Below are 57,671 nucleotides of genomic sequence, written 5' to 3' on the forward strand. Positions count from 1 at the left end.
ATAGGATTGCGTGTGCCTTTTTAAAACACATCTTTTAATCCTAAAATTGAAAAAAATCAACAAAAACCATAATGGATGAAAAAGAAAATCGCCTAAAAATAACTTTTTAGACGACCTCTTTTCTATGTTTTATATCCTTGTGAAATTTAGTATTTACACAGATTGATAATACTCAAACGATTTAATTATTAATTCATCAGAAGCGATACAATTATACTTTGCATCTCCAATGGTATTTAATAATACAAAATAGATATTTCCGCTCTCGTTCTTTTTATCATGTACTAGAAGATCCATGATAGCTTTATGATCATTAGAATCGATGTCTACTTTAGGAAAAGTTGCTAATAGTACTTTGGTAATTTGATCTAACTCATTGTTTGTTAATGATAATAATTCCACAGAGATATAGGCTTCCATAATCATCCCAATTGCGATCGCTTCACCATGTAATAAAGTAGGTTTTTCTGGATGAGTGAGGTAAAAGGATTCTATGGCATGACCCAGTGTATGACCAAAATTAAGGTATTTACGAATATTTTGTTCTGTAGGATCCTCAAAAACGATTTTATTTTTAATTATGACAGAATCATAAATTATTTGATCAAGATCTGTTGTACTTAGTTTAGAAAGATCGTTTGTTCTATCCCAATATCCTTTGTCTTGTATAAGCCCGTGTTTTAAAACCTCTGCATAACCACTTCGCATTTGATCGGCAGGTAGCGTGCCAAGATACACTGTATCCACCAGCACCATTTCTGATTCACTAATAACACCGACCATATTTTTTAGGTTGCCTAAATCGACCCCTGTTTTTCCTCCTACAGAAGCGTCTACCATAGCCAACAAAGAGGTAGGGATATTGATATAACTAATCCCTCTTTTATAAGTACATGCAATAAATCCTCCCAAATCTGTGATAACACCACCTCCAAGATTAATCATCAAACTCTTTCGATCCATTCCTAAGTCAGAAAGTGCATTCCAAACACCACTACAAGTCTCGATGTTTTTATGAATTTCGCCGGGTTCAACCTCTATAATTTCTATGTCATACTCTTTTTCAATTTTACTCATAAAGAGCGGTAAACAATGTTCATGGGTGTTGGTATCTACCAAAATACATATCTTAGAATGATTTGCTTTTTCTAGATACGTATTTAACATGGTATAACAGTCTTCACCAAAATATACTACAGAGTCTTTTGAGACAATAGGTTTCATAATCATGTGTTAATTATCAGGCAGCGAAATTAAGCAGAATTTGTAATAAAATAAACTAGTAAGTTCTATATTTGCCAGATATTGCAAAATATACTAATGGGATACGCAATATTCGATCGTATTTTTATATAAAATTACAGATTTACTAATTTTTAATACTTATTTTGATGAGTCAAAACAACTTGTTTGATAACACAGAGACCGCATTTGCTTTAAAAAGTGATTCTGAGCTAGAAAGAGCTTATTTCTTATTTAAAATGATAGCAAATGAGCCATTGGTAAGAATTGGTACTGCTGTTACAAATTTTGCTATAAAAGCACATTTACCGGTTCAGGGACTTATTAGAGCGACTGTTTTTGATCATTTTTGCGGTGGTGTAAGTGAAGAGGATTGTATGCCGGTAGTAGATAAGATGTATTCAAAAAAAGTATGTTCTGTTCTTGATTATTCTGTAGAAGGAAAGGAAGAAGAAGCCCAGTTCGATGCTGTATTACATAAAACACTAGAGTTATTAGAATTCGCAGACGAAAAGGATGCAATGCCTTTTGGAGTATTTAAGCCTACAGGGTTAGGTAGGTTTTTAGTTTGGCAAAAGAAAACAGAAGGAACGCCACTTACAGCATCAGAAGAACAGGAGTGGGCTCGTATCGAAGAGCGTTTTGATGCGGTTTGTCAAAAAGCTTATGATTGTGATGTAGCAGTATTGATCGATGGAGAAGAAAGTTGGATGCAAGGTGCAGCAGATGAACTGGTAGCAAAAATGATGCGCAAATACAATAAAGAAAAAGCAATTGTTTATAATACGTTACAATTATATAGACACGATCGATTAGAATATTTACAACAATTACATGAAGAAGCTAAGGTATTTGGATTTAAAATTGGTGTAAAAATCGTAAGAGGTGCTTATATGGAAAAAGAGAATGATCGTGCTCGCGAAAAAGGGTATCCAACTCCAATTTGTAAGGATAAACAACATACCGACGAGAATTTTGATACTACAATGACCTATATTCTTAATAATATAGAAGATATTTCTGTGTTTATAGGTACCCACAACGAGAAGAGTAGCTATTTGGCGATGCAATTAATGAAAGAACGTAATATTGCCAAAAATGATTTTAGAGTATGGTTTGGTCAATTATTTGGTATGAGTGATCATATTAGTTTTAACCAGGCAGAATTAGGGTATAACGTTGCAAAATATTTACCATTTGGCCCTGTAAGAGATGTGATGCCATACTTAATAAGAAGAGCAGAAGAAAATACTTCGGTAGCAGGTCAAACCAGTAGAGAACTCAATTTATTGTCTCAAGAAAAAAAGAGAAGAAAATTGTAAAAGAGTACGAATTTGGATAGGTAAAAGTGTCAATAGGTAAAATAGTAATAAGTTATGAATCTAAATCAAATAACAGTTCCTGCTATTAATGTTGAAAAATCTATTACCTTTTATAAAAAACTAGGGTTACACTTAATTGTAGAGGCATTACCTCATTATGCTCGTTTTGAGTGTCCAAAAGGAAATGCCACATTTTCGATTCATCAGGTTGAAAAATTACCTAAGGGCGAAGGAGTTTATGTGTACTTTGAAACCGAAATACTAGATCATGAAGTAGAACGCCTGATTGCAGAAGGTATCATTTTTGACCAATTGCCCATAGACCAACGCTGGTTATGGAGAGAAGCAAGATTAAAAGATCCTGATGGAAATCTAATAGTTTTATATTTTGCAGGTGATAATAGAAAAAATCCACCCTGGCGTGTATGAGTATAATAGTATGTCTTTAAACTCAAATAATATTCTTTAAAACGTATGAGCGTTATCATTGATAAAAACTTTAAAAATCAGAGTTTTTCTGATCAAAAATTACCCTCAAAAGAATATGACAACTGTACTTTTGTCAATTGTGATTTTTCTAACACTAATATGTCTGTTGTAACTTTTTTAGAGTGCACATTTGATTCTTGTAAGTTTAGTGATGTAATGATGAAAGAAACTTCTTTTCAGGAAGTAATATTTATCAACTGTAAATTATTAGGGATTGATTTTAGCGTGTGCAACGATTTTTTATTTAGTGTTGTTTTTGAGCATTGTAATCTGGATTATATATCTTTTTATGGGTTTACTATGAAAAATACCCGTTTTATTGGTGGAAGCTTAAAAAAAGCAGATTTTACAGAAACAAACCTGACAGGAACTATCTTTGATAATGTTGATTTGGCTGATGCAGTTTTCGAAAAAACGATTGCAGATAAAGTTGATTTTAGAACAGCCAGAAACTTTTGTATCAATCCCGAAATAAACTCGCTTAAAAAGGCAAAGTTTAAAGTAGCAGACCTTGGTGGTTTATTATCGAAATATGATTTGGTTTTAGAGTAATGTATGTGATTGTTTAAACCCTATGCATCAAATATCTATTACAAAGAGATAAACTACCTGCTATAATTGGAAATGTTCGAAAATTGTTTAGCTTAAAATTGGGCTGCTATTTCTAAACTAAAAACTTTCTGTACTTCCCAATTTTATAATACTTTGACTTTTCATTGCTAAACGTAATGAATACAAGCTAACCAAAGAATTCTTTATGATTCTATCTTGGGGAACTTGTGAGAGTAAGGTTAAGAACTTCTTTTTTGTGTTTTATAATTTTTTGCAGTTTATACAATCATATTTGCAGTTTATACAATCATGTCTACGGTTTATGTAATTGGTCTATCTGTTTTGTAAACAATGGGTTATATTTAAAATAATTATTTATATAACTTTTAAATGATGAAAATCTGTTATTGTCTCTTTAAAAAATAATTGAATATTATTATTTGATAATATACAAATCAGAAATATCGTATTTCTAGAAGTATGGACATTATAAAAGAAACAATACATTTATAAAACCTGTCTTGTGATAGATTTTAAAATCTTTAATCATTTTTATTAACTTTTATTTAATTGTATAAAACCTTCTTAAAACCTCAAAACCATGTTTCTCAAGTTTGTTACTAAAAAAGAACAGTTAACTGTATTCTTATTAATTTCTTTCATTTTTGGAATAGGAATAAATAGTTATAGCATGAATAAGCAACTTATTCATAAAGAAGAAAAAGATAATAGTTTTTCCAAAAAGAAACGTATTCCTGCTCCTTGGGGGCTAAAAGCTTCTAATATAGGAACCACTTCATTAAAATTATCCTGGGAAAACCCTGAAAATGATATTCATATAAAAGAATATGTTGTGTATAGTAAATATGGTAAACTAGTGACTGTTAAAAAAGGTACTAACTTGGTTTACCTTACCAAATTGAAGCCAAGTACCAACTATGGATTTAGAGTATACGCTAGAGACGGTTACGGAAGAGAGTCTGTTAGTAGTAATGAGTTTTCTGTAAGTACTTTAGACGAAGATATACACCCTCCTTCTGTTCCAAGTGGTGTAAGAGTTTTGGATATTAGTGATTGCTCTGTACATTTGGTATGGGATACCGCCAATGATAATATCGGGATTAGAGAATATGTAATTCTTAATGAAGCAAGTCATGTAGTAGAATATACAACTACCAATACCTCTATTATTATTGATGGATTAAGAGAGGCTACCTACTACAAATTTAAAATATATTCAAGAGATATCTCTGGAAACTATTCAGCTCCAAGTACTCCTATAGAGATAAAAACAATTAAAAAAAATGATATTTACTCTCCTTCAATTCCATTTAATTTAAGAGTGCCTCATCTTTCTGAAACGTCTGCATCATTAGAATGGGAAACCTCAACAGATAATGTCGCCGTAGTCTCGTATAAAATATTTTCTAATGATAATCTTATTGGAACAACCTCAAATAATACCTTTACAATAAAAGAATTATTGCCAGGTAGTTCTTATAATATCAAAGTTGTTGCTGTCGATAAGGCGAAAAATTCTTCGATTCCTAGTAATACGGTAAGTATTATAACCTGTGGTGAAAAGGACACTGAAAAGCCATCTACTCCAATAGAACTTCAAGCATCAGATGTTACAGAAACCTCTTTTAAACTAAGTTGGAAAAAATCTACCGATAATGCTAAAGTAGTTAAGTATGAAATTTTTGAAAGTGGTATATTATTAGAAGAAACGACCGATAACTTTATTTATATTGATAATCTAAAAGCAAGTTATACTTATAATTTTAGTATAAAGGCTATTGACACTAGTGAGAATCCTTCAGAGGTTAGTAAGGTATTAGTTGTGAAAACAAAAGGCCAACCAGATGTAGAACTTCCATCTGTACCACAACAATTAAGAGCTGTTAATGTTACTGGAGATAGTTTGGTACTGACTTGGAATACTGCAAAAGATAATAGTGGTAAAGTATCTTATGAAGTATATAATTCTGAAGAATTGATTGCTAATATTAGTGATACATTTATTAGAATCTCAAAAAAAATAATGCCTTATAATTTATATGTTTTTAAAGTTTATGCTGTTGATTCTTATCGGAATAGGTCTTCTGAACCAGCCTCGATTTGGGTGTGGACTCGGGAAATCGATGATAATGTTTCTCCTACAAAACCACTTGGTTTTGGGGTGTCTAATGTTACAACAAACGCAGCGAGTTTATCCTGGTTACCGTCTAAAGATGATGTTGGAGTTATAGAATATGCGATCTATGATCAAAATGGTAATTTTGTAATTAGAACCAATAATACTAATGTAACTATTAGTAACTTATCTTCTAATAAAACGTATTCATATAAAGTATTTGCTCGTGATCATGTGAATAATTGGTCAGACTCTAGTGATTTAGTTTCCTTTACTACAGCTAAAAAGGATAATGAGGATTATGAAATAGATAGACCATCAGCACCAATAGGACTTAAGGTTGTGCCTATCGATTTAAATAATTTTCAAGTATCTTGGGAAAAAGGCGATAGTAACGAAGAGGTTGCCTCATATAAAATTTATAATGACCTTCCTTTTTATGATGATGGGTTTATAAAATCAGTAAATGGAGATGAAACAACTACTGATATAAATTTTAGAAGTAGAGGAAGATCTTTCACCGTAAAGGTTTATGCAGTTAATAGGTTAGGTAATATTTCGACTCCAAGTAATGCATTTCTTGTAGAGTTTGATGATAACATAGTTGTAGATAATGAGAAGCCATCTGCTCCTACTGATCTAAAAATAGTAGATGTAAAAGAAGAAACGTTTACGCTTACATGGACAGCATCTACGGATAATCAAGGAATTTCAAAATATGATGTATATATAAACCCGGGAGTAGGATTAGTTGGCTCAACCACCAGCACTGAATTAGAAATAGATACTAGTATTTTAGCTCCTGGAGTAGAGTATCAATTTTTAGTAAAAGCATTCGATACAAGTAATAACAGTAGAATTTCTAAAGTATTAAAAGAGACCATCCCTGGAGAAAAAGAGACAGAAGTTCCTACAACCCCGAAAAATTTAAGATTACATAATATTGAGAATGGTAATCGAGTTATAATCGTCTGGGATAAATCTACTGATAATTATATAGTAAATGGGTATGAAGTTTACATTAATGAGGAATTGTTTCCTGACAACAGTGCATGGCCTTCTAGGAATTTAGAACTAAAAAAGAATACACAATATAAAGTTTATGTAAGAGCCGTAGATATTTCTGGTAATAAATCAGATAAAAGTAATGTGATAACTTTTACAACATCAACAGAAGACACAGAAAAACCTTCAGTTCCTAGTGGATTTAAGGTAGTAGGAACTTCGAATAGTTCGGTATTCATAACATGGGATAACCCAAAATTAGAGGAAGGTGTGCGTAATCACTTGATTTTGGATGAAAATGATAAAATAATTGCAAGAACATTCAATATCTTTAGTATTAGTAATTCTTTAAATATTAAATTACCTAAAGAAACATCTTCTTACAACCTAAGAATTGTTGCTGTAGATATGGCTGGTAATAGATCAGAACCTTCTAATGCAATAATTGGTGAATTAACTTGTTTTGAAGATAATGAACGACCAACAACTCCTAAAAAACTTATAGGATCAAAAATTGTTACAACAGATTACAGTATTTTTTTGGGATTAACCAGAGAGAAAATTATTGTGGATTTAGCATGGGAAGCATCAACTGATAATGTTGGGGTAGTAAGGTATCAGTTGAGTTATGGACCCGAAGCAAGGACTCCAGGAGTTTTTTTACAAGGAACAAATGCTAAATTTAGCATAATAACTGGAGGTATTAATATCAAATCATTTTCAATTGTCGCTATTGATGCTGCTGGTAATAAGTCATTACCTGCAATTATTTATTTCGATGAACCAGAAGAAATAAAAGAAAATATTATTGAAGAATCTAAAAAAGCATATAATGATGATCTAGTATCAAGAGATAATGTTGTTGTATATCCTAATCCTGCAACAAATTTGTTATATGTGGATATGAAAATCCCTGATTATGCAAGCTATCCATATGAAATTATTAGTTTAAGCGGACAAAAGCTACTTTTTGGCAAGTTGTATAATAATGAATCTATACATATTGATGGGCTAATTAATGGAATGTATTTGTTAAAAATTCAAACAGAGAAAAGCGTTAAGATCTTTTCCTTTTTAAAAAAGTAACTAATCATATATAGGTTTAAAAATTATAGAACATTTCTTTTGTCTATAACCTGTGTTGGTTAAAAAGAAGATTAGAGAATGAAATAACAGTATTGAACTCTACAACTTAGACGATGTAACAAAGTAAAAAATATAAGTTTCTAAAAAATAGCCTTTTCGGTATATGAAAAGGCTATTTTTTTAGAACAAGATTTATGTTATTCGTAACTCCATTTAAAATCCCATATAGGTGTTTTATTGGCTAGATGTTCTACAAAATAATTCCATTTCTTTTTAAGAAAATACTTTCTGGATTTCCCTCGATATTGATGCCTCTGGCTAGGTAATATTAGCAAATCAAAATCTTTATCTGCTTTTATTAGCGCTTCAGCAAATTTATAAGTGGCCGATGGGTTTACATTTTCATCTATGCCACCATGTACTAATAACAGTTTTCCTTGTAGGTTTGCTGCATTAGTTACGTTAGAAATAGTATGGTATGTACTATCTACTGGCCAACCTTGATACATTTCTGGCCACCAGGCCTTTTCCATTCTAAAATCATGATCCGCAGAGCTAGACACTCCTACTTTGTAAGTTTCTGGGAAAGCCAACATGGCTCTACCTGTATCATATCCTCCTGCAGAATGTCCAAATACTCCCGCTTTATCAGAATCAATCCATGAATACTTACTTCTTAAATGTTTAATAGCAAGTGTATGGTCTTTTAGGTTATTTTGCATGTTTTTGTAGGACTGATTTTGAAAATCTTTAGAGCGACCATAACTTCCTAAACCATCCACAACCATTACCACAAAACCTAATTCTGCCAAAGATTGTCTGCCAAAAATCCCACTAAAAGACTTAGGGAACAATTGAGTATGAGGTCCAGAATAAGTCGCATCTATGATAGGATACGATTTTGATGGATCAAAGTTAGAGGGTTTCCATAAGGCGCCATATATAGTGGTTTTACCATCTTTAGCAGTTAATTCAAATACTTCTGGAGCTGTCCAACCTTTAGAAGTTGCGTACGATACATCTGCTTTTGTTAACTCGGTAATAATTTTTCCTGAATCCGATGCTCTTAATACGGTAGTAGTAGGGATGTTGATCGTAGAATAATTATCTACAAAATGTTTTCCATCTTCAGAAAAAGATACAATATGATGCGTTTCTTCAGGAGTTAATAAAGTAACCTTTCCATCTAAGGTAGTTTTGTAAAGTTTTTGGTGATAAGGATTACTTCCTTCTTCTTTTCCAGAAGCCATGAAATAAATAATTTCATTTTCCTCATCAATATATGGGATCGAATTTACAAAATACTCTCCGTTGGTTAAAGATGATGAATTCCCAGTTTTCATATCTACCAGGTACAATTGTCTCCACCCGCTTTTTTCTGAGAAAACAATTATTTTTTCACTCTTTTTCATTTGTACATATGAAAAATTACCAATATTGGTTTTGCTCTCATCTGTAAATAAAGGTGTTGATGTGTTGGTGTTTAGGTCGATAAGAAATAAATGTTCTTTTTTAAATCCTCTTTCCTGATATCCGCCAATAATAACTCCAGATGTATTGGTCCACTCAGAATATGCATCGTTGATATGAGTGTTCTTAGGCAATGTTGTTTTTACTTCTTTTTTGGTTGCTACATTAAAAAATACAGGTTGGGTGTGTACCATAGTAGTATCTCCAGGAGAACCTCTGTAATAAGAAAGAAGTTTTGGTCTATATAGAGAGTCGATGCTAAAATCTAATAAATACATTTTTTCTGCATTTCTAAGGTCTACCACATTAGTAGTTATCCATTTAGAGTCTTCCGACCAGTTTACATAAAAATGTGCTGGACGCTCTCCATTTTCTCCTTCAATGGTATCATACCATCCATACCAGGTTCCGTATTCATATCCTTTCTCACCATCATTAGTCAATTGGTACTCTTGATTAGATGAGGTAGATTTAATGTACAAGTTGTAATCTCTGGTAAAAGCAACCCATTTTCCATCGGGAGAAACACTTTCTAAAGGATTTCTAGTTTCTTTTTTTACTTCTTCCTCCTTAGTTACCTGATACGTCTTAATATCTAATAGATACCCTTTGTTTTCGAAGTTAAAAGATAAATTTCCGTTTTCTTTTAATTGAATATTTGAAACAGAAATATCATTTTCTGTTACTTTATTCTCTGTTAATGTATCTAAAGCATTTGCTAGTTTTTGATGATCAAATAATAATTTTGATTCGTTGTCATCAAAATCGACGGTTTTATACATTTTTCCTTTTTCACTATGTTCTATAAACCATAGTCCAGAATTATCTGTAAACCAATTTACAGATGTGTAAAGATTAAAAGCTGTTTTGTTATTGTAATTATCATACATATAACTTACTGCATTTTGATATTCCTTTTCTGTAATACTATTTGTTTTCTCTTTACATGAAAAAACAAACAATACACTTAGCAATATTGACAATGTTTTTAAAAATCTCATTTCTTATATTTTTTACTTAAAAACGGTAATAAATTAGTGTTGTGTAGTGCTATAACACGCTCCAAAAGTGCGAATATTCCCTTACTTTTAAAACCTAAATCTGATTTAAAATTTTATAAAATGTTAAAATTCGGATTGTATTCGCAAAAAAAGTGATGTTTTTACAGGAATAATGAGTAGTAATTTTGAAACTAAAATTGCAAGAATTTTTCGAAGTTATATAGGGCTTTCTTTTGGTTTATATATCAAAACTGTAAGTAAGGGTAATTTTATTCATAACAATTTGAAAAAGAAATCAAATCGTTATTTTGATGTAAAAGACGATCTTAAAAAGTACAACTTTTGGCTACTTTTTTGTGCCAATATTACTTCTCTTTCTCTTGATCTTTGTATCGTACTTTCTTTGTTAAAGTAATATCAGTACCATGAGTTTTAACAAATAGTAAAATCAATAAACTCAACATGTAGTACTCTGTTTTTTCTTTTGTAAAGAAAGTCGCTTTAAAAGTTTAATCATTAAAAAATCAAAATTATGCGTTTTATAACTCAAAAAATACATTCGTTTTTAGATTACCCCTGTTGCGATAGCATTAGTAGTACTTCCTTTTGTACTTGGATTAGGTGATTCCCACCCTATGGCTTTAAAGATATCGGTTGCTAAGGGAATTGCAGCATTTGTTTTAACTATATTAACCGACCATCAATTAGGGTTGTTTAGAATCATTCCTTATCAAGTTCATTTGATGGTAGATTTTTCTGTAGCAATCATATTTATTTTAGCAACTTTTATATTCTCTTTTAAAGGTATAGATGCTTATTACTATTGGATTAATGGTGCTGCTGTACTTACTGTTGTTGGTTTACATAAGCCAGCAAGAGTTGTCTGATTTGCCTTTATTTTATAAAATAGTATGGTAACTTTAAGTGTGAATTGGTATTAATTAATAAGTTGATATAATTTATATATATGAAAGCGCAAGTTAATCACTTGTGCTTTTCTAGTTTAACAACTAATTTTTTAAATTAAGGTTTTATTTATAATATAACTTTTGATACTGTTAAAATAAAACTCTCAAAAAAGGTGTTATATTATAACAGTTTATCAAGAAAGATAAAAACTTTAAGTAAGTTAAGAGAGTAGATTTTATAACGCTAAATGCTATTTATTATATGGATTATAGAATGGTTGTTGTTTTAAATGTTTTTATAATTTCTTTTTTTGGGTGTTCAAAGAATGATGAAAATACTTCTGAAGCTACTCAACGAAATTTTAATATGGGATTTACCACTTGGAGCTATGGCCCTAATCCAGAAGATGTAGCAGTAACTTATGAATTTATAAAAAACAATGCAGATATTTATACAGAGCATATCGATTATCACATTCCTTGGGATTCCTGGATTAATGATTTGCCACTTCCGGCAGAATTTACAGGAGAGATTGCAGGTAGAGTGCAAAGAAAAATAGAAGATAAACAATTATTACTTTCTGTTGGTTTACTTAATTTGGATCGAGATGAACTTACAACCGATTATAATGATATTGTACCAAGCTATACTGGTTTGAACGATGTTCATATTGAAGATGCATATTTTAAACATGTTAAATACCTGGTTGACCAACTGAAACCTGATTTTTTAGTAATTGCGATAGAAGTAAATGAACTACGTCTAAAAGAAGAAGGTAAATGGCAAGAATATACCTTACTGATTAAAAATGTAAAATTAAGAATCAAACAACTATACCCTAACCTTAAGGTATCAGAATCTATTTCTTTGCATAATTTATATAATCCGACTATAATAAACCCTAATGTTTATATCGATGAAATGATTGATTACATGAATCAATTAGATTTTGTAGCAATTAGCTTTTATCCTTTTTTGAAAAATCAACATTCAGAAAGTGAATTTCAGCAAACTTTTGATTTTTTACATAAAAAAATTAACAGACCGATTGCCTTTGTAGAGAGCGGGCATATTGCTGAAGATTTATCTGTTTCGAGTTTCGATGTATTTATTCCGGGAAATGCAAAGGAACAAGATACATATTTGAAAACACTATTTGCTAATGCTAGAGAACAAGATTATGAGTTTGTGATTTGGTGGGCCTATAGAGACTTTGATGCTTTGTGGGAAACGTTTCCTGATGATAGAAAAGACCAAGGTAAATTATGGAGAGATGCAGGGCTTATTGATGAAGAAGGGAAAGAACGAGAAGCGTTTGTTACCTGGAAAAGTGTGTTGAGTGAAAAGTAATATTTAATGCAATACCAACTATAAAAGTACCAATAATAAACTCTTCATTGTATATTAGTTTTGTAAGGGGTTTTAAAAGTTATTATAAATGAAACTCTTTTGTAATCAGTAATTTATACTAAAGAGTCGGTAAAAACCTTTTTTGGGGATTAAATTCATAGTAGTTTTTTTGTTTTGTTAATATTACTGCTCGGTATACTAGCAACCACTATTATTTATGATGGTTGATCTTAAAATGTTTTGAGATAAATTGAGGATATTGGCAATGTCGATGATCGAGGGTTAGTGGTTATTGATTTTGTTTTAATGTTTTGAAAACTGTTACCATTCGATGTATTACTTCTCTTATTTCTTCTTCGTTTAAAGCAGCAAACCCCATCCGAACCCCGTTGTGCCCAGAGTTATCATTGTCGTAGCGTCTCCAATCGGGATTAATCGTTAGATCATATGCTCTAGCTGTTTCACATACTTGATCCCAATGATAAGATTTGTTGAGTTTTACCCAAACTGCCATACCACCATTAGGAATATCAAAACTAAAATAGTTGCCGAGTTTCTCTTTTAAAAGTGAACAAAACAAATCTCTTCGTTTTTTGTAAATTTTAATCACCTTATTACTATGACGTTGCACATCTCCAGAGCTTAGCATCTGGGCAAGTACCTGTTCTAATATAGTATCGCCTTGTCTGTCTATAATTGTTCGTAACCTTGCCGCTTCATCTATAAAATCTTTTGGAGCGATCAAGTATCCCACACGCATGGCGGGGGCTATCATTTTAGTAAAACCACCAATATAAATTACGTTTCCATTAGTATCATTACTTGCTAGAGGAAGAATAGGAGCATTGGTGTAATGAAAGTCATAGTCATAATCATCTTCTATTATTGCAAATTGATGTTGCTGCGCTTGTTGTAATAAATGCATACGTCTTTTGGCAGAGAGTGTTACTGTTGTAGGATGATGATGATGAGAGGTTACATAGATCGCTTTAATGTCTTTGGTTTTGCAAAGTGTGGCTATCTCATCGGTATCCAATCCTTGATCATCTACTATTACCTGTTCTATACTGCCACCAGCCTCTTTAAAAGTATCATCTGCAGTCATATAATTTGTGTTGCCGACAACAATGGTGCCTTTTGGATGAAGTAACAATTGACTTGCCAGATAAATTCCCATTTGGCTTCCTCGTGTGATTAATATATTATCTGTAGTAATATGTAATCCTCTGGTTTGATTTAAATAGGTTGCCAGGTTCTTTCTTAGTTCAAAATTTCCATAAATAGAGCTATACTTTAACAAATCTTTATGGTGACTCTTTTTTGTTATGTTACGATAAATTTTTGCTATTTCATCAATAGGTGCTAATCGATGATCTGGTGCTCCATCACCAATACGTAATATTTTTTTATCGTTCACAGCAATCGATTTAAACATGAGGTGAGGGCGCATGTAAAAAGAAAAACCACTTTTATTCTTTAGGTAGTTTTGATTAGTATCCAGATCAATTTTTTCTGGATTAACTATAGGTAATGAAGCCGTTACAAAGGTACCCCGTGAGGGAACGGTTTCTATCCAACCCTGAGAGATAAGTTCTTCGTAGGTGGCAATGACTGTTTTACGGTGTATATTAAGGTCTTCTGCCAATTTTCGTGAGCCAGGAAGTTTTGTAGCTGGAGGTAGTTGACCAGATTTTATAAAACCAATTATCTGATCACATAATTGTAAATACAAATTACGATTCGTATTGCGAACAAGAGAAATATTATTTTTAAAAGGAAACAAAACCGGACTATAGAATATTTAAAAACTGGATCAGTATAACGAACCATAAAACTACTACTTTTGAAGTAATTAAACAATCGAATGATGACAAAGTATCCGGTTTCAACATTAAATAAGGTAGTTAGGGGACCAAAAAGAGCGAATTATGATGTTAAAGCTATTAATGCCATTTTAGACGATGCATTTTTATGTAATGTGGGGTATGTTTGGGAAGGTAAAGCGATTGTGATTCCTATGGCTTACGGGCGATCCGAAGATAAAATTTATATACATGGATCTTTAAAAAATAGAATGATGCTTTCTTTGTTAGCCGCAAAAGAAGCGAGTCTTTCTGTTACGCATCTCGACGGATTAGTTTTAGCGAGATCAGCGTTTCATCATTCTGCAAACTATCGTTCGGTTACTGTTTTTGGAAGCGTAAAAAAAGTAGAGGAACCTACAGAAAAAATGAAAGCATTGGAATGTATCTTAAATCATATGGTACCTGGCCATTGGGATAATATTAGGCAGCCAAATGAAAAAGAGTTTAATGCAACGCTGGTTATCGAAATAAGTATGGATATGGCTTCTGCAAAAATAAGAGCAGAAGGTGTGGTAGATGAAAAAGAAGATTATGAATTACCCATATGGGCAGGTGTTGTTCCTTTAAGACAAGTTGCAGAAACTCCTATTTCTGACAAAGACTTGCAGGAAGGTATGGAGATTCCAAAAGCAGTGTTGGAATATGTTGAAAAATGGAATACTATTTAAATGCAGTAGTACAATGAATCTACCTCAGAGTGATTTATAAATATCATCAATCAAAAAACGAATTATGTTAACAGAAGAAATAATCAGGTATATCGAGAGAAGCGTTTTATGTTGGTTGGCAACGTCATCAAAAGAGAATATGCCTAATGTTTCTCCTAAAGAAGTGTTTACATATAGTGACACTTCTACCATTCTGGTAGCTAATATAGCTTCTCCACAAACCGTAAAGAACATAAGGCAAAATGAAAAAGTGTGTATTAGTTTTATCGATGTTTTTGTTCAAAAAGGGTTCCAATTAAAGGGAAACGCGCGAATTGTAACAAAATCAGAGACAATTTTTACTGAGTTAGAAAAGCCATTATTGCAAATTACACAAGGTAAATTCCCGTTTTCATCAATCACAGAAATAACAATTACAGAAGTTAAACCGATTATAGCGCCCAAATATATACTGTATCCAGAAACAACAGAAAGACAACAGATAGAAAGTGCTATAGCAACGTATCAAAAACAGCAAAAGCGATACGAGTAGTACAATTAAGATGAATCACCAGTAAATTATTGAGTATGTTAGAAATGAGACCTTCTTGCGAACATTGCGATAAAGCGCTAGGCAACGAAAGTGAAGAGGCAATGATTTGTACTTTTGAATGTACTTTTTGTCAAGATTGTGTACATACAATTTTGCATAATGTTTGTCCGAATTGTGGAGGCGGTTTTGAAAAGAGACCGACCAGACCAGTCGCTTACTTGAAGAAATATCCAGTAAGTACCAAAAAAGTATATAAACCTGTACAAGAACATTTGTTTAAAGTACTACTAAAAAAGTTTAAAAATACGAACCCAAGAAAAAGATAGGCCTATGGTCACTATAAGAGTGATAACGATAGCGTAAAATAGTCTATAAAACTTGCTCATAGATCAAATTATGATAACAATACGATTAGCCAACACCAATGATGCGGCATCAATCGCTGTTCTTGGTAAAAGTACATTTGATATATACTACAGACACCTTTTTGAAAATCAAGAGGATATAGATGCATATTTAACAAATGCATTTAGTCTTGAGAAAATAAATAATAGTCTTGCCAATACAAAGAACACGTACTGGATTGCAGAAGATGTTACTTCTAATTTAAAAGTGGGATATGCAAAACTTCAGTTAGATGCTTCTACTAATATAATTGGTAATGGGAAAGGTTGTAAGTTACAGCGCATTTATATTTTACCGGGTTTTGAATCTTCTGGAATAGGAATGCAATTGCAAAAATTAATAGAGAGAGAGACGGTTAATACCGGTAATGAATATGTGTGGCTTTCAACTTTAAAATCAAATAAAGGAGCAATGTGTTTTTATGATAGAGAAGGGTATACCATTATAGGGGAAGATCAATATACTATAGGAGAACAAACTTTTGATCATTGGATATTTGCTAAAAAATTGATAAATACCCCATGTAAAAACTAAAAATAGAATATTCAAAGTAATTGAAAACAGAAAACAAATGAGCATAACAATAAAAAAGGTAAGTATTGAAGAATTAGATTCATTAGTAGACCTCTTTAACCAATATATGATTTTTTACAAACAACCTTCTAACAAAGAGAAGTATAAATCATATTTAAATGACCGCTTAAAAAATAAAGAGGCTACGGTTTATATCGCTTTGGATCCTGGTAATAACCCTGCTGGATTTGTATTAAATTATTATTCATTTAGTTCGGTGTCTCAAGGCAAAATTATTGTTTTAAATGATTTATTTGTTGCACCAGAATACCGTAAAAAAGGAATAGCAGAACTATTGATCAATGCTTCTTTTGGTTTGGCAAAAGAGGTCGGTGCGATTAGAGTAGATTTAGGAACTGCAAAAGATAATTTTACAGCGCAACGATTGTATGAAAAAATTGGATTTGTAAGAGACGATGAGTTTTTTGCATATAGTTATCCTATAGAATAAATAAGAGATATAGTGTATGGAAATAAAGGAATTAGAAATCTATACGTCAAAAATAGATGATCAAATCAAATTTTATCATGAAGTGTTAGAATTAGAAATGATAAAGAAATCTGGTTCTTCTGTTTCTTTTAAAATCGGAAATTCTATTTTAAAATTAAGCTGTCGAAAGGAATGTACTCCATATCATTTTGCAATTAATATTCCTTCAAATAGAGAAAAACAGGCTCTACAATGGCTAAAAGAAAGAGTAAAGGTGCTTACTTATGAAGGAATTGAGACCCAGTACTTTGATTTTTGGGATGCATATGCTATTTATTTTTATGATACCGATAAAAATATTTTAGAGTTTATTGCAAGAAAGAAGATGCAAAAAGATTCTGAAACAAAATTTGATAACAACTCCTTGTTAGGGATAAGTGAAATAGGGATACCTACATCTAGCATAGTAAATGAATATCAAATTTTAAACAACTCTACAGGTGTCAATATTCATTCTGGTACGTTAGAAAAGTTTTGTGCAGTAGGTGATGAGAATGGACTTTTTATTTTGATAAACAAAGAAATAAAAAAGTGGTTTCCAACTATGGATGTGGCAATGTCTTCAGATTTTAGGATCAAATTTTCAGAGAAAGGGAAGGAGTATATGTTTACTTATGAAAATGAGAAACTGCATCGAGTAGATTAGTTTTATATAATAAATGACTTATTTTACCAATCTATATAAGCCAACTATTGACTTACTAATTATTTATTATATACCTTCGTGATAGTTAAATAATATATCGCCTAATTAATACTCTTATGAATATTTGATGCAATTTTCATAAGAGTATTAATTAGGTTTATTCTATTTGTATTCATGTTTTAAATAAAGGTACTCTTCAATAATGAATTATTTTTATAAAGTATTTGTTACCCTGTATTTCTTGTTAAATAGTTTTCTCTTTTTTGGGCAACAAGAAGAATTTAGGAATCTAGAAAAACAATTCTATGATATTGAGAATGAATCATCAGAAATGGCATTGCAACATGCTAAAAAGATGATTAAGTATAGTTTGAAGAATAATAACAAGACGTATCTGGTTAGTAGTTATGTGAAATTAGCGATGGTTTATGAGAATTTGACAAAATCAGATTCAGCATTAGTGTTTTATGATAAAGCTTTAGACATAAGTAGAGAAGTTAATAATGATACTTTGTTTGCTTATTCTGTAACGAGTATGAGTCAATTGAATAGTGTTCGTGGCAATCAAGATAAAATAGTTAGCTTAATATTTGAAGCACTAGATAAGTTAGAAAATAATCCGGATCCGCAGTTTAAACACAAACTTTATTATAAACTTTCAGAAGTTCATCGAGAACTAAAGACATTTGATAAAGCCAAACATTACTTAGAAATTATTGTTAATGAATCAAAATTAGACAACATTTTGGCGGCAGCATATAATTCTCTTGGTTTGATACAATATCAACAAGGAAAATACAAGAAAGCAAAAAAGAATCTTTTGGTAAGTCTAGATTTATATAGAAAATTGAAAGATAATTATAATGCTTGCAGTATGCTGGTGAATATTGGTGCATTACATTATCAATTAGATGAGTATGAGAAAACTAAAAAATATTGGATAGAAGGAAAGGATATAGCGAAAGCATCTGGGTATATGAATTTGTACAGTATGATGTTAACAAATTTATCAGTTTTGTTATATGATCAAAAAGAATATGACGAAGCACTTGTATATTTAAAAGAGTCTGAAAAATTAGCAGAAGATACAGGTAACTACCAAACACTTTCAAAAATAGCAGTTGGCTTAATTGAAGTTTATGTAGCAAAATCTGATATGAAAAAAGCAGATTTATATATTACTAAATATAAAAATGCAGTTGACAGTTTGTATCAAATAGAAAGGAATGCAAAAATATCTGAGATTGAAACTAAGTACGAAACGTCAAAAAAAGAAAATGAAATAGCTCGTCAGAAAGAAATAGTTTTTAGACAAAAGTTATATATAATCATTACCATTGTATTAGTTGTATTACTTAGTGTTATATTGTTATTGTATAAGCAGCGATTGAAAAATCAAAGATTATTGTTTCAACAACATAAAGAATTGAATGAAGAAAAGGTTAAGAATTTATTAGAGATGCATAAGTTTCAAAAGACTAAGGCTTATGTTGATGGACAGAATAAAGAAAGAGAAAGAATTTCTAAAGATTTACATGATGGAGTTGGTGGTAGTTTGGCGGCTATAAAAATGCAATTGAATAATGTGAAGGACAGTATACTAGGTGAGTTGCAGCCTATAATTTCTACTTTAGATTCTACATATAATGAAGTTAGATCTATTTCGCATGATTTAATGCCAAAAAGCATTAATAACTTTTATTTTGTTGACTTAATAAAAGAACTCATAGAGTTTTCTATACATCAAGACTTGGATGTTAAGTATTATATACATCCAGAAAAAGAAATTAATGATATACCTAAAAGTATTCAATTAGTAATTTATAGAATAACTCAGGAGCTTATTACAAATATATGTAAACATGCAAATGCTAGTGAAGTTTTAATCAACTTAACCATTCATGAAGGTGAAAAGAAAATAAACATGATCGTTGAAGATAATGGTAAAGGGTTTGATATTAGTAAGATTAATTATGGGGTAGGATTAAGAAGTATAAGGCACAGAGTTGCAAGTAATAATGGTTTAATAGAAATAGATTCTCAACGTAACAAAGGAACTGTAATTTGTTTTGAGTTTCCATTAGAATAGAATTTTGTTAGAAAAAGTAAAAGTCTAATAGAGGTTTGTGATTTTTATAGAATTTATTTTTGCTTCAGTATCACAGTTTTCTATAAGTAGATCAATACTCTTTTCTTTAAACAGTCCTTCAATAAAGTATATTTTACAAGAATCAAGCTCTGTATTACTTTTAGAAAAGTTAACATCTCCCTTTTTTAATATACTGGAAATATCGGCAGTATCAATTTGATGAATTTGCATGGTGCTACGAGCATCTTCAGAAAAAATACGTTTCTTAATTCGTATGCTTTTAAGAACTCTTGCATCGGGACCATAATCGCAAGAAGTTTTTTTACCTCCCAAAAAGAAAAATAAGAGAATTAATCCAATTCCGAACCCACCTAAGTAGTACAGTAATCGCTGTGCTAATTTCATAAACTTAATACACTAATTTATGGGATCAAATGTAAGTAAAGTTTCAAATAAAATTCTCTTGTTTCTTCACAAAGTTTTTGTAGTATATTTTATGGGAATTCTTTTGGTTTTAGATCGATGCAATACTTTTATAGAATAAGTAAATTAATATCTCTATAAGATAAGTCAAACCAATCTGCAATCGACTTATTCGTTAGGATACCTCGATAAAAATACAGTCCATTTTTAAGACCACGATCAAATCGTACCGCATTTTCTATACCACCTTCTTCTCCTATCTGGAGTAAGTACGGAGTAAAAATATTACTGATCGATAAAGATGATGTTCTGGCATATCTAGAGGGGATATTAGGCACACAGTAGTGTGTTACGCCGTGTTTTTCGAAGGTAGGTTGGTCGTGAGAGGTAACTTCACTGGTTTCAAAACATCCTCCCATATCAATACTTACATCGATAACGACAGCGCCCGTTTTCATACGCTCTATCATAGTCTCATTTACTACAATTGGAGCACGATTTTTTCCTCTAACGGCGCCAATTGCAACATCGCATCTACGCAATGCTTTAAGAAGGTTTTTGGGTTGAATGGTGGAGGTGTATAGGGGTCTTCCAACATTCGTCTGTAAACATCGAAGTTTGGTAATAGAATTATCAAAAACCTTTACATTGGCTCCTAACCCTATAGCCGATCTGGCGGCAAATTCCCCAACAGTCCCAGCCCCAATAATAACGACTTCTACAGGTGGTACACCACTAATGTTCCCCATCATTAATCCAGGTCCCATAGTATTAACACTACTCATTAATTCGGATGCAATGAGTACTGCGGCGGTACCTGCTATTTCACTTAATGCCCTTACAGCAGGGTAGGCCCCGTCTGCATCTCTTATAAACTCAAAACCTAAAGCAGTTATTCTCTTTTTGGCAAGTTCCTGAAAATATTTTTTGGATTGTGTTTTTAATTGTAATGCAGATATTAATACAGTTTGAGGATTTATATGTTCAAGCTCTTCTAAAGAAGGTGGCTCTACTTTTAATATAATAGGGCAGCCAAAAACTTTGCCTTTATCATTTGTGATCTCTGCACCAGCTTCGCTATAATCTCGATCTGTAAAACTAGCATCAAGTCCAGCATTGGTTTCTATCAGGATTCTATGTCCGTGTGCTGTAAGTGCAGCAACGGCATCAGGAGTAAGACATACTCGTTTTTCTTGATAATGGGCTTCTTTGGGTATACCAATAAAAAGCTTTCCTTTTTTGCGTGCTACCTCGATCATTTCTTCTTGTGGTAACAACTGTTCTTTGGTAAAAGGAGAATTTGATGTATTCATTTGTGCAAAATTCATTAATCCAAATTACGAATAAAAAAGCTAAGAAAACAAGTACCTTAACGTATTTGGTTCTTATTTTGATGGTGTTGTCTTGCTAAAATGTTAGAATTCGTTTGTTTCCGTCTACAATTTTAATCTTTATTCGAGTACTGTTTTCTGGTAACAAACCTGCTACATTTTCTGGCCATTCTATAAAAATCCATTCATTAGAATCCAAATATTCTTCAAACCCAATTTGATATGCTTCTTCTTCATCGTTTATACGATAAAAATCAAAATGGTATATTAATCCATCATTACTTTCATATTCATTAACTAATGAATATGTTGGACTAGAAATAACACTTTGCACGCCAAGATGTTTGCAGATTTCTTTGATCAAGGTTGTTTTTCCTACTCCCATTTCGGCTTCGAAAAGCACAATTTTCTCTTTAATGTTGGATATTATTTTATTGGCAACATCAGGAAGATCTGTTAGGGTGTATTCTATTGTCATTTTAACCAGAAATTTATCTATTTATGAAATTGTGCAATTAAATAAAAGTGGTTCATATAAGCAATAATTTAAGCCAATTAAAAATGGTTGTTTGGTTTAAATTATTGCTTATACGCTCTCTAGATTTATTTTATCTGGGGTTTAATACAGCAAATGGGATGATCATTTCTTCTAAGGATACTCCACCGTGTTGGTAAGTATTTCTATAATAACTAACATAGTGATTGTAGTTGTTCGGGTATGCAAAGAAATAATCACCCTTTGCAAAAATGAATGAACTACTCATGTTTATAGATGGTAAATGTATAGACTTAGGATCAACAGCTTCTAAAACCTCACGACGTTCATAGGTAAGGCTTTTTCCTGTTTTATATCGTAGATTAAGACTGGTATTTTTGTCACCTATTACTTTAGAAGGGTTTTTTACATTGATCGTACCGTGATCGGTTGTAAGCAGTAGTTTGAATCCTAATTGCTGTGCTTGTTGGATCATTTCTAACAAAGGAGAGTTTTTAAACCAACTTTGAGTGAGAGATCTATAGGATTTATCATTAGATGCTAATTCTTTAATTACCTCCATCTCCGTTTTACTATGAGAAAGCATATCAACAAAATTATAAACGACAACAGTTAGATCATTGTCCTTTAGTCCTTTGAAATTGGCAGCAAGTGTTTTTCCTGATTTCTCATTTGTGATTTTATAATACTCATGCTTTATGTTTAACCCCAATCTTTGTAATTGCGCAGTCAAAAAATCATTTTCATGCATGTTTTTTCCTCCTTCATCAGTGTCGTCTAGCCAAAGATCAGGATGTCTTTTCTTCATTTCTGATGGCATTAAACCCGAGAAAATCGAATTTCTTGCATATTGAGTAGCAGTAGGGAGGATGCTGCAATAAGAAATTTCTTGTTCTTTTTTGTAGTAATTATTGATGATAGGCTCAAAAGCTTTCCATTGATCATACCTTAAATTATCAATAACCACTAATAAGGTAGGCTGATCTTTACTAATTTCGGGAACTACTTTTTCTTTAAATAGGGTATGCGACATGATAGGAACATCATATTTTCCGCTAAACCAATCATTGTAATTCTTATCAATAAATTTAAAAAATTGGGTGTTAGCTTCTACTTTTTGAGATTCTAAAATTTCAAACATCCCAGAATCTTCAATATCCTCTAATTGTAATTCCCAATAAATTAATCGTTGATAAAGCTCGGCCCATTCTTCATACGAATTGACCATTGCCATATCCATAGCAATTTTTCTAAACTCCTGTTGGTAGCTTGATGTTGTTTTTTCTGAAACCAATCGAGAGTTATCTAGATTTTTCTTTAAACTTAGTAGTATTTGATTTGGGTTTACTGGTTTGATGAGGTAATCGGCTATCTTACTTCCTATAGCTTCTTCCATGATATACTCTTCTTCACTTTTGGTGATCATAACTACAGGAACACTATCTTTCTTTTCTTTTATTTCTGATAATGTTTCAATACCAGAGAGGCCAGGCATATTTTCATCAAGAAAAATAATATCAAAATTAGTGTCATCTAATATATCCAAAGCTTCTGTACCACTCTGGCATTTTGTAACCTCATAATTTTTCTTTTCTAAGAATAAGATGTGAGGTTTTAGCAAATCTATTTCATCATCTACCCATAATATTTTTATTTTACTCATTAATTTTTAATTTTTAATAATATTAATTAATACGTACTATTTGTTTAGTTATATTTTTAATTCGAAGTTTTGATAGCTTAAAATCTATTTCGAAATTTTCATATGCCAAGCATATATGTATATTTGCTCCCGTAAAGATAAACTGAACTTGAAAAAAAGAAATAAGCTCAAAATATTAAACGACCCAATTTACGGTTTTATTACGATACCTAATGAACTAATTTTTGATTTAATAGAACATAAATATTTTCAAAGGTTACGTAGAATATCACAAATGGGGTTGTCTTATCTAGTATATCCAGGAGCGCATCATACCCGATTTCATCACGCATTAGGATGTATGCATCTAATGCAAAAAGCCGTGAGAGTGCTTCGTTTTAAAGGGGTCACTATTTCAGAAGAGGAGGAAGAAGCTCTTTATGTTGCTATTCTATTACATGATATTGGGCATGGCCCTTTTTCGCATGCTATGGAACATAGTATCGTGAACGAAGTGAATCATGAATCCATTTCTCTTATGCTTATGGAGAAGATTAATAAAGAGTTTAACGGTAGTTTAACACTTGCGATCGCTGTTTTCAAAGGAGAATATCATCGCGACTTTTTACATCAGTTAATTTCTGGCCAATTAGATATGGATCGGTTGGATTATCTTAAGAGAGATAGTTTTTATACGGGCGTTTCAGAGGGTAATATTAATAGTGAGCGTTTAATAACAATGTTAACTGTTGTTAATGATTCTTTGGTGGTAGAAGAAAAAGGTATTTACTCTGTAGAAAAGTTTTTACTTGCCAGACGTTTGATGTATTGGCAGGTTTACTTACATAAAACAAGTTTGGTAGCAGAAAACTTATTGATTAGAGTGCTTCAAAGGGCAAAAGAGTTAGTAGAAAAAGGACATAAATTAAAAGCAAGTAATGCTCTATTGTTTTTTCTTGAAAATAAAATTACCTCTGATAATTTTAGCTCAGAAGTTTTAGAAATATTCTCAAAATTGGATGATTATGATATTGTGATGGCAATGAAAGAATGGATGAGTTCTGATGATTTTGTTTTGAGTAGGTTATCATCCATGATTATTAATAGGGATTTGCTTAAAATAAAAGTTAAAAAAAGATCGTTTTCAGTTAAAAAAACAGAAAAGCATATCGAAAAAATAAAGTCTACCTATAAAATTTCGGATCAAGAAGCTCGTTATTTTGTGTTTGATGGAATGATTTCCAATCAGGCATATCATATTAATAAACAGAATATAAATATTTTATATAAATCCAGAAAGATTGTTGATGTTGTTAAAGCAAGTGATCAGTTTAATTTGGAAGCATTATCAAAACCCGTTACAAAATATTTTATGTGCTATCCAAAGCATATAGATTAATACATTTTTTATACTTTTGCTAGAATGATTTTTACAGCCACACAAATTGCGGGTATTTTAAACGGAGAAATCGAAGGAGATGAAACTGTTGAAGTATCTAAGTTAGCTAAAATTGAAGAAGGGACTAAAGGCTCATTAACCTTTTTGGCCAACCCCAAATACACTCAATTTATATATTCTACTGATGCTTCGATCACTATCGTAGATAAAACTTTTGAAGCAGAATCAGAGATTAAATCTACATTGATTAGAGTAGATGATGCGTACCAAGCTTTTTCTAAGCTTTTAGAGTATTACAATATGGTGAAAATGAATAAAACAGGGATAGAAGAACCTAGTTTTATTTCAAAAAATGCATCATTTCATGATGATATTTATTTTGGAGCATTTTCATACATGGGAGAGAATGTGAAAATTGGTAAAAACGCCAAGATTTTCCCGAATGTATATATAGGAGATAATGTTACAATAGGTGATAATGTAGTTGTTTTTGCTGGTGCCAAAATATATTCTGAAACCATAATAGGAAATAATTGCGTTATCCATAGTGGAGCAATAGTAGGAGCAGATGGGTTTGGTTTTACACCTAATGAAAAAGGAGAGTATAGTAAAGTCCCGCAAACAGGTAACGTGATAATAAAAGATTATGTAGATGTAGGTGCAGGTACCACAATAGATAGGGCGACGTTAGGGTCTACGGTAATTAATAAAGGAGTAAAGCTGGATAATCAAATACAAATTGCTCATAATGTTGAAATTGGCGAGCATACTGCAATTGCTGCTCAAACAGGGATTGCTGGATCCACAAAAATAGGTAAACATTGTTTGATAGGTGGTCAGGTTGGAATTGCAGGACATCTCACAATAGGAAACAATGTTAAGATCCAGGCGCAATCAGGTATTGGTAGAAATATAAAAGATGGAGAGGCAATTCAAGGCTCACCAGCTTTGGGATATTCTGATTATAATAAGTCCTATGTTCATTTTAAAAATTTACCCAAAATAGTAGATAGAATATACAAACTAGAGAAAAAAATAAATAATGAGTGATGCTGTTGTGAGCAAACAAAGAACCATTAAAGAAGAAGTTAAACTTACAGGTGTTGGCTTACACACCGGAAAAGAAGTTACCTTAACTTTTAAACCTGCTCCAGAAAACCATGGGTATGCATTCTGTAGAATCGACCTAGAAGGAAGCCCTATCATTGAAGCAGATTCGAACTACGTTGTAAATACGCAGAGAGGTACTAATCTGGAAAAAAATGGAGTAAGTATTCAGACTTCAGAGCATGTACTTGCGGCTTGTGTGGGTCTCGAAATTGATAATCTTTTGATAGACTTAGATGCACCAGAACCTCCTATTATGGATGGCTCTAGTAAGTATTTTATTGAGGCCCTGGAAAAAGCAGGTATCGTAGAGCAAGAAGCAGAAAGAGAAGAATATATTGTCAAAGATGTAATTTCATATACAGATGAAGAATCAGGTAGTGAAATTATAGTAATGCCTTCTGATCAGTATCAGGTTACAACGATGGTAGATTTTGGTACCAAAGTGCTTGGTACGCAAAATGCATCTCTTAAAAATCTTTCTGAATTTAAGACAGAAATAGCAGATGCCAGAACTTTTAGTTTTTTACATGAACTAGAAATGTTACTTGAACATGGTTTGATTAAAGGGGGAGACCTTAACAATGCAATTGTGTATGTTGATAAGGAGATAAGTGCAGGTACCATGGAAAAACTTAAGGTAGCGTTTGGTAAAGAGGCAATTGCAGTAAAACCTAATGGTATTTTAGATAATCTTACCCTACATTATCCAAATGAAGCAGCACGACACAAATTGTTAGATGTGATAGGAGATTTGGCACTGGTTGGAACAAGAATACGAGGGAAAGTAATAGCAAATAAACCGGGGCATTATGTAAATACCCAGTTTGCCAAAAAACTTTCTAAAATAATAAAAATAGAAAAGCGTAACAAAGTTCCTCAATTCGATCTTCATAAGGAGCCGTTAATGGATATTAATAAAATAATGAGCATGCTTCCGCATAGGCCTCCTTTTTTATTAATAGATAGGATTCTAGAAATGTCTGATAGACATGTCGTAGGGCTTAAGAATGTAACGATGAATGAGCCGTTTTTTGTAGGACATTTTCCGGGAGCACCGGTAATGCCAGGCGTATTGCAAGTAGAGGCGATGGCTCAAACAGGTGGGATATTAGCATTGAGCACAGTACCAGATCCAGAAAACTACCTTACCTATTTTATGAAAATTGATAAGGTAAAATTTAAGCAACAAGTGCTACCTGGAGATACCTTGGTTTTCAAACTAGAATTAATAACACCTATTAGAAGAGGTATTTGTCATATGCAAGCTTTTGCATATGCAAATGGTAAGCTAGTTACCGAAGCAGAACTAATGGCCCAAATAGTAAAATCAAAATAAACAAAAAGAAAGAGTATATACTAAAATTATTTTTGCTTTTAGTATACTTTCGCAACTAACCTTTTAATAAAATAATTAACTGATGAATCAACCGTTAGCATACGTTCATCCAGGAGCTAAGATTGCAAAGAATGTAGTTATAGAACCTTTTACAACTATTCATAATAATGTGGTTATAGGAGAAGGAACCTGGATTGGTTCTAATGTTACTATCATGGAAGGCGCTCGTATTGGGAAGAATTGTAGTATATTTCCTGGAGCCGTAATTTCGGCGGTTCCTCAGGATAAAAAATTCAATGATGAAGATACAATAACAGAGATTGGCGATAATACTACTATCCGAGAATGCGTTACTATCAATAGAGGTACTACCGATAGAATGAAAACTAAGATAGGCAAGAATTGTTGGATTATGGCATATTGCCATATAGCACACGATTGTATTGTAGGAGATAATTGTATTTTTTCTAATAATAGTACATTAGCAGGACATATTAATGTAGGGGATTATGTGGTGTTGGCAGGTATGGCTGCAGTACAACAGTTTTGTAGTATTGGTAACCATGCATTTGTTACAGGAGGCTCTTTAGTAAGAAAGGATGTTCCTCCTTATGTAAAAGCGGCCAGAGAACCATTGTCGTATGTGGGAATCAACTCTATTGGATTGAGAAGAAGAGGTTTTACGACAGAAAAAATTAGAGAAGTACAAAATATATACAGGATTTTATATCAGCAAAACTATAATAATACACAAGCCGTAGCTATTATAGAAGCAGAGATGGAAGCAACACCTGAACGAGATGAGGTTCTTGAGTTTATTAAGAATTCTCAAAGAGGAATCATGAAAGGGTATTTTTCTAATTAAAAAAATATCTTAAATTGATAATTTGTAAACGATTAGAAATTAAAGAATAAGAATAATGGCAAATACTAGTGATATCAGAAATGGATTGTGTATTAAATACAATCATGATATATATAAGATCATAGAGTTTTTACATGTTAAGCCAGGAAAAGGTCCTGCTTTTGTAAGAACAAAATTAAAGAGTGTAACCACAGGAAAAGTAATAGATAATACTTTTTCTGCAGGGCATAAAATAGAAGATGTACGTGTAGAGACACATAAGTTTCAATTTTTGTATGCAGAAGGAGATACACATCACTTTATGAATACAGAAGATTATAATCAGATTACATTAGAAAAATCTGTTTTAGATGCTCCTGGATTATTAAAAGAAGGAGAAGTAGTTACAGTGATTATAAATTCTGAAGATCAAATGCCACTTTCTGTAGAAATGCCAGCGAGTGTTATTTTAGAAGTAACAGCAACAGAGCCTGGTGTAAAAGGAAATACAGCTACCAATGCAACCAAGCCTGCCACCGTAGAAACAGGTGCAGAAGTAATGGTGCCTTTATTTATTAATGAAGGAGATAAGATCAAAGTCGAGACAGAAAAAGGTACATATAAAGAGCGTATAAAAGAGTAATCTTTTATATAAAACTATAGCATGAAATTTCCTCAGGCACATACATTAGAACAAATCGCTACAATTATATCATCAGAGTATGTAGGTGATCCAGATTTTCCAGTTTTAGGAATGAATGAAATTCATGTCGTAACTCCTGGGGATATCGTTTTTGTAGATCATCCCAAGTATTATGATAAAGCATTGCAAAGTGCAGCTACTGTTGTATTGATTAATAAAAATGTTGAATGCCCAGAGGGGAAAGCATTGTTGATCTCTAATGATCCTTTTAGAGACTTTAATAAGTTATCTGCCTATTTCAAGCCTTTTGAAAAGTCAACTTCTTTGGTGTCAGATTCTGCCAAAATTGGTGATAATACGGTTATACAGCCTGGGAGTTTTGTTGGAAATAATGTGGTGATTGGTGATAATTGTATAATTCATGCCAATGTAAGTATTTATGATAACGCAGTGATAGGTAATAATGTTGTCATTCATGCTGGTTCGATATTAGGTGCAGATGCGTTTTATTATAAAAATAGACCAGAAGGTTTTGATAAGCTACTTTCTGTAGGTAGAGTGGTGATCGAAGATAATGTAGATATTGGCGCGTCATGTACAATAGATAAAGGAGTAACCGGGGATACCAGAATACAAGAAGGGACCAAAATTGATAATCAGGTCCATATAGGTCATGATACGATAATAGGAAAAAAATGTCTGATTGCATCGCAAGTAGGTATTTCGGGTTGTGTAGTTATAGAAGATGAGGTAACAATTTGGGGGCAGGTAGGTATAACTAGCGCAATAACCATTGGAACAAAAGCAATTATTTCTGCACAATCAGGCGTGAGTAAATCTTTGGAGGCTAACAAAAGTTATTTTGGAACTCCGGCCGATGATTTTAGAAAAAAATATAAAGAGATTGCTGCTATTAGAAAAGTACCAGAATTAATAGAAAAAATGAAAAAGCATGATGAGTAAAACTCCTAAAGAGATCGTAAAATCTGCATATGAAGTAGATTTGATACATAATCTTGACGAACTTTTGGATTATTTACACCCAGATATAGAGTTGGATTGGAGTAGTAGTTTTGGTTTTCTTAAAAAAGATTTTGATGGTATTGTATCTATGTTTAAAGAAATGACCGTTTCTTTTGAGTCTATACGATGTGATATAAGTCATCTATTAGCAGAAAGAGATACAGTGACGATACGATGTACTTTTTATGCAGGAACTATAGAAAACCCAGGGAAAGAAGAGCATTTTGCTCACTTTATATCTATTTGGGAGCTTAAAGACAATAAGTTGTATAGGGGCTATCAGATAAGCTAACAAGATATTTTTTCTAATTGTAAGGTGTAAAATCTTCTTTATTCGAGAAGATTTTCTTCTTCTGTTTGTATAAAACGATAAACCAGAAAATATTTTTCAGTTTTTGTTTTAACCATAGTGTTCAAAAGCTTACTTTTGGAACTCTTTTTAAAAATAAAAAATCATAACGCAATGAGTGTTTTAGTTAATAAGAATTCAAAAATTATTGTACAAGGATTTACAGGTAGTGAAGGTACTTTTCATGCCGGTCAGATGATAGAATATGGTACAAATATTGTTGGAGGGGTTACTCCTGGAAAAGGAGGGCAAACTCATTTAGACAAGCCTGTTTTTAATACGGTAAAAGATGCTGTTAAAGAAGTAGGTGCAGATACTACTATTATTTTTGTACCACCTGCTTTTGCTGCTGATGCGATTATGGAAGCTGCAGATGCTGGTATAAAAGTAATTATTACAATTACAGAAGGTATTCCTGTAGCAGATATGATTACTGCTGCTAATTATATTGAAAATAAAAACTGTAGATTAATAGGACCTAACTGTCCGGGAGTAATTACTCCGGGAGAAGCCAAAGTTGGTATTATGCCAGGATTTGTGTTTAAAAAAGGAAATGTAGGGATTGTTTCTAAATCAGGTACATTAACTTATGAAGCCGCAGATCAAGTTGTAAAACAAGGATTAGGAATTACTACAGCTATTGGGATTGGAGGAGATCCGATCATTGGCACCACTACCAAAGAAGCAGTAGAATTATTAGTAAATGATCCAGAAACAGAATGTGTCGTTATGATTGGTGAGATTGGAGGACAATTAGAGGCTGATGCTGCAAAATGGGTGAAAGAAAGCGGTACTTCAAAACCAATTGTTGGTTTTATTGCAGGAGAAACTGCACCGGCCGGTAGAACTATGGGGCATGCTGGAGCAATTGTTGGTGGTAGTGAAGATACTGCTGCTGCAAAAAAAGCAATTATGAGAGACTGTGGGATTCATGTTGTTGATTCACCTGCAGAAATCGGTAAGAAAGTTGCAGAAGTGCTTTCTAAAGTTTTAGGTTAAACATACTTCTTCTTAAATAGATACTAAAACCTCTTAAGTGTAATCTTAAGAGGTTTTAGTATTATTTTACTACGGTTTCTTATTAGCCAGGAGCTCCGTCACTACCACTATTTCCAGGTACACCACCGCTATCTCTTACACCAAAGTAATATGCCGTACCTCCATCATTTTCACAAAGTTTATGAGGATGATGATCAGCACGTGCTGTTCCAGTTTTTCCGTTTGCACATCCATATGCAATATAGCCGCCACCTTTTACTAGTGCCTGACTAGTTTTGTCTAATTCTTTTGCTCCTTTTAAAATTAATTTTTTTCTAACCATAATTTTATTTTATTGTTAATTAAGTAAACCCTGAACAATTAATGACACTCAGGAATATGTCCATACATTTATGTCTGTTGTAACTAATTTGTTACTTTGTTTTTTGTTAAAATAAACTTAAAAAATGTAACATTCATGGTAACAAAGCGTATCATTAGAATATTAACTTTATAAACAGTCATAAAATATTTGAAACAAGCTATAACAGAGTTTTTGATAAGTAAATACTAAAAATGATGGTTTGGCGAGTTCAATATGACTTTTAACAACATATTATAAACACATGAAATTAATTAAGTCAGTTTTACTATTATTTATTGCCATAGGTTTAAGTAATTGTAAGAAATCATCCGACCAGGATACAGCGACCATTTCTAAAGAAGTGAAAACCGAACAGCATACAGATAACGCAGGGTTTTCTTATGAAGCGGTTACCAATGATCCTACGGGTCTACGATTGTATACCTTAGAAAATGGTTTGAAAGTTTATTTAGCAAAAAATGAAGAAGAACCTAAAATTCAGACCTATATTGCGGTCAGGGCAGGTTCTAATTATGACCCCAAAGAAGCTACGGGTCTTGCACATTATTTAGAACATATGCTTTTTAAAGGTACCGATGAGATAGGTACTCAGGATTTTGAAAAAGAAAAAGTATTCTTGCAAGAGATTTCTGATCTTTATGAAAAACATAAAGCCGAAACCGATCCGGCTAAGAAAAAAGAGATTTATAAAAAAATAGATGAAGTTTCTCAAGAAGCTTCTAAAATTTCTATTTCTAATGAATATGATAAAATGACAAGTGCATTAGGAGCACAAGGAACCAATGCACATACCTGGGTAGAAGAAACAGTATATCAGAATAAGATTCCTGCAAACGAATTGGATAAATGGTTAAAGTTAGAAGGGGAGCGTTTTAGTCAATTGGTGTTACGTTTGTTTCATACAGAATTAGAAGCAGTGTATGAAGAGTTTAATAGAGGACAGGATAGAGATGGAGATAAAGTGTATCGCGCAATGCTGGAAGGGTTGTTTCCTAATCATCCTTATGGGCAACAAAGTACGATTGGTACCTCAGAACATCTTAAAAACCCTTCTATGGTTGCTATACATAATTATTTTGATAAATATTATGTTCCTAATAATATGGCAGTCGTGTTGGTAGGAGACCTTGATTTTGATCATACCATAAAAAAAGTTAATGAATCATTTGGTGGTTTTGTGAAGAAAGATGTACAACATCCTGTTCTTCCAAAAGAGTCTGCGATCACAAGTCCTGTTATTAAAGAAGTTTTTGGACCTACAGCAGAGAGGATTACAGTAGCTTTTCGTTCTCAGGCAATAGGGACAAAAGAAGAGCAACTGCTTACTATGGCAGATATGTTATTAACCAATGGTAAAGCAGGTTTAATAGACTTAAACCTTAATCAAAAGCAAATGGTTCAATATGCAGGATGTTCTCCTCAGTTTTTGAATGATTATGGATATCACCAGTTTTATGGGTCTCCTAGAGAAGGGCAAACATTAGATGAGGTAAAGAAGTTGATATTAGGCGAAATCGAAAAATTAAAAAAAGGAGAGTTTGAAGAATGGATGCTATCTGCTGTAATTAATGATTTAAAACTGTACCAAACTAGACAATATGAAAACAGTACACCATTAGCGAGTGCTTATTATAATGCTTTTATACATCGCCAGGATTGGAAAACTAAAATAGAATTTCTTGATGAGCTTAAAAAAATCACAAAGCAAGAACTGGTAGATTTTGCAAATTCTTTTTATAAAGAAAACTATGTGGTTGTTTATAAAAGAAAGGGTGAGGACAAAAATATATCTAAAGTTGAAAACCCAGGAATAACACCTGTTGCTGTGAATAGAGATAAGCAATCAGAGTTTTTACAAGCTTTTAATAAAATAGAAGCCCCCGAGTTACAACCAAAATATATAGATTACAAAACCGCTATAAAAGAAGTTAAAACTTCAAATGGTTTACAAGTTTCTTACATAGATAACCCAAATAATGATCTGTTTGATTTAGATATTATTTTTGATATGGGAAAAGATAATGATAAGAAAGCCTCATTAGCAGCGGGATATTTAGATTATCTTGGGACAGATAAATACTCTCCAGAAGAGTTGAAAAAGGAATTTTACAAATTAGGAGTAAATTATAGCGTTTCTACAAGAGCAGATAAGACCTATGTGAGTATTTCTGGATTAAAAGAAAATCTCGATGCAGGATTAGCTTTGTTAGAGCACCTATGGGGTAATGCAGTTCCTAATCAAGAAACCTATCTAAAATATGTAGATAAAATTGCAAAAGGTAGGACAGACGGCAAGACTCAAAAAGGAAATATTCTTTGGGGAGGACTATATAGTTATGGAATGTATGGAGAAAATTCACCACTACGTAACATATATACTATTAAAGAATTGCAAGAATTTGACCCTCAGGAATTGGTTAATAAAGTTAAAGAACTGCGTGGCTATAAACAACGTATATTCTATTATGGTAAGGATGTAGCATCTGCTGTAGCCGCTTTAGATAAACATCATAAGGTGTCTAATGATTTAAAAGACTACCCAGAAAAAGTAGAATATATAGAAAAGGAAATAGGAGGAAATGTTTACTTTGTAGATTATGATATGGTGCAGAGTGAAATAGTGTTTTTAGCCAAAGGAAAAGAGTTTGACGCCAAACAAATGGCAGCTTCATCATTGTTCAATGAGTATTTTGGTGGTGGTATGTCATCCATTGTTTTTCAAGAAATTAGAGAGTCTAAATCATTAGCATATTCGGCGTATGCAGGATATAGTAATGCTAGAGAAAAAGATCATGCAAACTATATTTTTGCTTATGTAGGTACGCAGGCAAATAAAATGTCACAAGCGGTCGATGCTATGATGGAGTTGATGACAAATATGCCAGAAGCAGAAAAGCAATTTGAAGGAGCTAAGGAAGCGACGTTAAAAAGAATAGCCGCAGAAAGAATTACCAAGTCCAGCATATTTTGGAACTATGAAAGGCTTAAAAAGAGAGGAATCGATAATGATAATCGAAAAGAAATGTATGAAACGATCAAAAATATGACTCTAGAAGATCTTAAAACATTTTTTAACGAGAACATTAAAGGAGAAAACTATAATGTTATGGTGATTGGAAATAAGAAAGATGTTGATATGAAAGCCTTGGCAAAATTAGGAGAAGTAAAAGAAATGGATATAGATTTTCTTTTTAATTATGAAAAGAAAAAAGAAGATATAAAGCTATAAACTAATAAACAATCTTTTGTTTATAAACCCTGTGAGAAATCACGGGGTTTATTGTTGAAGACCTATTTGTAATTCTTATATTTGAAATCACATTTCATTATATAACCTGGTATATATACCAACAACATTTAAATAGTTAGAATGAATCTTTTACAAGGTAAAACCGCTATTATCACAGGAGCTACCCGTGGTATTGGAAAAGGAATAGCAGAGATTTTTGCACAACAAGGTGCAAATGTTGCTTTTACATATAGCTCTTCTGTAGAAGCAGCAAATGCGTTAGAAAAAGAATTAAACGAAAAAGGTATCAAAGCAAAAGGATACCAAAGTAATGCCGCAAACTATGATCAGGCACAAGAATTGGTTGCAGATGTTATAGAAACTTTTGGCAGCATTGATGTTTTGGTAAATAATGCAGGTATTACCAAGGATAATCTTTTAATGAGAATGAGCGAAGAAGATTTTGATAATGTGATAGATGTAAACCTGAAGAGTGTTTTTAATATGACCAAAGCGGTGCAAAGAACGATGTTAAAACAGCGTAAAGGTAGTATTATTAACATGAGCTCTGTAGTAGGTGTTAAAGGTAATGCTGGACAGGCGAATTATGCTGCTTCAAAAGCTGGGATTATTGGATTTTCAAAATCGGTTGCATTAGAGCTTGGATCAAGAAATATTAGAAGTAATGTAGTTGCACCGGGATTTATTGAAACCGAAATGACAGGAAAACTGGATGAAAAAGTAGTAGAAGGATGGCGAAATGCAATTCCTTTAAAAAGAGGAGGAAACCCAGAAGATATAGCGAACACATGTTTGTTTTTGGCAAGTGATTTAAGTGCCTACGTTACTGGACAAGTCATTAATGTAGACGGAGGAATGCTTACCTAGTAACAGGTTTATTAATATATTAGTTTTTTATCTAGACTATATATTTTGATCACTAATTTCAAAAGATGCAAACACAAACAGTTTTACTGATCATTATCGCTTTTATAATAGCACTTTGTATAGCGTTATTTCAGTATTTCTATAAAGCAAAAAGCAGGAAGAAAAATATCTTGCTTTTTGCTTTTTTACGTTCTTTTAGTGTTTTTACTTTATTGGTATTGTTAATTAACCCTACCTTCAAAAAGAACACTTATTATACAGAAAAACCTACCTTGGTAGTGGCTGTAGATAATTCGTCTTCAATTAAGTTTCTAAAAAAGAATCAATCCTTATCACAGTTTGTAAACCAATTAGCAACGGTAAATACACTTAATGAACGATTCGATCTACTATATTATTCATTTTCAGATAAATTAAAAGATTCGTTAGCGCTCTCTTTTGACGGGAAACAAACAAATATTTATACCACGTTAGAAGAATTAGATCAGGTTTATAAAAACACAATTGCACCGGTGATGCTTCTTACAGATGGTAACCAAACATATGGAAAAGGATATGAGTTTAGCTCTGATTATAAACAAGCAATATACCCCGTTGTAATAGGTGATACAATTTCTTCTATAGATAGTAAAGTTCAGCAACTTAATGTTAATCGTTATGCTTATCTAAAAAATAATTTTCCTGTAGAGACAATTTTGACTTATTCTGGTGATGAAGATGTTAATACTACGTTTCAGGTTAAAATGGGAGAAACAGTCGTTTTCTCACAGCCTGTTACTTTTACAAAAAATGATAATTCTAAAATAATTGATTTTGTACTACCTGCAAGCAAAGTAGGGGTAAATCAATATACTGCAAGAGTGCTTCCCTTGGACAAGGAAAAAAATAAAATCAATAACAGCAAAACTTTTGCAGTAGAGGTGATTGATCAAAAGACAAGTATACTTTTGGTTAGTGATATGGTGCATCCAGATTTGGGTGCTATAAAGAAAAGTGTAGAAAGTAATGAAAGAAGAAGTATAACATTACTTAAACCTAATGAAGTTAAGGATATTGACGAATACCAATTAATCATTTTGTATCAACCTACTACAAAATATAGAGGTGTTTATGAAAAAATAAGAGCTCAAAAAAAGAATTATTTCACAATCACAGGTGTAAAAACAGATTGGATATTTCTTAATGGAATACAAAATAAGTATACTCAAGAGATTACAAGGCAAACAGAGTATTATTTACCTGAATTCAATCCTAATTATGGAGTATTTCTTCAGGATGATATCGGTTTCAAAGAATATCCTCCTTTAATTGGAGCTTTTGGAGATACCAAAGTTCATGCAAATCACGATCGTTTATTATATAGGTCAATTAATAATATAGATACCGAAGACCCTCTGCTGATAACTATAGAAGAGGGAGAATTAAGAGAAGCAGTTTTGTTTGGAGAAGGTATCTGGAGATGGAGAGCACAGAGTTATCTGAATGAGCAAAAGTTTGAAAACTTCGATGATTTTTTTGGTAAACTTATACAATACCTAGCGTCAAATAAAAGAAAAAGTAGATTAAATACTTTTGCAGAATCTTTTTATTATGGCAATACCAATATTATTATTAAAGCAGAATACTTTACCAAAAATTATGAATTTGATCGAAGAGGTAGTTTACAAATTTTTGTAAAAAATAAAAAAACAGAAGCCTCACAGACGATCCCAATGTTGCTGAAAAATAATACTTATGAAGTAGATGTTAGTAATTTGACAGCAGGAGATTATGACTACACGGTTACTACCTTGGGCGAAAATATTTCAAGTTCAGGAAGCTTTTCTATTTTAGAATATAATGTAGAACAACAATTTCTTAGTGCAGATGTAACAAAATTAAGGCAATTGGCTACTAATACTAAAGGAAAATTGTATCATTTAGATCAGATGGATGCTATTGTACAAGGATTATTACAAGATCAAAGATATCAAGCAATTCAAAAAAATAAAGAAAATGTGGTATCTTTAATAGATTGGAAATACCTTTTAGGGCTGCTTATTATACTTCTGTCTGTAGAATGGTTTGCAAGAAAATATAACGGACTTATTTAAAATTTAAACTCAAAATTATCATGGAAAAATTACCAAAAATAGGGTTGCCTATTTTAATTCTAATTGTATTAGGTATTGTTTTTATATCAAAATCTACTGTAACTATCGGTTCTGGAGAAGCGGGAGTTTTATATAAAACTTTCGGCGGAGGGGTTGTAACTGACGAAGCACCTTTGGGAGAAGGGTTTCATTTGGTAGCACCCTGGAACAAAGTAATTGTTTATGAAGTAAGACAGCAATCTATTTCAGATAAAATGGCTGTCCTGTCAGTAAATGGATTAGAAATTCAGGTAGATGGTACGGTTTGGTTTCAACCAGAAAGTAACAATCTTGGTAAATTACATCAGGAAAAAGGAAAGGATTTTGTAAGTAGAATTTTGGCACCTGCAATTAGTGCAGCAGCACGAGAAGTTGTGGGAAGATATACACCAGAACAACTTTATTCTAGTAAAAGAGATATCATACAAAAAGAAATTCTGGAAGAAACGCAGAAAGGGGTTCAAAATCAATATATTCAGGTAAATAAAGTTCTTGTGAGAGATGTTACATTACCACCAACAATCAAGGAAGCGATTGAACGTAAATTAAAACAGGAACAAGAAGCTTTAGAATATAAATTTAGAATCGAAAAGGCTAAAAAAGAAGCCGAAAGACAAAGAATAGATGCAGAAGGAAAAGCTGCGGCAAATACAATTTTAAGCGCATCATTAACAGATAAGATACTTAAGGAAAAAGGAATCGAGGCGACTTTAGAACTTGCCAAATCAACAAATTCGAAGGTAGTGATTGTCGGTTCTGGAAAAGAAGGGATGCCATTAATATTAGGCAATCAATAAGGTATAAAGTTAGAAAGATATACGTGAAAACGGTAAAGAGTTGAACTCTTTACCGTTTTTTTTTGTAAAAAACTTATGGGTATTTTTTTATGAAATAGCAGCATAGCTTCGCTAATACGAAGGTTAAATGGTTGGCTTTTAGCTCTGTAATGTTGTTTTGGTTTATATAGTATTAATTTCTGGTATTTTTGTGTAAGAAAATAGCTTATGATTGTAGTATTTTTACTTCATTAACACAAAATTTAACTAATTATGAATTATCCATGCAAAACATTGAGTATTTCGTGTGCTATTTCTTGTAGTAATAACGATTACACAATTCCTCTCTGACCGTCATTTTTTGTTCTTTTGAGAAAAGAATGAATAATATTAAGATGTATCCGAAAAATTTATAGAAGTTAACAGACCTTATTATGTGATAGGGGCTTTCTTGTTTAGAAATAGTATTGAATAGTTACTATTATAAAAAAATACATGTAAACTAAAGTAATTGTTATTTATTCATTTAAAAATCAAACTACACTTGATATTTTAATAGAAAGTAATATTGTTTAAAACAAGTGTTATAATTTATTATAAAGAGAATGAATTTGTAAAGAATTCAAAAAAATCTATAAAAATACTTATCGGATAGCAAATTGAAATTACTGGAAACTGTTTCATTAATATATTGTGTTAATGAAATAAACCAAACATTTATCACTATAAATTAAACTAGAGTTAGAGAGTAAACAAGTTATCATCATATCTTGCTAAATACCGCTTTTTAATTAAAACAAGAAGGTAGTCTCATTTAGTATAGATATTTTGAGAACTATTAAAATAAAATTATGAAAAATTGCCTTACTTTACTCTTAGGAGTATTCATAATGGTTTGTGGTTTCTCACAAACCAATAATGTTAATAGTAATTTTTGGACAAAAAGCGTTTCTTCTGCAAGGAATAGTGCAGAAACTTCATATCAAAACACTTATGATCTTAGTGTTGATAAATTTAAAGAAGTTTTATCTCGTTGTCCAAAAAGATTTGATTCATTTGGTCCGTCAAATGTCATTATCACACTACCCACAGAAGATGGGAAGTTTAAACAATATCGCGTAAAGGAAGCAAGCGCTTTACATCCAGATTTAGCCAAAAAGTTCCCAGATATTAAATCCTATGTAGGTACATCTGTTGATGAGGAAAATGAAGTAGTATATTTTAGTATGGGGTACAATAATTTTAGAGCTATGATTATGAAACCTGATGCTACCATAACGAATATCAAACCTTTAATTAGACATAGCAAAACATACACAGTAACTTCAAAAGTTGATGGTTCAGCACAACCGATTAGTTGTGAAACAACTGGTCGTGGATTTGGTCCTTTAGGAAAAAGTATAAAGCAAGTTGAAAAATCAAACCAATCAAGCAGAGACGCTAACGATGGTCGTCTTAGAGTTTATAGGATGGCTATAGCAGTAACAGGCGAATTGTCTAAAATTTATATTGATGCGGCAAACGCTACAAATGGTTCAATACAACAAAGGAAAGCTGCAGTACTTGCGGGATTGAATGCACTCATGACCAGAGCGAATGCGGTTTATGAACGAGACCTTGGAACAACGTTTCAATTAGTACCTAATATGGATGCTATCATTTTTCTAGATGGAAGAACAGATGGTTTAACACATAATAGTATTGGAACAGCAAATCGTGAGGCTCAGCCTATTATAGATAACGTAATTGGAGATGCTAATTACGATATTGGTCATGTTTTAGATTCAAAAGGTACGGGACGTGCAGCTTTAAATGTTGTATGTGTTTCTGGTAAAAAAGCCCTAGGAGGTACAGGTGCACATCCTTTTACATCTGTCGCAGATTATTTCTTTATCACATTCATTCACGAAATAGGTCATCAATTCGGTGCTAACCATTCGTTTAATAACGCATGTGGCGGTAATCGTTTGGATGAAGGTGCCGTTGAACCAGGAGGTGGTAATACTATTATGGCATATACAGGTTGTGCTCCTAATACAGGACGTACGCAATATATCTATTTTCATGCAAAACAAATCGATGAAATGTGGAATCATATTGAGAACATAGGAGGTTGTGCTACTCTACGATCAATAGGTAATAGTGCGCCAGTAGCTAGTATAAGAAGTAATTATACGATTCCACGATCTACTCCATTTATATTAGAAGGATCAGCTACAGATGCTAATACACCCGCAAATCAACTAACGTATACCTGGGATCAAATGGATAAAGAAATCGCTCCTATGCCTCCTCGTGCTAATTCAACGGTTGGACCTTTATTCCGCTATGTTCCTCCTTCATCTTCTCCAATTCGATATATGCCTGATCTTGCTACCGTAAAAGCTGGAAATACTGCTTCTGAATGGGAGGTGGTACCCTCTGTTTCCAGAACGATGAATTTTAGATTTACCGTAAGAGATAATCATCCGGGAGGTGGTAATACAGATTCTAGAGATGCTGTTATCACGGTAGCTGGAAATGCAGGGCCTTTTGTAGTCACTTCGCAAAACACCAGATTTGATGCGCCAATAGGTTCAAGACAAACGGTAACCTGGAACGTGGCAGGAACCACAGGTAATGGAATAAATGCATCTACGGTAGATATTTTATTATCTACAGATGGAGGAAATACCTACCCAATAACGTTGGCTTCTAGAGTAACTAATGATGGTTCTCATCAGGTTACCATACCCAACAATGAAGGAGGGGTAAATAGAATTATGGTAAGAGGTAGTAATCATATCTTTTATGATATTACCAATGCTAATTTTAGTATCACCGATGGAAATTCGGATCCTATGCCTACCAATTATTGTTCAGCAGGTAATCGGGATCGCTCAAATTATATAGCAAAAGTTGTCTTTGCTGATATCTCTAATGAAAGTGATAATAGTGCATATTCTGATTTTACGAGTATTGGGACCAATCTTGTTAAAGGTCGATCTGCTACGATAACCGTTACTCCTGGAATTCCAGGCTGGATTGGTAATACTATTGGAGCATGGATTGATTGGAATAAAAATGGAAGTTTTACAGATCCGGGAGAAGAAATTTTAATGCAAACTCTTGTAGCAGATGGTATTGCCTCTGCCAATGTTTTAGTTCCTAATAGTGCAAAAAATGGAGCAACCAGATTAAGAGTGCGTTATAAGCTTAGGACGAATCCTGATCCTTGTGGTACAGCAGCATCAAATGGTAATGAAGTAGAAGATTATTTTGTATTTATTACAGGCGAAGGAATTCCTGATAACCAGAATCCAAGTACACCTACTAATTTAGCGGCTTCTAACATTAGAAGTTCTTCTTTGACCTTAACATGGACAGCTTCTACCGATAATGTAGGGGTATCTGGATATGAAGTATTCCGAGGAAATACTAGTTTGGGTACGGTTACAGGAACTACATATAATGCTACAGGCTTAACACCACAAACGACCTATAATTTTAGGGTTAGAGCAAGAGATGCCTCTGGTAATCAATCTAATTTTAGTAATACAGCTAGTGCTACGACACTTGATGGTACAGATCCCGATCCAACATTACCAACAGGCTATTGTAATGCAGGAAGACAAGGAACCAACTATATAGCAACAGTTGCATTTGGTAGTATTAATAATACGAGTCAAAATAGTAGTTATTCAGATTTTAGTGCTCAAAGTACTAATGTTTCTGTGGGGCAAACTTTAACATTAACCGTTACTCCCGGATTCACGGCTAATAATTGGTCGTCTAATGTAGTAGGCGGTTGGATTGATTGGAACAGGGATGGTGATTTTGAAGATGCTAATGAGCAAGTGCTAATGAAGCCTAGAGGTGTTGGTGGAGGATCAGCTTCGGTTACCGTTCCAAATAATGCGCAATCAGGAGCAACCAAGTTACGGGTACGCTACAGATGGGGTAGTAACCCTAATCCTTGTGGAACCAGCTCTAATGATGGTGATGAAGTTGAGGATTATGTCGTTGTTATTGGTGGGGGTACCAGTGATACTCAGGCTCCAAGCACACCAACTAATTTAAGAGCTTCTAATATTGGAAATACTTCTTTAAGCTTAACATGGACAGCTTCTACAGATAATGTGGGGGTATCAGGATACAATGTATTCCGAGGAAATACTAATTTGGGTACGGTTACAGGAACGTCGTATAATGTTACAGGATTAACGGCTAATACAGCTTATTCCTTTAGGGTTAGAGCGAGAGATGCTGCAGGTAATCAGTCTAATTTTAGTAATACCGCTAATGCTACTACTACAGGAGGTACAGATCCTGATCCAACATTACCTACAGGGTATTGTAATGCAGGAAGACAAGGATCTAATTATATAGCATCAGTTACATTTGGTTCTATTAATAATTCAAGTCAGAATAGTAATTATTCAAATTTTAGTACTCAAAGTACTAATGTTTCTGTAGGGCAAACTTTGACATTAACCGTTACTCCTGGATTCACAGCTAATAATTGGTCATCTAATGTCGTAGGGGGTTGGATTGATTGGAATAGGGATGGAGATTTTGAAGATGCTAATGAACAAGTGCTAATGAAACCTAGAGGTGTTGGTGGAGGATCTGCCTCGGTTACCGTACCAAATAATGCGCAATCAGGAGCAACTAAATTGCGGGTACGTTACAGATGGTCTAGTAACCCTAACCCTTGCGGAACCAGTTCTAATGATGGTGATGAGGTAGAGGATTATGTCGTTGTTATTGGTGGTGGGACTACTAATCCGACCTGTAATGATGGTGTCCAAAATGGAAATGAAACGGGTATAGACTGTGGTGGATCGTGTCCTCCATGTCAAGTAATCCCAACCTGTAATGATGGTATCCAAAACGGAAATGAAACTGGTATAGATTGTGGTGGATCATGTACTCCATGTCAAACTAATGTTACCTATTGTAATGCAGGAAGACGAGGTGCTAACTATATTGCAGAGGTTACTTTTGGGTCTATTTCCCAATCAAGCCAAAATGGGTCTTACACCAATTATACATCGCAACAAAGTACTACTGTTTCTAGGGGACAGTCGCTTACTCTTACCGTAACACCAGGAATCACAGCTTCTAATTGGTCATCTAATGTTGTAGGAGGTTGGATCGATTGGAACAGAAATGGTAGTTTTGATGATGCTGGTGAGCAGGTTTTAATGAAACCCAGAGGAGTTGGTGGTGCTAGTGTAACAGTTGTAGTGCCAAACAATGCTCAAACCGGTACTACCAGACTAAGAGTTCGTTACAGATGGTTTGGTAACCCTAATCCTTGTGGTACATCATCTGCAGATGGTGATGAAGTAGAAGATTATGCTATTAATGTTGCTGCTGCCAAATCAGGCATAAATGAAACAAGGGTGTCTTTATCTCCAAATCCATTTACAAATAATGTTACAGTCGACGTTTCTTCATTAGGAAATAGTGAATTTACAGTTACTGTATATAGTATTCTGGGTAAAGAGCTGATCAGAAAATCCTATAAAGAAAACCCCGAAAGGTTAATTATAGGAGAAGAACTAAAAGCTACAGGAAATTATTTTCTAAAAGTTCAATCTAAAGATTTTAATCAAACTTTAAGGTTACTAAAGTTATAATTGTAAATTTTAGTTTAATCCAATTCATATAAATGATCCCCTCTTGAAACATGTTTCAAGAGGGGATTTTTATTAATTCTACTATGGGTTTTTGAAATTTGTGTAGTTAATGTATTCAAATAAATATAGCTGAACTTATACTATACCATTTTAATTTTGAATTTACTGGAATAATGTTCATTTTTTGTTATGTCAAAAAAGATTATATTATTGATCGCAGAGGATTTAATTTTTTTACTTCGAGAACACTCAAAATCACCTAGTAGTTTGACCAAAGATCGTATCAAAGCCCTAATCTACATAAAAGAAGGTAAGTATGCTTTTCAAAGTGATATAGCCCAGAAGTTAGGAAGAACTGAAAAAACTGTTCGAGGTTGGTTGCAAAAGTATTCCCAAGTTGGTTTTTCCGGTTTAACAACTATCAAAAGCGGTGGTAATAACACTAAAGTTTTATCGGATAATGCTAAAATTTTTATAGCAGAAAAGCTCACCGATCCAACTACCACAATGACTTCATATATTGAGTTAAAACTATTGATAGCGGAAGAATTAGAAGAAAATGTTCCTTATTTTGCACTCTATGCTCATTGTAGGCGTAAACATAAATCCAAATTGAAAGTGGCTCGGAAGTCACATTATAAGAAAGATCCAAAAGCTGAAGAGCTTTTTAAAAAATCTTGAAAATTCATTTAAACAAATAGGGTTACCCATTTAAATCTCAAATAATTGTAAATAAGCATGTTGTTTTGTGAATTATATGTGAAGATTCTACAAATGAAGATGTTAAAAGATCTTGATAGGCAGGTGTTTACAGATCGATTTACAATTACTGAAGATTGCTATAAGTTTTTGGCAGAATTAAAATGGGAAAACGGCTATAATTGTAGGAGGTGTAACTCAACTGCCTATACAAAGGGCAAGCAACCATGTAGCCGTCGTTGCAGTAAATGTGGTTAGGACGAATCTACAACGGCAGCAACCTTATTCCACAAACTTAAGTTTGATATTCTAAAAGCTTTTGGGATGCTCTATGAGATTTCAACCAGTAAGAAAGAAGCAAATAGTATTTGGTTGGCAGAACGTTTTAGCCTGAATCAGAAAGCAACATGGGCATTCCGTCAGAAAGTACAGTTGGCTATGAAAAGTAGTGAGCAGTACCCTTTAGAAGATGAAGTTCATGTTGATGAGTTCGAGATAGGCACACCTTCAAAGGGGAGAACAGGGAAGAAATAAAAGCGATAAGAAAATCAGGCAGGCGCTATGCTAAAGTGATAGAGGATTATAGTGCCAAATCCCTAAAACCATTGTTTGACACGCATATAAAAAATGACGCAAGTATATTGGCAGATGGTTGGCCTGGTTATAATCCAATCAAAGAAGAATATCCTGATTTGAAACAAACTTCATCAAATAAAGGAAAAAGCTTTAAAATGTTGCATATACAGATTAGGAACTTTAAAAACTGGTTGAGAGAAGTTCATTCGTATTGTAATAAAGAATATATTCAAAAATACATCGATGAATATTTCTTTAGATTCAATAGAAGGAACCACAGAGTGTCAATTCAAGATAAAATATTAGAACGTTGTACAATGCATGAACCCGTAACTATTAAACAAATAAAACTAATTGCGAACTAAATGGGTAACCCTATAATAGTATATAAATGGTATAGTCAAAAAACGGGAACTGAAAAGTTCCCGTTTTTATTATTTTTAGTATTATTAGAAGTTGAATAGTTAGGTCTTAGAGTTTGAGCAGGCATGGTACTATTTTAAGAAATTTACGGTTTTGATTATTAGACTATTCTTTCATGTTAAGAGAAAAAAGAGAGCTTATGAGGTAGTTAAACATATAGTAATTGTATAGTAAAGAAATGGTAATGTTAAAGTCCTTGACTCTATTCTTAAAAAAGGTTTTAGCTTTGACAGTTTATAGTAATTACTCTATAAAAAGATGTTTTTTTTCGTCAAAAGGTTTCTTGTTGATAGCGTTTATTGGTGTGGGTATAGATGGTGAGAAGAAGAGGGGTAATGAAATGACTTTTTCATTTAGAGAATTCAATGGTGTTTACGTAACAATATTGAAATAATAATAATATCTCGCGTAGTTTTGTTACGCTTTATCCAGTTAACTTTAGTTTTTATCCTTTATCCTGCAAAAAGTAAAGTTTGTTTAAAATCCCCATAATGAATAAGAAATTACTTACGATTGGTTTGTTTAGTATTATGTTTAGGTAATTTATTACCATTTCTGATGTGCTTGTAATTGTAACTTTGTTTTTTATTTAACACAAAAGTTAACTTAAACACATTTTTTATCCATTAAATACTAAAAAAAAAGAATCTGGGTTAAGAAAAACCCTTTTTTCTATTACACTAAAAAATCAAAAGAAAACTATGAACAATTAAGAGACACAAACACAGAAGGCATTATTTCTAATTGAATGAATCAAAAAAAACACAAACTATTAATTACAATTAACGTAAAATGAAAAATAAGATTATACTACTTTTTGCTTGCTTATTTGTTTTTTATTCCGGATTATCGCAGGAAAAATTATGGGAAAGGAACTTTGTAAGAAAAGCAAGAACTGATCAGGGGGAACCGTCAAGTATTGCTTCCTATAATTTAAATCTAGATGGTTTAAAAGCAGCCCTGTCTCAATCACCAAAAATAGGGAAATCTTCTGGTGATTTAGGGATAATTATTTCTATTCCTGATGAAAATGGAGATGAAAGACTATATAGATTTATAGAAAAGTCAAATTTTCATCCTGATTTAGCTAAAAAATTCTCAACTATTAAATCGTACTCTGGTGTTTCTGTTGATGGAAGCCAAAGTTCGGTTCACATTAGTATAAGTTCAAACAAACTTAGTGGTGTGATTATAGATTCTAAAAATTCGAAAAACCAGTTCATAAAAAAACAAAATAATGGTAATATTTATACTATTAGTTCAGCATTAGAAGGACAGGAAGATCAAGTGTTTCAGTGTGGAAATACTCATAATGAAAACGATGCTCATGTAAATCACAGTACTTCAGAGAAAAAAGCAGGAAGATCTGCTGTATTAGCTGGTAGAAATGCTAATGATGCTACATTAAGAACATTTAGATTAGCATTAGCAACTACTGCTGAATTTTCTAATTTTTACATTAACCGAGCTAATGTATCTAATGGTACCAATCAACAGAAAAAAGCTGCGGTGCTTGCGGGATTAAATGATATCATGACAAGAATTAACGCTGTGTATGAAAGAGATTTAAGTGTTCGTTTTCAATTAATAGCCAACAATGATGATGTTATTTTCCTTAATACAAATACTGATGGTCTTACCCATAATAACAGTAGTACATTATTTAATGAAGCTCATGGGGTAATCTCTAATGCAGTAGGAAATGGTAATTTTGATATTGGTCATGTATTAGATTTGTCTAACAATGGAGGTTTTGGTAATATAGGTTCCATATGTCGGGATACGAGAAAAGGTTCAGGGACTTCTACAGGACTTGCACCAGAAGGTAATTTTTTTAATACATTACTGCTACATGAATTAGGTCACCAACTAGGAGCTAACCATACTTGGAATTCTTGTAATAATAATGGTGGTAGAGCTAATTTTAATGCTGTTGAGCCTGGTAGTGGTTCTAGTATTATGTCTTATGGAGGTATTTGTGGAGCGAATAATGTTGTAGGGGCTGAAAATAAAGGTACATATTTCCATGCTAGAAGTATAGAGGAAATGTGGGCAGTCGTATCTAATACAGGTTGTGGTACAAATACTAATACAGGGAATGCTGCGCCGACAGCAAATGCTGGAGCAGACTTTACCATACCAAAGTCTACTCCTTTTGTATTAAGAGGAACAGGTAATGATAATAACAATCCTGCAAATAGCTTAACGTATACGTGGGAACAAATGGATTCAGGAATTGAAGTTATTTCTCCATATGGAATAACAGGTCCAGCTTTTCGTTCTGTGTCTCCTTCTTCATCTCCCGAACGTTATTTTCCAGCAATTTCTGGGGTAGCTAGTGGATTTGTTTCACCTTGGGAGAGTCTTCCTGCAGTTTCTAGAGATATGAATTTTAGATTAACGGTAAGAGATAATAATAATGGTGGAGGAAGCAATGCTTCAGATGATATGAAAGTTACTGTTAATGATGATGCAGGGCCTTTTGTAGTAAGTTCTCCTAATACCGATCAAATTATTTGGACTCCTGGATCAAACCAAAATATTACCTGGAATGTTGCAGGAACTACTGGTAATGGAATCAACGCAGCGACTGTGGATATTCTATTATCTACTGATGGTGGAAATACATTTGGCACTACCTTAGCGTCTAATGTTCCTAATGATGGTTCGCATCAGATTACAGTGCCAAACAGCCCTGGAAGTTTAAACAGAATTATGGTTAGAGGAACCAATCATATTTTTTATGATATATCTGATAAAAGTTTCTTTATATCAAATGGCTCTGATACGACACCGCCAAGTAGACCTATAGGTTTAACGGCGACAAACCCTGCAAGTACCTCTAATATTGCTGCAACTTTGAGTTGGACGCCATCTACTGATAATGTGGGTGTCGCAGGATATATTATAGTGCAAAACGGAGAAGAAGTATTTACTTGGAATAATCAAAATACTAGTGAATTGGTGATGCGTGGTTTAGATGATGGTACTCAGTATTCTTTCCAAGTAATAGCTTTTGATGCGGCTGGTAATAGATCTGTTGCTAGTGCTGTTGCAACTGTTACTACTACCGGAAATGCACCAACAGCACCTCAAAATGTAGTAGCTACCAATATAACGCAAACAGGAGTAACCTTAAATTGGAGCTCTTCTACAAGTTCAGGAACGAATATAGACGGATATAGTGTATTTGTAAATGGTGTGTTTACACTGTATACAAAAGATGTAACCCCAAATAATTTGACTTTTGCACAGCTTAATACGTTGACCCCAGGAAGAACGTATAGTATTACGGTAGGCGCCGTAGATGGTAATAATGTTAGGTCGAGAAAAAATTCTATTCCAATAGAAGTTACAACTATAGGAGATAATTTCCCTCCATCTACCCCAATCAATTTAACAGCCACTGCACCAATAGATCAAAATGAAAATCCGCAAACTGCTGTAGATTTGAGTTGGACCGCGTCTACAGATAATATTGGTATTGGAGGATATATTATTGTGCAAAACGGAGAAGAAGTGTTCACTTGGAATAACACAAGTACTGCAATTACGATGCGTTCTTTGACTCCGGGTACTCAATATACTTACCAAATCATAGCCTTTGATACGGCTGGTAATAGATCTGGTCTTAGTACATCGGCAACTGTTACTACAGCTGGCGTATCACCGGTTGACACAACACCACCAACTACCCCTACCAATTTAACAGCTACTGCACCGCAAGATCAGAATGAAAATCCACAAACTGCAGTAGACTTAAATTGGACAGCATCTACAGATAATATTGGTGTAACGGGATATATTATAGTACAAAATGGACAAGAAGTATTTACATGGAATAGCACAAGTCCTGCAATTACAATGCGTTCTTTAACTCCAAATACTCAATATACTTTTCAAATCATAGCCTTTGATGCGGCAGGAAACAGATCGAATCGTAGTGCGTCAGCAACTATTACTACAGCTTCTGATGTATTGCCTGGTGATACAACACCTCCTTCTAACGTTACTAATTTACAAGCAGGAAGTATTACACAAACAACAGCAAACCTAACCTGGAATGTTGCTACAGATAATGTAGGTGTTACTGGATATGATATTTTTAGAGGAACAGAAGCTACAGCTTTAGCTACCTCAACTACCAATAGTTTTCAGTTAACTGGATTAACTCCAGCGACTACGACTACTTATGTAGTAAAAGCAAAAGATGCAGCAGGAAATACCTCTGTTAATAATAGTAATACAGTAACCGTGACAACCTTGGGTGTTGGTAATCCAACATATTGTGCGGCGGGTAGACAAGGAACCAATTATATAGCACAAGTTACTTTTGGCGCTATCGACAATTCAAGTAATAATGGTAGTTATTCTGATTTTACTTCTCAAAGTACTTCGGTACAAAGAGGGCAATCTTTATCGCTTACGATTACTCCAGGATTTACTGCCACTAACTGGACAAGAAATGTTGTAGCGGGTTGGATTGATTGGAATAGAGATGGTACATTCTCTACAGCAGAAAGAGTATTGTTAAAAAATCCAGGTGTTGGTGGACAAACCACTACTGTAACCGTGCCTAATGATGCTCAATTTGGTTCAACCAGATTAAGAGTGCGTTATAGATGGGCTAGTGAACCTAATCCATGTGGCACATCAACGAGTGATGGTGATGAGGTAGAAGATTATACGGTTGTTGTTGCTAATGGTAATGAGGATACAACAGCGCCAACTGTGCCTACCAATTTAACGGCTACTGCACCACAAGATCAAAATGAAGATCCACAAACTGCGGTAGATTTAACATGGACAGCATCTACAGATAATGTTGGAGTAACAGGATATGTTATTGTACAAAATGGACAAGAAGTATTTACTTGGAATAATACAAGTCCTGCAATTACAATGCGTTCTTTAACTCCAAATACTCAATATACTTTCCAAATCATAGCCTTTGATGCGGCAGGAAACAGATCGAATCGTAGTGCGTCAGCAACTATTACTACAGCTTCTGATGTATTGCCAGGTGACACAACACCTCCTTCTAACGTTGCTAATTTACAAGCAGGAAGTATTACACAAACAACAGCAAACCTAACCTGGAATGTTGCTACAGATAATGTAGGTGTTACTGGATATGATATTTTTAGAGGAACAGAAGCTACAGCTTTTGCTACCTCAACTACCAATAGTTTTCAGTTAACTGGATTAACTCCAGCGACTACGACTACTTATGTAGTAAAAGCAAAAGATGCAGCAGGAAATACTTCTGTTAACAATAGTAATACGGTAAGTGTAACGACTACAGGTACTACTAATCCTACTCCTACCTACTGTGCTGCAACGGCTAATGATGGGCCAGAAGGGATTAGTAATGTTACTTTTGCTGGAATCAACAATTCTTCTGTTAGAAATGCAAGTGGATATGATGACTTTACATCAATATCTGCTACAGTAAGTGCAGGATCAAGTCATAACCTAAGCGTTGATATTATTGGTTATCAAGGAGGAGGAAGTGATGAAATTTATGCTTTCTTTGACTGGAATAGAGATGGGGACTTTGCAGATGGAGACGAGAGTTTTACCCTCACCAAGACAACGAATCTTAGAGGAGATGTATCTGTTACCGTACCACAAAATGCAGTAGCAGGAGATATCAGAATGCGATTATTAGTATCTTACTATAATGCAGAAAATAATCCTTGTGATACTGGTTCAAATGATGTTCGTTTTGGAGAGTATGAGGATTATACTATAAATATTACGGCAGCTAAGTCGATTACTACTACTCAAAAACCTTTCTATATTGTATATGAGAATCCAGTTAAAAATGAAAAATTAAATATTGGATTGAATAATGCTGCTAATGGTTCAGCAGTAATTACATTGTATACTATTGCAGGAAGAAAAGTATTGGCGCATACGTCTAAAGAGGGCGAAAATACAATAGGTGTAAATGTAAGTGAATTGGCTCAAGGAATGTATGTTGCCAGAATTGAACAAGGAAATGAAAAAGCAACTGCACGAATAATTATTGATAGAAAATAATGATTAGGTTGTAGCCATAAATTTTAAAGATGATATAGTATTCAGTTAGAATACGTCATAAGAATCGGGAGTTTAAATAGCTCCCGATTTTTTTTATTCATATTTTAAGACCGTTGCAAAAGGTCGGGTTACTTGATTTAGTTTTTCTATTAGGTAGATTTTTTTGGTCAAATACCTCTAAATTTTCAAATCTCTTTTAGTTTTCTAAGATATATGTCTATTTCTACTGCTGATTTCTCTTAATTTTGGCAATTAGACGCAATTACCCCTGAACTTCGTTACAAATTGTAACACATAGCTTCCATAAGATTTTTGAGTATGCTCTTGTATTTTGTTTTACCACCAGAAAACCATCTTTTTATTCCTCCAAAAGTACGCTCTACTTTAAATCTTATTTTTCCTATCAGTTTATTGAATTTTTTCTCCCAATGATTTAAAGGCTTGTTTTTATAAGCTTTTTTTAGAATATGGTTTTTAAGTTTACGTTCTTTAAGAAGTGTTGCGTTTTTCTTTGATTGATACCCTCTTTATCTGCTTTTAAGGGAATTTTTGTGGTAAATCTGCTGTGTCCAATACCGCTCCTAAATTACCAACTTCGTTAGTAATTGCTTTGGTGATTAACACCCCTAAAACCAAATCTTAGTGTCACATAATACTTTTTATAACCATACCGATATTTGCCTTGCTTTTTTAGTAAAGAGGCTTTTTTGTCTACACTATCAGCATACTCTTTAGTCACTTCTACTTCTTCAAGATTTTCCCTATTCTCTGTGACCTTATGATTGGTTTTACTTTTAGGTTTTAAGGAGGTATCTATCACACTAGCATCTATAGGCTCTGGTTTTAACAATAATGCCAGCAGATTCTAATTGAGTATGATTTGTTTAAAAAGTGATTCATAGGCATTAGCCTTGGTCAAAGCTGTTCTAAACCTGCTTAAAGTACTATGGTCAGGAGCTATTTGATCAATATTCAAGCCACAGAAATAATTAAAGGAAATACTATCATTGACTCGGTTTTCTACCTCATAATCACTCAGACCGTACCAAGTCTGAAGTAAACACATCTTAAATAATAACAAACCACTATAACTAGGTTTGCCTGCAGCACTTTTACCTTTAGCATAATGTTGTGAAAGAATAGCAGAGATAGCGGCCCAATCTATAAGACTATTAATCTGGGTAAAAAAAGGTATGTTTGATTTTTCTTGATTGTAAATCGCAGATGCTATCTGCCAAAGCAGGGTGAGATATTAATTCCATATCCAAAAGATAAAAAAAACTAAGATATTAGAAAAACTCTTGCAACGGTCTTATTTTTTTGATGGAGTCTGGTATTAAATTAAATTTTTAGAGAAAACCCCTTGGTTTTTAACATAGAAACTCAGGTTATTACGTTTTATGGTCAATGGTCTTCTGTGAAAAACTATTTTTATCGATTTTTGGTTCTTATTACGGCTGTAGTGTAATGAGAAAATGATGATTGTAAATGTGAAATTTATAGAAAATTTGATTTTAAAAACTAAAAAACGATATGTCCATAAAAAAAAGTGTTATAATATCTTTATTTACCGTACTTTATCTGCGTTTTTAAAATCAAATTTTCAATTTTTATTTTTTTTTAAGAAAATGTAGGAATGTTGAAAAATCTTACATGAAAATATGAATTCACTTACTATCGGTGAACTTAGTATTACTTTTGGGTAGTTTAGCACAATTTTCAGATATTGTTTATTGTAACTTTGTAATTAATTAACACAAACTTTACATTGTTATGAAAAATTATTACCAAATTCTTGGGGCGTTTTTGTTGTTTTTTATTTCAGCAATTACTTCAACTGCACAAGAACACAACTCATGTTCTTTTCCCAAAGGAATGGGAGAATATTACCAAGAAAATCCTGATGAATTAGCAAAGAATATTGCTTTTATGAAAAAAGCAGAATTCAAAAAAGAGCTATTCAATAATGCAAAATATAGCAAAAAAGCGAGTAAGTATATTATACCTGTGGTATTTCATATTTATGGTAACGACTGGCCGATAACTAATGATAAGAATGTAGATGTTACTGAAGAAAGAGTTAGACAGGCAGTAGCAGATATTAATGCAAACTTTCAAGGTTTTAATGATTCGGTTGACCCTGCATTTGCAAATATTGAAGGGGGTATGGACATAGAATTTAAATTAGCTCAAATAGATCCTGATGGAAATACTACAAATGGTATTATTTTTCATGAATATAAAGAAGGTTTTGGTTTAAATGGAACTAATGATGCCGAGATAGCGAAGTTTGCTTGGGATAATTATAAGTATATGAATGTTCATATGCAATTAATTATAAAAGCAGGAAGTAAAACACAATCAGGAATCGCTTGGTTCCCTGCTACAGGAATGTCTGATGAGGGAATAGCAAGGGTTGTTTATAATGGACGATATACTATCTATGATCCACCAGCATCTTCATTAACTCATGAATTTGGACATTGGTTAGGATTAGACCACACTTTTGGTGGTGGTGGATGTGTTGCAGGAGATGATAATGGAGATAAAGTAGCAGATACTCCTCCAACAAAAGGAAATACTTCTGCGGCACCAGGAGGAAGATCGTGTGTTTCTGGTAAGACAAACTGTTTTGGTAATTTAATTAATCATCAAAACCATATGGACTATAATCCTTGTGAATCTATGTTTACCAAAGGACAGGTAGCACGTATGACAACTTGGTTAGATCATGATGCACGTAAAACCTTATGGACCGACGCAAATTTAATAGCTACAGGTGTAAAAAATGATTTAGGAGCCAGAGTATTGTTTAATTATCAGTTACCCGATGATAGTGACATTGATAAGTCTTTAAACATTTTGGAAGATTTTGCAAATAATGGTGCAATTCAAAATAAGAAAAGAATAAAAGCAGTTGGTGGTGCCAAGTTTGCTGTGACGGGAAACTTGCAATTGGGGACTCATTTCTCTGCATCAGGTGTGCCAGCGGGCCTTACTCCTGTACTTAATGTTACAGATGATGAAAATGCTATATTAAGTTTTACAGGTAATGCTACTAACCATGAAGAAAATAACTCAACAACGGTAACGATCACGATATTAAATCCTGCCATAACAGGAGGAGTTTCTTCATTACACTCGACTTCAGGAACTTTTAAATTAAAGTTCTTAGATACATATCAGATATATTATGAGTCATATAGTCCTTTTTTACATATTGGGCGTTCTGGCACAAATCCGGTATCTGATGTAAATTCAAAATTTAATTCTTTAATAATTGGAGGGCAATTAAGAACCAGGTTAAAAATGTATGATGGTGATCAACTTACTATCGATAATTTTGCTCAGGGATTTGAAATCTTATGTGATGCCAATACAATTAACGTAAAGTATTTTTCGGAAAATACTAACATTAATGCTAATACTAGTGGTACTTGGGCAAAGAAACCAGAAAGTTCTATTGTGTCTCCTCCGGTACTGTCAAGTCCTACCTATACTACTTGGAGAAACAGAACCGGTTATGTGGCAATTAGGGTTCCGACTCCTACAGGTACTTATGTATATGGATGGTTAAAAGCTATAGTGTCTTCTAATGGAGAAGAGGCAGACGTTACTAGTTTTGCCCTCAACCCAGACCCAGGAAAAGCAATTACAGCAAGAGTAGAGAGAGCACATTTGATTTATTCTTCTGATAGATTTTTGGAAAGCGTTAAAAACGATAATACTATAGAAAACGAAATTACTGTAGATCTCAAAAGTACAACATTTTCTAAAACAGGAGCTTTGTCTAGAGGAGTACATTATACTGTAGAAAATATACCTCCTGGGTTAATATTAAAAGTGAATGCTACAAGTTCTACTCAAGTAAAGTTGAGGATGGAAGGAGTAATGGATGGTATTAACTCTTCTTCTGCTACAAAAGCTTGGGCTGCAGTTAGAGATATTAAATTCAAATTTTTGGACGTAGCATTTGTCAATCCTAATGTAGAGTTTAAAGATTTTAATTTTGGGATCGAAAAAATAGGTAAATCTTATATAGGAAACAATGTTGCCAGAGCTACTTTTAGTGTAGGGCAATCGTTGTCTTCTCCCCCTGGTCAGTTTACTATGATTAATTTTACTGATCAACTTTCAAATAGATCTTCGAGCTATCAATTTCAGGAATATCCGGCTTCTAATACTAATAATGAATTCCCTGGTATTAAACTTATTTCTTTTAGAAAAGATGCTGTTGCGAATAATAATTTTGAATTAACTCCTTTAAATAAAGGAGTATTAATTGGGCCAAATAGTTCTTGGAAACAAGGTAGACAATATCATTTAGGAAGAGGGCAACACATGCTGATCTCTGATACTTACACTGCGTGGAGAGGTAGAACGGCATATGTTGGAGTTCGAATAAGAAGATCAGGAAGAATGCATTATGGATGGATTAAAATAAAAGTAAGCTCAAATGGTACACAGATCACGGTTGAAGAATACGGAATTAGTGGAATCCCTGAAGCCGATATTAGAGCAGGAGAATTAACATCTAATAGTGTTCAGGATTATTGTACAGCAGGTAGTTCTTTTGGGCCAGATCATATCAAACGGGTAACTTTTGCCAATATTGATAATTCTACGGCAAGACCTGATTCTGGTTATGATGATCAATCAGATAATGTAGCAAAATTGGTAAGAGGTGAATCGTATGACATTAAAGTTGAAATTTCTGGAAATAGTACCAATGAAATTTATGCATTCTTTGATTGGAATCAGGATAAAGATTATAGAGATACCGGTGAAAGAATTGAGTTAGATATTCCTAATGGGCAAACTACAGGAGAAGCTACAGTAACAGTGCCAACAAATGCTTTATTAGAAGGTTCTAGTATTCGTTTTAGAGTATCCAGAAGTAATAATACGAATGATTGTGGATCTACAGGTACTGGAGAAGTAGAAGATTATGGAATGTTTATTTCTAATGAAGAGATTGCTACTTGTGAAGATGGAATTAAAAATGGTGATGAAGAAAAAATAGATTGCGGTGGTTCATGTAAACCTTGTGAGGTATTTACCGAAATTTGTGCTGCCGAAACAACAGATGCTAATAATACTCTAAATATAACTAATGTGAGTTTTGGTAGTATTAATAATTCTACAATTATACATAATTCTTATAATAATTTTACAAGTCAAACTACTAATCTAGAGAAAGGGCAGTCAACTACTTTGACAGTAACTCTTAATAATAATTGGGATCCTAATCAAGTGATGGTTTGGATAGATTGGTATAATGATAAGGATTTCTTAAATACAGAGGATGTAGTGATGCAGAAATCGGGAAAAGGACCATCTGGAGCAATCTATTCTACAAGTGTAACGCCTCCTGCAGATGCTGTGATTAACACCAGTCTAAGAATGAGAGTGCGTGCAGGGTATACCGATATACCTAGTCCTTGTGGTACAAGAACAGGTCTTGGAGAAGTAGAAGATTATACCATTAC

General features: G+C 33.1%; 42 protein-coding genes and 1 pseudogene (1 of these 43 running past the window's edge). 32 read left to right on the top strand and 11 right to left on the bottom strand.

The features are described from left to right. Positions 1-153: 153 nt before the first annotated feature. Complete coding sequence (gene aroB / locus ABW636_RS00005; RefSeq protein ID WP_367587890.1) at positions 154-1,224, bottom strand: 3-dehydroquinate synthase; 1,071 nt, start codon at positions 1,222-1,224, stop codon at positions 154-156. 167 nt (positions 1,225-1,391) lie between these two features. Here aroB and ABW636_RS00010 point away from each other — a divergent pair, with 167 nt between their 5' ends. From ABW636_RS00010 to ABW636_RS00025, 4 genes are all read left to right on the top strand, one after another. Further along, entirely contained in the window at positions 1,392-2,564 is a 1,173-nt protein-coding gene (locus ABW636_RS00010) for a proline dehydrogenase family protein (protein WP_367587891.1), read from the top strand. Between the two features lie 54 nt (positions 2,565-2,618). Beyond that, entirely contained in the window at positions 2,619-2,993 is a 375-nt protein-coding gene (locus ABW636_RS00015) for a VOC family protein (protein WP_367587892.1), read from the top strand. Positions 2,994-3,038: 45 nt separating this feature from the next. After that, on the top strand, positions 3,039-3,605 hold the full coding sequence (locus ABW636_RS00020) for a pentapeptide repeat-containing protein (RefSeq protein WP_367587893.1): 567 nt from the start codon (positions 3,039-3,041) through the stop codon (positions 3,603-3,605). 601 nt (positions 3,606-4,206) lie between these two features. Further along, positions 4,207-7,833: a fibronectin type III domain-containing protein gene (locus ABW636_RS00025; RefSeq protein ID WP_367587894.1), complete on the top strand. Its 3,627-nt coding sequence runs from the start codon at positions 4,207-4,209 to the stop codon at positions 7,831-7,833. A 197-nt stretch (positions 7,834-8,030) separates the two neighbouring features. On the opposite strand, the gene ABW636_RS00030 is transcribed toward ABW636_RS00025, so the two are convergent. After that, the gene (locus ABW636_RS00030) at positions 8,031-10,304 is read right to left on the bottom strand and encodes a S9 family peptidase (RefSeq protein ID WP_367587895.1); all 2,274 of its coding nucleotides are present in this window, start codon (positions 10,302-10,304) and stop codon (positions 8,031-8,033) included. A gap of 635 nt (positions 10,305-10,939) precedes the next feature. Here ABW636_RS00030 and ABW636_RS00035 point away from each other — a divergent pair. Beyond that, positions 10,940-11,191 carry a hypothetical protein gene (locus tag ABW636_RS00035; protein ID WP_367587896.1) on the top strand — a complete coding sequence of 84 codons (252 nt, stop codon included), beginning with the start codon at positions 10,940-10,942 and terminating at the stop codon, positions 11,189-11,191. A gap of 283 nt (positions 11,192-11,474) precedes the next feature. After that, the gene (locus ABW636_RS00040) at positions 11,475-12,563 is read left to right on the top strand and encodes a glycosyl hydrolase 53 family protein (RefSeq protein ID WP_367587897.1); all 1,089 of its coding nucleotides are present in this window, start codon (positions 11,475-11,477) and stop codon (positions 12,561-12,563) included. Positions 12,564-12,852: 289 nt separating this feature from the next. On the opposite strand, the gene pdxR is transcribed toward ABW636_RS00040, so the two are convergent. After that, on the bottom strand, positions 12,853-14,295 hold the full coding sequence (pdxR, locus tag ABW636_RS00045) for a MocR-like pyridoxine biosynthesis transcription factor PdxR (RefSeq protein ID WP_367587898.1): 1,443 nt from the start codon (positions 14,293-14,295) through the stop codon (positions 12,853-12,855). 132 nt (positions 14,296-14,427) lie between these two features. Here pdxR and ABW636_RS00050 point away from each other — a divergent pair, with 132 nt between their 5' ends. The 7 genes from ABW636_RS00050 to ABW636_RS00080 all read left to right on the top strand — a co-directional run bounded on the left by ABW636_RS00050 (position 14,428) and on the right by ABW636_RS00080 (position 19,831). Then, the gene (locus tag ABW636_RS00050) at positions 14,428-15,096 is read left to right on the top strand and encodes a pyridoxamine 5'-phosphate oxidase family protein (protein ID WP_367587899.1); all 669 of its coding nucleotides are present in this window, start codon (positions 14,428-14,430) and stop codon (positions 15,094-15,096) included. Between the two features lie 64 nt (positions 15,097-15,160). Beyond that, entirely contained in the window at positions 15,161-15,628 is a 468-nt protein-coding gene (locus ABW636_RS00055) for a pyridoxamine 5'-phosphate oxidase family protein (protein WP_367587900.1), read from the top strand. Between the two features lie 35 nt (positions 15,629-15,663). Next, positions 15,664-15,954: a DUF1272 domain-containing protein gene (locus ABW636_RS00060; RefSeq protein ID WP_367587901.1), complete on the top strand. Its 291-nt coding sequence runs from the start codon at positions 15,664-15,666 to the stop codon at positions 15,952-15,954. A gap of 70 nt (positions 15,955-16,024) precedes the next feature. Further along, positions 16,025-16,567, top strand: coding sequence for a GNAT family N-acetyltransferase (locus tag ABW636_RS00065; RefSeq protein ID WP_367587902.1), 543 nt, complete (start codon positions 16,025-16,027; stop codon positions 16,565-16,567). A gap of 37 nt (positions 16,568-16,604) precedes the next feature. Next, positions 16,605-17,057, top strand: coding sequence for a GNAT family N-acetyltransferase (locus ABW636_RS00070; RefSeq protein WP_367587903.1), 453 nt, complete (start codon positions 16,605-16,607; stop codon positions 17,055-17,057). Between the two features lie 16 nt (positions 17,058-17,073). After that, the gene (locus ABW636_RS00075) at positions 17,074-17,742 is read left to right on the top strand and encodes a VOC family protein (protein WP_367587904.1); all 669 of its coding nucleotides are present in this window, start codon (positions 17,074-17,076) and stop codon (positions 17,740-17,742) included. A gap of 202 nt (positions 17,743-17,944) precedes the next feature. After that, positions 17,945-19,831, top strand: a complete 1,887-nt coding sequence (locus ABW636_RS00080) for a tetratricopeptide repeat-containing sensor histidine kinase (protein WP_367587905.1) — start codon at positions 17,945-17,947, stop codon at positions 19,829-19,831. A gap of 24 nt (positions 19,832-19,855) precedes the next feature. On the opposite strand, the gene ABW636_RS00085 is transcribed toward ABW636_RS00080, so the two are convergent. From ABW636_RS00085 to porX, 4 genes are all read right to left on the bottom strand, one after another. Next, complete coding sequence (locus ABW636_RS00085; protein WP_367587906.1) at positions 19,856-20,236, bottom strand: hypothetical protein; 381 nt, start codon at positions 20,234-20,236, stop codon at positions 19,856-19,858. Positions 20,237-20,364: 128 nt separating this feature from the next. After that, the gene (locus ABW636_RS00090) at positions 20,365-21,567 is read right to left on the bottom strand and encodes an alanine dehydrogenase (protein ID WP_367587907.1); all 1,203 of its coding nucleotides are present in this window, start codon (positions 21,565-21,567) and stop codon (positions 20,365-20,367) included. A 94-nt stretch (positions 21,568-21,661) separates the two neighbouring features. Further along, the gene (tsaE, locus tag ABW636_RS00095) at positions 21,662-22,063 is read right to left on the bottom strand and encodes a tRNA (adenosine(37)-N6)-threonylcarbamoyltransferase complex ATPase subunit type 1 TsaE (RefSeq protein WP_367587908.1); all 402 of its coding nucleotides are present in this window, start codon (positions 22,061-22,063) and stop codon (positions 21,662-21,664) included. A gap of 130 nt (positions 22,064-22,193) precedes the next feature. Next, positions 22,194-23,744, bottom strand: coding sequence for a T9SS response regulator signal transducer PorX (gene porX / locus ABW636_RS00100; protein ID WP_367587909.1), 1,551 nt, complete (start codon positions 23,742-23,744; stop codon positions 22,194-22,196). Between the two features lie 148 nt (positions 23,745-23,892). Between porX and ABW636_RS00105 the strand changes: the two genes are divergently transcribed. The 8 genes from ABW636_RS00105 (at position 23,893) to sucD (ending at position 31,426) form a co-directional block, all read left to right on the top strand. After that, positions 23,893-25,122, top strand: a complete 1,230-nt coding sequence (locus ABW636_RS00105; protein ID WP_367587910.1) for an HD domain-containing protein — start codon at positions 23,893-23,895, stop codon at positions 25,120-25,122. 24 nt (positions 25,123-25,146) lie between these two features. Further along, positions 25,147-26,172 (top strand): UDP-3-O-(3-hydroxymyristoyl)glucosamine N-acyltransferase, encoded by a 1,026-nt coding sequence (lpxD, locus tag ABW636_RS00110; RefSeq protein ID WP_367587911.1) that lies wholly within the window; start codon positions 25,147-25,149, stop codon positions 26,170-26,172. Next, the gene (locus tag ABW636_RS00115) at positions 26,165-27,568 is read left to right on the top strand and encodes a bifunctional UDP-3-O-[3-hydroxymyristoyl] N-acetylglucosamine deacetylase/3-hydroxyacyl-ACP dehydratase (protein WP_367587912.1); all 1,404 of its coding nucleotides are present in this window, start codon (positions 26,165-26,167) and stop codon (positions 27,566-27,568) included. The genes lpxD and ABW636_RS00115 overlap by 8 nt, the downstream gene beginning before the upstream one ends. An 82-nt stretch (positions 27,569-27,650) precedes the next feature. Further along, positions 27,651-28,433, top strand: coding sequence for an acyl-ACP--UDP-N-acetylglucosamine O-acyltransferase (gene lpxA / locus ABW636_RS00120; protein ID WP_367587913.1), 783 nt, complete (start codon positions 27,651-27,653; stop codon positions 28,431-28,433). Positions 28,434-28,488: 55 nt separating this feature from the next. Then, positions 28,489-29,055: an elongation factor P gene (efp, locus tag ABW636_RS00125; protein WP_367587914.1), complete on the top strand. Its 567-nt coding sequence runs from the start codon at positions 28,489-28,491 to the stop codon at positions 29,053-29,055. A 21-nt stretch (positions 29,056-29,076) separates the two neighbouring features. Further along, positions 29,077-30,018 (top strand): UDP-3-O-(3-hydroxymyristoyl)glucosamine N-acyltransferase, encoded by a 942-nt coding sequence (locus ABW636_RS00130; RefSeq protein WP_367587915.1) that lies wholly within the window; start codon positions 29,077-29,079, stop codon positions 30,016-30,018. Further along, positions 30,008-30,370: a nuclear transport factor 2 family protein gene (locus ABW636_RS00135; protein ID WP_367587916.1), complete on the top strand. Its 363-nt coding sequence runs from the start codon at positions 30,008-30,010 to the stop codon at positions 30,368-30,370. Before ABW636_RS00130 ends, ABW636_RS00135 begins: the two co-directional genes overlap by 11 nt. A gap of 171 nt (positions 30,371-30,541) precedes the next feature. Then, positions 30,542-31,426, top strand: coding sequence for a succinate--CoA ligase subunit alpha (gene sucD, locus ABW636_RS00140; protein ID WP_367587917.1), 885 nt, complete (start codon positions 30,542-30,544; stop codon positions 31,424-31,426). Between the two features lie 82 nt (positions 31,427-31,508). Here sucD and ABW636_RS00145 read toward each other — a convergent pair whose 3' ends face one another. After that, a complete protein-coding gene (locus tag ABW636_RS00145; protein ID WP_367587918.1) occupies positions 31,509-31,748 on the bottom strand; it encodes a hypothetical protein in 240 nt (79 codons plus the stop codon). Positions 31,749-32,031: 283 nt separating this feature from the next. Here ABW636_RS00145 and ABW636_RS00150 point away from each other — a divergent pair, with 283 nt between their 5' ends. From ABW636_RS00150 to ABW636_RS00195, 10 genes are all read left to right on the top strand, one after another. Next, positions 32,032-35,019 (top strand): M16 family metallopeptidase, encoded by a 2,988-nt coding sequence (locus ABW636_RS00150; RefSeq protein WP_367587919.1) that lies wholly within the window; start codon positions 32,032-32,034, stop codon positions 35,017-35,019. Positions 35,020-35,160: 141 nt separating this feature from the next. Next, entirely contained in the window at positions 35,161-35,907 is a 747-nt protein-coding gene (fabG, locus tag ABW636_RS00155; RefSeq protein WP_367587920.1) for a 3-oxoacyl-[acyl-carrier-protein] reductase, read from the top strand. Between the two features lie 65 nt (positions 35,908-35,972). Next, positions 35,973-38,000 carry a VWA domain-containing protein gene (locus ABW636_RS00160; protein WP_367587921.1) on the top strand — a complete coding sequence of 676 codons (2,028 nt, stop codon included), beginning with the start codon at positions 35,973-35,975 and terminating at the stop codon, positions 37,998-38,000. 20 nt (positions 38,001-38,020) lie between these two features. Beyond that, positions 38,021-38,836 carry a prohibitin family protein gene (locus ABW636_RS00165; protein WP_367587922.1) on the top strand — a complete coding sequence of 272 codons (816 nt, stop codon included), beginning with the start codon at positions 38,021-38,023 and terminating at the stop codon, positions 38,834-38,836. Positions 38,837-39,666: 830 nt separating this feature from the next. After that, complete coding sequence (locus ABW636_RS00170; protein WP_367587923.1) at positions 39,667-44,439, top strand: GEVED domain-containing protein; 4,773 nt, start codon at positions 39,667-39,669, stop codon at positions 44,437-44,439. A 189-nt stretch (positions 44,440-44,628) separates the two neighbouring features. Next, positions 44,629-45,120 carry a helix-turn-helix domain-containing protein gene (locus tag ABW636_RS00175; RefSeq protein WP_367587924.1) on the top strand — a complete coding sequence of 164 codons (492 nt, stop codon included), beginning with the start codon at positions 44,629-44,631 and terminating at the stop codon, positions 45,118-45,120. Between the two features lie 99 nt (positions 45,121-45,219). Then, the gene (locus tag ABW636_RS00180; RefSeq protein WP_367588067.1) at positions 45,220-45,396 is read left to right on the top strand and encodes a transposase; all 177 of its coding nucleotides are present in this window, start codon (positions 45,220-45,222) and stop codon (positions 45,394-45,396) included. 66 nt (positions 45,397-45,462) lie between these two features. Then, the gene (locus tag ABW636_RS00185; RefSeq protein ID WP_367587925.1) at positions 45,463-45,672 is read left to right on the top strand and encodes a hypothetical protein; all 210 of its coding nucleotides are present in this window, start codon (positions 45,463-45,465) and stop codon (positions 45,670-45,672) included. A 5-nt stretch (positions 45,673-45,677) separates the two neighbouring features. After that, a complete protein-coding gene (locus ABW636_RS00190; protein WP_367588068.1) occupies positions 45,678-46,079 on the top strand; it encodes an IS1595 family transposase in 402 nt (133 codons plus the stop codon). Between the two features lie 850 nt (positions 46,080-46,929). Next, positions 46,930-52,182, top strand: a complete 5,253-nt coding sequence (locus ABW636_RS00195; RefSeq protein WP_367587926.1) for a fibronectin type III domain-containing protein — start codon at positions 46,930-46,932, stop codon at positions 52,180-52,182. Positions 52,183-52,460: 278 nt separating this feature from the next. On the opposite strand, the pseudogene ABW636_RS00200 reads toward ABW636_RS00195, so the two are convergent. From ABW636_RS00200 to ABW636_RS22615, 3 genes and pseudogenes are all read right to left on the bottom strand, one after another. Further along, positions 52,461-52,697: pseudogene (locus tag ABW636_RS00200) on the bottom strand (transposase); the annotation flags it as partial. Positions 52,698-52,780: 83 nt separating this feature from the next. Continuing rightward, positions 52,781-53,032 carry a hypothetical protein gene (locus ABW636_RS00205; protein ID WP_367587927.1) on the bottom strand — a complete coding sequence of 84 codons (252 nt, stop codon included), beginning with the start codon at positions 53,030-53,032 and terminating at the stop codon, positions 52,781-52,783. Positions 53,033-53,047: 15 nt separating this feature from the next. After that, complete coding sequence (locus ABW636_RS22615; RefSeq protein ID WP_508093814.1) at positions 53,048-53,425, bottom strand: transposase; 378 nt, start codon at positions 53,423-53,425, stop codon at positions 53,048-53,050. A 530-nt stretch (positions 53,426-53,955) separates the two neighbouring features. On the opposite strand from ABW636_RS22615, the gene ABW636_RS00215 reads away from it, so the two are divergent. After that, positions 53,956-57,671 carry the 5' portion of a GEVED domain-containing protein gene (locus ABW636_RS00215; protein WP_367587929.1) on the top strand. It continues 2,110 nt past the right edge of the window, so only the first 3,716 of its 5,826 coding nucleotides appear in the window; the start codon lies at positions 53,956-53,958; its stop codon lies off the right edge, out of view.

This window comes from Aquimarina discodermiae, from assembly GCF_040786235.1.
Taxonomy (GTDB): Bacteria; Bacteroidota; Bacteroidia; order Flavobacteriales; family Flavobacteriaceae; genus Aquimarina.

Excerpts from the sequence above, each read along its gene's own strand:
- ABW636_RS00060 (WP_367587901.1), top strand. The coding sequence starts at position 15,664 with ATGTTAGAAATGAGACCTTCTTGCGAACATTGCGATAAAGCGCTAGGC.
- ABW636_RS00070 (WP_367587903.1), top strand. The coding sequence starts at position 16,605 with ATGAGCATAACAATAAAAAAGGTAAGTATTGAAGAATTAGATTCATTA.
- ABW636_RS00130 (WP_367587915.1), top strand. The coding sequence starts at position 29,077 with ATGAAATTTCCTCAGGCACATACATTAGAACAAATCGCTACAATTATA.
- ABW636_RS00145 (WP_367587918.1), bottom strand. The coding sequence starts at position 31,748 with ATGGTTAGAAAAAAATTAATTTTAAAAGGAGCAAAAGAATTAGACAAA.
- ABW636_RS00055 (WP_367587900.1), top strand. The coding sequence starts at position 15,161 with ATGTTAACAGAAGAAATAATCAGGTATATCGAGAGAAGCGTTTTATGT.
- porX (WP_367587909.1), bottom strand. The coding sequence starts at position 23,744 with ATGAGTAAAATAAAAATATTATGGGTAGATGATGAAATAGATTTGCTA.
- lpxA (WP_367587913.1), top strand. The coding sequence starts at position 27,651 with ATGAATCAACCGTTAGCATACGTTCATCCAGGAGCTAAGATTGCAAAG.
- ABW636_RS00165 (WP_367587922.1), top strand. The coding sequence starts at position 38,021 with ATGGAAAAATTACCAAAAATAGGGTTGCCTATTTTAATTCTAATTGTA.
- ABW636_RS00075 (WP_367587904.1), top strand. The coding sequence starts at position 17,074 with ATGGAAATAAAGGAATTAGAAATCTATACGTCAAAAATAGATGATCAA.
- ABW636_RS00150 (WP_367587919.1), top strand. The coding sequence starts at position 32,032 with ATGAAATTAATTAAGTCAGTTTTACTATTATTTATTGCCATAGGTTTA.
- aroB (WP_367587890.1), bottom strand. The coding sequence starts at position 1,224 with ATGAAACCTATTGTCTCAAAAGACTCTGTAGTATATTTTGGTGAAGAC.
- ABW636_RS00035 (WP_367587896.1), top strand. The coding sequence starts at position 10,940 with ATGGCTTTAAAGATATCGGTTGCTAAGGGAATTGCAGCATTTGTTTTA.
- efp (WP_367587914.1), top strand. The coding sequence starts at position 28,489 with ATGGCAAATACTAGTGATATCAGAAATGGATTGTGTATTAAATACAAT.
- ABW636_RS00065 (WP_367587902.1), top strand. The coding sequence starts at position 16,025 with ATGATAACAATACGATTAGCCAACACCAATGATGCGGCATCAATCGCT.
- ABW636_RS00195 (WP_367587926.1), top strand. The coding sequence starts at position 46,930 with ATGAAAAATAAGATTATACTACTTTTTGCTTGCTTATTTGTTTTTTAT.
- lpxD (WP_367587911.1), top strand. The coding sequence starts at position 25,147 with ATGATTTTTACAGCCACACAAATTGCGGGTATTTTAAACGGAGAAATC.
- ABW636_RS00175 (WP_367587924.1), top strand. The coding sequence starts at position 44,629 with ATGTCAAAAAAGATTATATTATTGATCGCAGAGGATTTAATTTTTTTA.
- ABW636_RS00090 (WP_367587907.1), bottom strand. The coding sequence starts at position 21,567 with ATGAATACATCAAATTCTCCTTTTACCAAAGAACAGTTGTTACCACAA.
- sucD (WP_367587917.1), top strand. The coding sequence starts at position 30,542 with ATGAGTGTTTTAGTTAATAAGAATTCAAAAATTATTGTACAAGGATTT.
- tsaE (WP_367587908.1), bottom strand. The coding sequence starts at position 22,063 with ATGACAATAGAATACACCCTAACAGATCTTCCTGATGTTGCCAATAAA.
- ABW636_RS00160 (WP_367587921.1), top strand. The coding sequence starts at position 35,973 with ATGCAAACACAAACAGTTTTACTGATCATTATCGCTTTTATAATAGCA.
- ABW636_RS00050 (WP_367587899.1), top strand. The coding sequence starts at position 14,428 with ATGATGACAAAGTATCCGGTTTCAACATTAAATAAGGTAGTTAGGGGA.
- ABW636_RS00040 (WP_367587897.1), top strand. The coding sequence starts at position 11,475 with ATGGATTATAGAATGGTTGTTGTTTTAAATGTTTTTATAATTTCTTTT.
- ABW636_RS00135 (WP_367587916.1), top strand. The coding sequence starts at position 30,008 with ATGATGAGTAAAACTCCTAAAGAGATCGTAAAATCTGCATATGAAGTA.
- ABW636_RS00115 (WP_367587912.1), top strand. The coding sequence starts at position 26,165 with ATGAGTGATGCTGTTGTGAGCAAACAAAGAACCATTAAAGAAGAAGTT.
- ABW636_RS00010 (WP_367587891.1), top strand. The coding sequence starts at position 1,392 with ATGAGTCAAAACAACTTGTTTGATAACACAGAGACCGCATTTGCTTTA.
- ABW636_RS00085 (WP_367587906.1), bottom strand. The coding sequence starts at position 20,236 with ATGAAATTAGCACAGCGATTACTGTACTACTTAGGTGGGTTCGGAATT.
- ABW636_RS00030 (WP_367587895.1), bottom strand. The coding sequence starts at position 10,304 with ATGAGATTTTTAAAAACATTGTCAATATTGCTAAGTGTATTGTTTGTT.
- ABW636_RS00170 (WP_367587923.1), top strand. The coding sequence starts at position 39,667 with ATGAAAAATTGCCTTACTTTACTCTTAGGAGTATTCATAATGGTTTGT.
- ABW636_RS00025 (WP_367587894.1), top strand. The coding sequence starts at position 4,207 with ATGTTTCTCAAGTTTGTTACTAAAAAAGAACAGTTAACTGTATTCTTA.
- ABW636_RS00080 (WP_367587905.1), top strand. The coding sequence starts at position 17,945 with ATGAATTATTTTTATAAAGTATTTGTTACCCTGTATTTCTTGTTAAAT.
- ABW636_RS00015 (WP_367587892.1), top strand. The coding sequence starts at position 2,619 with ATGAATCTAAATCAAATAACAGTTCCTGCTATTAATGTTGAAAAATCT.
- ABW636_RS00020 (WP_367587893.1), top strand. The coding sequence starts at position 3,039 with ATGAGCGTTATCATTGATAAAAACTTTAAAAATCAGAGTTTTTCTGAT.
- fabG (WP_367587920.1), top strand. The coding sequence starts at position 35,161 with ATGAATCTTTTACAAGGTAAAACCGCTATTATCACAGGAGCTACCCGT.
- ABW636_RS00180 (WP_367588067.1), top strand. The coding sequence starts at position 45,220 with ATGTTAAAAGATCTTGATAGGCAGGTGTTTACAGATCGATTTACAATT.
- ABW636_RS00185 (WP_367587925.1), top strand. The coding sequence starts at position 45,463 with ATGCTCTATGAGATTTCAACCAGTAAGAAAGAAGCAAATAGTATTTGG.